The 57,671-nt window shown below is 50.2% G+C and carries 45 protein-coding genes (2 of these 45 cut by a window edge); 27 read left to right on the top strand and 18 right to left on the bottom strand.

Translation table 11 applies throughout. The annotated features are described in order from the left end of the window. From ACTS9Y_RS15190 to gnd, 4 genes are all read right to left on the bottom strand, one after another. On the bottom strand, positions 1 to 1,875 hold the 5' portion of the coding sequence (locus ACTS9Y_RS15190; protein WP_442586742.1) for an Orn/Lys/Arg decarboxylase N-terminal domain-containing protein. 372 nt of this gene lie to the left of the window's left edge; 1,875 of the gene's 2,247 nt are visible here — the first part of the coding sequence; it begins with the start codon at positions 1,873 to 1,875; its stop codon lies off the left edge, out of view. 118 nt (positions 1,876 to 1,993) lie between these two features. Further along, complete coding sequence (dcd, locus tag ACTS9Y_RS15185; protein WP_055825679.1) at positions 1,994 to 2,563, bottom strand: dCTP deaminase; 570 nt, start codon at positions 2,561 to 2,563, stop codon at positions 1,994 to 1,996. A gap of 182 nt (positions 2,564 to 2,745) precedes the next feature. Continuing rightward, entirely contained in the window at positions 2,746 to 4,221 is a 1,476-nt protein-coding gene (gene zwf / locus ACTS9Y_RS15180) for a glucose-6-phosphate dehydrogenase (RefSeq protein WP_442586741.1), read from the bottom strand. A 108-nt stretch (positions 4,222 to 4,329) separates the two neighbouring features. After that, positions 4,330 to 5,235, bottom strand: coding sequence for a phosphogluconate dehydrogenase (NAD(+)-dependent, decarboxylating) (gnd, locus tag ACTS9Y_RS15175; RefSeq protein ID WP_379029035.1), 906 nt, complete (start codon positions 5,233 to 5,235; stop codon positions 4,330 to 4,332). A 210-nt stretch (positions 5,236 to 5,445) separates the two neighbouring features. Here gnd and pgl point away from each other — a divergent pair, with 210 nt between their 5' ends. Beyond that, on the top strand, positions 5,446 to 6,132 hold the full coding sequence (gene pgl / locus ACTS9Y_RS15170) for a 6-phosphogluconolactonase (protein ID WP_442586740.1): 687 nt from the start codon (positions 5,446 to 5,448) through the stop codon (positions 6,130 to 6,132). 71 nt (positions 6,133 to 6,203) lie between these two features. Here pgl and ACTS9Y_RS15165 read toward each other — a convergent pair whose 3' ends face one another. Together ACTS9Y_RS15165 and apbC are read right to left on the bottom strand one after the other, a co-directional pair. After that, on the bottom strand, positions 6,204 to 6,758 hold the full coding sequence (locus ACTS9Y_RS15165; RefSeq protein ID WP_442586739.1) for a DUF1003 domain-containing protein: 555 nt from the start codon (positions 6,756 to 6,758) through the stop codon (positions 6,204 to 6,206). Positions 6,759 to 6,770: 12 nt separating this feature from the next. Continuing rightward, the gene (gene apbC / locus ACTS9Y_RS15160) at positions 6,771 to 7,859 is read right to left on the bottom strand and encodes an iron-sulfur cluster carrier protein ApbC (protein WP_442586738.1); all 1,089 of its coding nucleotides are present in this window, start codon (positions 7,857 to 7,859) and stop codon (positions 6,771 to 6,773) included. A 233-nt stretch (positions 7,860 to 8,092) separates the two neighbouring features. On the opposite strand from apbC, the gene ACTS9Y_RS15155 reads away from it, so the two are divergent. Together ACTS9Y_RS15155 and ACTS9Y_RS15150 are read left to right on the top strand one after the other, a co-directional pair. Next, complete coding sequence (locus tag ACTS9Y_RS15155) at positions 8,093 to 9,439, top strand: M48 family metallopeptidase (protein ID WP_442586737.1); 1,347 nt, start codon at positions 8,093 to 8,095, stop codon at positions 9,437 to 9,439. A 169-nt stretch (positions 9,440 to 9,608) separates the two neighbouring features. Continuing rightward, positions 9,609 to 10,067, top strand: a complete 459-nt coding sequence (locus tag ACTS9Y_RS15150) for a fasciclin domain-containing protein (protein ID WP_442586736.1) — start codon at positions 9,609 to 9,611, stop codon at positions 10,065 to 10,067. A 51-nt stretch (positions 10,068 to 10,118) separates the two neighbouring features. Here the strand turns inward: ACTS9Y_RS15150 and ACTS9Y_RS15145 are convergent, their stop codons facing one another. The 6 genes from ACTS9Y_RS15145 to ACTS9Y_RS15120 form a co-directional block, all read right to left on the bottom strand. Beyond that, entirely contained in the window at positions 10,119 to 13,634 is a 3,516-nt protein-coding gene (locus ACTS9Y_RS15145) for a TonB-dependent receptor domain-containing protein (protein WP_442586735.1), read from the bottom strand. A 111-nt stretch (positions 13,635 to 13,745) separates the two neighbouring features. Beyond that, positions 13,746 to 14,723 (bottom strand): FecR family protein, encoded by a 978-nt coding sequence (locus tag ACTS9Y_RS15140; protein ID WP_442586734.1) that lies wholly within the window; start codon positions 14,721 to 14,723, stop codon positions 13,746 to 13,748. After that, positions 14,720 to 15,271, bottom strand: coding sequence for an RNA polymerase sigma factor (locus ACTS9Y_RS15135; RefSeq protein ID WP_442586733.1), 552 nt, complete (start codon positions 15,269 to 15,271; stop codon positions 14,720 to 14,722). Before ACTS9Y_RS15135 ends, ACTS9Y_RS15140 begins: the two co-directional genes overlap by 4 nt. 180 nt (positions 15,272 to 15,451) lie before the next feature. Continuing rightward, complete coding sequence (locus ACTS9Y_RS15130; RefSeq protein WP_442586732.1) at positions 15,452 to 19,279, bottom strand: TonB-dependent receptor domain-containing protein; 3,828 nt, start codon at positions 19,277 to 19,279, stop codon at positions 15,452 to 15,454. A gap of 108 nt (positions 19,280 to 19,387) precedes the next feature. Then, positions 19,388 to 20,371: a FecR family protein gene (locus ACTS9Y_RS15125; protein ID WP_442586731.1), complete on the bottom strand. Its 984-nt coding sequence runs from the start codon at positions 20,369 to 20,371 to the stop codon at positions 19,388 to 19,390. Positions 20,372 to 20,374: 3 nt separating this feature from the next. Then, positions 20,375 to 20,863 (bottom strand): RNA polymerase sigma factor, encoded by a 489-nt coding sequence (locus ACTS9Y_RS15120; protein ID WP_442586730.1) that lies wholly within the window; start codon positions 20,861 to 20,863, stop codon positions 20,375 to 20,377. 261 nt (positions 20,864 to 21,124) lie between these two features. Between ACTS9Y_RS15120 and metG the strand changes: the two genes are divergently transcribed. The 9 genes from metG (at position 21,125) to ACTS9Y_RS15075 (ending at position 30,907) form a co-directional block, all read left to right on the top strand. Continuing rightward, positions 21,125 to 23,212 (top strand): methionine--tRNA ligase, encoded by a 2,088-nt coding sequence (gene metG / locus ACTS9Y_RS15115; protein WP_442586729.1) that lies wholly within the window; start codon positions 21,125 to 21,127, stop codon positions 23,210 to 23,212. Between the two features lie 206 nt (positions 23,213 to 23,418). Beyond that, on the top strand, positions 23,419 to 25,710 hold the full coding sequence (locus tag ACTS9Y_RS15110; RefSeq protein ID WP_442586728.1) for a heavy metal translocating P-type ATPase: 2,292 nt from the start codon (positions 23,419 to 23,421) through the stop codon (positions 25,708 to 25,710). 4 nt (positions 25,711 to 25,714) lie between these two features. Next, positions 25,715 to 25,852 carry a cbb3-type cytochrome oxidase assembly protein CcoS gene (ccoS, locus tag ACTS9Y_RS15105; RefSeq protein ID WP_325240666.1) on the top strand — a complete coding sequence of 46 codons (138 nt, stop codon included), beginning with the start codon at positions 25,715 to 25,717 and terminating at the stop codon, positions 25,850 to 25,852. Between the two features lie 103 nt (positions 25,853 to 25,955). Then, complete coding sequence (ccoN, locus tag ACTS9Y_RS15100) at positions 25,956 to 27,392, top strand: cytochrome-c oxidase, cbb3-type subunit I (protein WP_442586727.1); 1,437 nt, start codon at positions 25,956 to 25,958, stop codon at positions 27,390 to 27,392. 11 nt (positions 27,393 to 27,403) lie between these two features. Continuing rightward, positions 27,404 to 28,030: a cytochrome-c oxidase, cbb3-type subunit II gene (ccoO, locus tag ACTS9Y_RS15095; RefSeq protein WP_442586726.1), complete on the top strand. Its 627-nt coding sequence runs from the start codon at positions 27,404 to 27,406 to the stop codon at positions 28,028 to 28,030. A gap of 17 nt (positions 28,031 to 28,047) precedes the next feature. Then, positions 28,048 to 28,188, top strand: a complete 141-nt coding sequence (locus ACTS9Y_RS15090; RefSeq protein WP_442586725.1) for a cbb3-type cytochrome oxidase subunit 3 — start codon at positions 28,048 to 28,050, stop codon at positions 28,186 to 28,188. 35 nt (positions 28,189 to 28,223) lie between these two features. Then, positions 28,224 to 29,120, top strand: coding sequence for a cytochrome-c oxidase, cbb3-type subunit III (gene ccoP, locus ACTS9Y_RS15085; RefSeq protein WP_442586724.1), 897 nt, complete (start codon positions 28,224 to 28,226; stop codon positions 29,118 to 29,120). Positions 29,121 to 29,135: 15 nt separating this feature from the next. Beyond that, positions 29,136 to 30,581, top strand: coding sequence for a cytochrome c oxidase accessory protein CcoG (ccoG, locus tag ACTS9Y_RS15080; RefSeq protein ID WP_442586723.1), 1,446 nt, complete (start codon positions 29,136 to 29,138; stop codon positions 30,579 to 30,581). Between the two features lie 77 nt (positions 30,582 to 30,658). Next, a complete protein-coding gene (locus ACTS9Y_RS15075; RefSeq protein ID WP_442586722.1) occupies positions 30,659 to 30,907 on the top strand; it encodes a FixH family protein in 249 nt (82 codons plus the stop codon). Between the two features lie 54 nt (positions 30,908 to 30,961). Here the strand turns inward: ACTS9Y_RS15075 and ACTS9Y_RS15070 are convergent, their stop codons facing one another. Both ACTS9Y_RS15070 and fnr read right to left on the bottom strand, forming a co-directional pair. Next, entirely contained in the window at positions 30,962 to 31,807 is an 846-nt protein-coding gene (locus ACTS9Y_RS15070) for a radical SAM protein (RefSeq protein ID WP_442586721.1), read from the bottom strand. Positions 31,808 to 31,822: 15 nt separating this feature from the next. Next, positions 31,823 to 32,584: a fumarate/nitrate reduction transcriptional regulator Fnr gene (fnr, locus tag ACTS9Y_RS15065; protein WP_442586970.1), complete on the bottom strand. Its 762-nt coding sequence runs from the start codon at positions 32,582 to 32,584 to the stop codon at positions 31,823 to 31,825. 271 nt (positions 32,585 to 32,855) lie between these two features. On the opposite strand from fnr, the gene hemN reads away from it, so the two are divergent. From hemN to ACTS9Y_RS15020, 9 genes are all read left to right on the top strand, one after another. Then, a complete protein-coding gene (hemN, locus tag ACTS9Y_RS15060) occupies positions 32,856 to 34,241 on the top strand; it encodes an oxygen-independent coproporphyrinogen III oxidase (RefSeq protein WP_442586969.1) in 1,386 nt (461 codons plus the stop codon). A 9-nt stretch (positions 34,242 to 34,250) separates the two neighbouring features. Next, positions 34,251 to 34,955 (top strand): sulfite exporter TauE/SafE family protein, encoded by a 705-nt coding sequence (locus ACTS9Y_RS15055; RefSeq protein WP_442586720.1) that lies wholly within the window; start codon positions 34,251 to 34,253, stop codon positions 34,953 to 34,955. Between the two features lie 116 nt (positions 34,956 to 35,071). Continuing rightward, entirely contained in the window at positions 35,072 to 35,908 is an 837-nt protein-coding gene (locus ACTS9Y_RS15050) for a DNA ligase (protein WP_442586719.1), read from the top strand. Between the two features lie 21 nt (positions 35,909 to 35,929). Continuing rightward, positions 35,930 to 36,349, top strand: a complete 420-nt coding sequence (locus tag ACTS9Y_RS15045) for a hypothetical protein (RefSeq protein WP_442586718.1) — start codon at positions 35,930 to 35,932, stop codon at positions 36,347 to 36,349. Between the two features lie 390 nt (positions 36,350 to 36,739). Continuing rightward, positions 36,740 to 40,732: an ATP-dependent RNA helicase HrpA gene (gene hrpA / locus ACTS9Y_RS15040; protein WP_442586968.1), complete on the top strand. Its 3,993-nt coding sequence runs from the start codon at positions 36,740 to 36,742 to the stop codon at positions 40,730 to 40,732. A gap of 40 nt (positions 40,733 to 40,772) precedes the next feature. Then, entirely contained in the window at positions 40,773 to 41,690 is a 918-nt protein-coding gene (locus tag ACTS9Y_RS15035; protein WP_442586717.1) for a hypothetical protein, read from the top strand. A gap of 17 nt (positions 41,691 to 41,707) precedes the next feature. Then, a complete protein-coding gene (locus ACTS9Y_RS15030; protein ID WP_442586716.1) occupies positions 41,708 to 43,243 on the top strand; it encodes a sensor histidine kinase in 1,536 nt (511 codons plus the stop codon). Continuing rightward, a complete protein-coding gene (locus ACTS9Y_RS15025; RefSeq protein WP_442586715.1) occupies positions 43,240 to 43,920 on the top strand; it encodes a winged helix-turn-helix domain-containing protein in 681 nt (226 codons plus the stop codon). Before ACTS9Y_RS15030 ends, ACTS9Y_RS15025 begins: the two co-directional genes overlap by 4 nt. A gap of 114 nt (positions 43,921 to 44,034) precedes the next feature. Further along, entirely contained in the window at positions 44,035 to 45,915 is a 1,881-nt protein-coding gene (locus ACTS9Y_RS15020) for a potassium transporter Kup (protein ID WP_442586714.1), read from the top strand. A gap of 181 nt (positions 45,916 to 46,096) precedes the next feature. On the opposite strand, the gene ACTS9Y_RS15015 is transcribed toward ACTS9Y_RS15020, so the two are convergent. Further along, positions 46,097 to 48,589 carry a methyl-accepting chemotaxis protein gene (locus tag ACTS9Y_RS15015; protein ID WP_442586713.1) on the bottom strand — a complete coding sequence of 831 codons (2,493 nt, stop codon included), beginning with the start codon at positions 48,587 to 48,589 and terminating at the stop codon, positions 46,097 to 46,099. A 299-nt stretch (positions 48,590 to 48,888) separates the two neighbouring features. Continuing rightward, positions 48,889 to 51,447 carry a methyl-accepting chemotaxis protein gene (locus ACTS9Y_RS15010; RefSeq protein ID WP_442586712.1) on the bottom strand — a complete coding sequence of 853 codons (2,559 nt, stop codon included), beginning with the start codon at positions 51,445 to 51,447 and terminating at the stop codon, positions 48,889 to 48,891. Between the two features lie 389 nt (positions 51,448 to 51,836). Here ACTS9Y_RS15010 and ACTS9Y_RS15005 point away from each other — a divergent pair, with 389 nt between their 5' ends. The 4 genes from ACTS9Y_RS15005 to ACTS9Y_RS14990 are packed head-to-tail and all read left to right on the top strand — an operon-like array spanning position 51,837 to position 54,182. Next, positions 51,837 to 52,178: an ArsR/SmtB family transcription factor gene (locus ACTS9Y_RS15005; RefSeq protein ID WP_442586711.1), complete on the top strand. Its 342-nt coding sequence runs from the start codon at positions 51,837 to 51,839 to the stop codon at positions 52,176 to 52,178. Next, positions 52,175 to 52,633, top strand: coding sequence for an ArsI/CadI family heavy metal resistance metalloenzyme (locus ACTS9Y_RS15000; RefSeq protein ID WP_442586710.1), 459 nt, complete (start codon positions 52,175 to 52,177; stop codon positions 52,631 to 52,633). Before ACTS9Y_RS15005 ends, ACTS9Y_RS15000 begins: the two co-directional genes overlap by 4 nt. After that, positions 52,634 to 53,680 carry an ACR3 family arsenite efflux transporter gene (gene arsB / locus ACTS9Y_RS14995; protein ID WP_442586709.1) on the top strand — a complete coding sequence of 349 codons (1,047 nt, stop codon included), beginning with the start codon at positions 52,634 to 52,636 and terminating at the stop codon, positions 53,678 to 53,680. 28 nt (positions 53,681 to 53,708) lie between these two features. Further along, positions 53,709 to 54,182, top strand: a complete 474-nt coding sequence (locus ACTS9Y_RS14990; protein ID WP_442586708.1) for an arsenate reductase ArsC — start codon at positions 53,709 to 53,711, stop codon at positions 54,180 to 54,182. Positions 54,183 to 54,241: 59 nt separating this feature from the next. Here the strand turns inward: ACTS9Y_RS14990 and ACTS9Y_RS14985 are convergent, their stop codons facing one another. Beyond that, positions 54,242 to 55,861 carry an inorganic phosphate transporter gene (locus ACTS9Y_RS14985; protein ID WP_442586707.1) on the bottom strand — a complete coding sequence of 540 codons (1,620 nt, stop codon included), beginning with the start codon at positions 55,859 to 55,861 and terminating at the stop codon, positions 54,242 to 54,244. Positions 55,862 to 56,032: 171 nt separating this feature from the next. On the opposite strand from ACTS9Y_RS14985, the gene ppk2 reads away from it, so the two are divergent. Further along, the gene (gene ppk2, locus ACTS9Y_RS14980) at positions 56,033 to 56,992 is read left to right on the top strand and encodes a polyphosphate kinase 2 (protein ID WP_442586706.1); all 960 of its coding nucleotides are present in this window, start codon (positions 56,033 to 56,035) and stop codon (positions 56,990 to 56,992) included. Here the strand turns inward: ppk2 and ACTS9Y_RS14975 are convergent, their stop codons facing one another. Continuing rightward, positions 56,993 to 57,382: a DUF6232 family protein gene (locus ACTS9Y_RS14975; protein WP_442586705.1), complete on the bottom strand. Its 390-nt coding sequence runs from the start codon at positions 57,380 to 57,382 to the stop codon at positions 56,993 to 56,995. A 241-nt stretch (positions 57,383 to 57,623) separates the two neighbouring features. On the opposite strand from ACTS9Y_RS14975, the gene ACTS9Y_RS14970 reads away from it, so the two are divergent. After that, positions 57,624 to 57,671 carry the 5' end (the start) of a hypothetical protein gene (locus ACTS9Y_RS14970; protein WP_442586704.1) on the top strand. The gene runs 729 nt beyond the window's last position, so 48 of the gene's 777 nt are visible here — the first part of the coding sequence; the start codon lies at positions 57,624 to 57,626; its stop codon lies off the right edge, out of view.

The following is a 57,671-nucleotide window of genomic DNA, read 5'->3' as shown; positions in this document are numbered from 1 at the left end:
AGACAAATCTTTCAGGCCGATACGCTCGTAACGCGGGTGTTTTTGTACGAATTCCGGCAATACTTTCCATAATGGCTGGTTCTTGTCGTAGTCATCTTTAAACTGCTGCAGGGCCGCTACCATGGTGTTCCAGCGGCCTTTGGTGATGCCGATGGTGAACATGATAAAGAACGAATAGAGGCCGGTTTTTTCTACAATCACGCCGTGCTCAGCCAGGTATTTGGTGACGATGGCGGCAGGAATGCCGAATTCTTCAGAGAAATCACCGTCCACATCCAGGCCGGGGGTGATGATAGTGGCTTTGATCGGGTCCAGCATGTTAAAGCCTTCGGCCAGATTGCCGAAACCATGCCAGCGCTCGTTGGCTTTCAGCATCCAGGCATCACGTTCTTCCAGGCCATCTTCTGACAAGTCAGTCGGCCCCCAGACTTTGAACCACCAGTCTGTGCCCCATTCTTCGTCCACTTTACGCATGGCGCGGCGGAAATCCAGTGCTTCTTTTAAGGACTCTTCCACTAACGCCGTACCGCCAGGCGCTTCCATCATGGCGGCAGCGACGTCGCAGCTGGCAATAATCGAGTATTGCGGGCTGGTGGAGGTGTGCATGAGGTAGGCTTCGTTAAACAAGTCTCTATCCAGATGGTTATCCTGTGCATCTTGCACAAGGATCTGCGAGGCCTGGCTTAAGCCAGCCAGCAGTTTGTGGGTTGATTGGGTAGAGAAGACCATGGATTCTTTACAGCGCGGACGGTCGGCGCCTATGGCGTGGTAGTCGCCGTAAAAATCATGGAAGGTCGCATGCGGCAGCCAGGCTTCGTCAAAATGCAGGGTGTCGATCTTGCCATCCAGCATTTCCTTGATTTCTTCCACGTTGTACAACACGCCATCGTAGGTCGATTGCGTAATGGTCAGCACGCGTGGTTTGGCATTCTTGTCGCTGGCAAACGGGTTGCGCGCGATTTTTTTCTGGATGTTCTCCCAGGCGAATTCGCTTTTCGGGATAGGGCCGATAATGCCGAAATGGTTACGGGTCGGCATCAGGAACACGGGGATCGCACCAGTCATGATAATTGAATGCAACACCGATTTATGGCAGTTACGGTCCACCACCACGATGTCACCTGGCGCAACGGTAGAGTTCCAGACGATCTTGTTAGAAGTCGAGGTGCCGTTAGTCACAAAGTACAGGTGATCGCAGTTGTAGATACGCGCCGCGTTACGCTCGGAGGCGGCTACCGGGCCAGTGTGATCCAGCAACTGTCCTAATTCATCTACCGCGTTACAGACGTCGGCACGCAGCATGTTCTCGCCAAAGAACTGGTGGAACATCTGACCAACAGGCGACTTCAGGAAAGCCACGCCACCGGAGTGACCAGGGCAGTGCCACGAGTATGAGCCATCCGCCGCGTAATGCGTCAGCGCTTTAAAGAAAGGTGGTGGCAGGCTATCCAGGTAGGCTTTTGCTTCACGGATGATCAGGCGCGCCACAAACTCTGGCGTATCTTCATTCATGTGAATAAAGCCGTGCAGTTCGCGCAACACATCGTTAGGGATATGGCGGCTGGTGCGCGTCTCACCATGCAGGAAAATCGGGATTTCCTCATTGCGGTAACGAATTTCCTGCACAAAATTACGCAATTGCTCGATGGCTTCCGGTTTTTCTTCGACGATTTCCTCATCATCGATAGACAAAATAAACGCAGAAGCGCGACTTTGCTGCTGTGCAAACGAGGTCAGGTCGCCATAGCTGGTCACCCCCAGGACTTCAGTCCCTTCTTCTTCAATGGCTTTGGCCAATACGCGGATACCGAGTCCGGAAGAGTTTTCGGAGCGGAAGTCTTCGTCAATAATGACGACAGGAAATCTAAATTTCATTCAATGAATCCTTAACTTGTCACTGAAACTTAATTACGCAAAATGCAAAGGCACTGAGAAAGCCATGCTTTTACTCTGTGCCTCTGTGGTGAATACTGAGTTGTTGGTAATAGTGATCTTATATTTTGGGCAAAGTCACACCGACCTGGCCCTGATATTTACCACCACGGTCTTTATAGCTGGTTTCGCAGACTTCATCTGATTCAAAGAACAGCACCTGGGCGCAGCCTTCACCGGCATAAATCTTGGCTGGCAGTGGTGTAGTATTGCTGAACTCCAGTGTGACATAGCCTTCCCACTCAGGTTCAAATGGCGTGACATTGACAATGATGCCGCAACGCGCGTAAGTGGATTTACCCAAGCAAATAGTGAGCACCGAGCGGGGAATACGGAAATATTCAACCGTGCGCGCCAATGCGAAAGAGTTGGGCGGAATCACGCAATAGCCTTTGCCGGAGACTTCGACAAATGATTGCGGGTCGAACTGTTTCGGGTCGACAATGGTGCTGTTGATATTGGTGAACACACGGAATTCATCAGCGCAGCGGATATCGTAACCATACGATGACGTGCCGTAGGAGACGATTTTTCCGCCATTCTCTTCACGTATCAATGTCGGCGAAAACGGCTCAATCATGCCGTGTTGCTCAGCCATTCTGCGTATCCATTTATCCGACTTAATGCTCATTGCCTTATCCAGTCTTTGCGCGCCAGTTTGTTGTATACAGGCTGGCAATAAAGAGAAAAAAGCGGAGTTTAAACTCCGCTTTTAGTGAGTGCAAATAATAACAACAAATGTTGATAGATTTGCAAATTTTTTATGAATTTTTGGCGATTATTGATACCAGCGGCCATACTGGCCGCGAGTATTTATTTGTCGCCGCCTAATTCAATGCTGTAGCGCCAGAACTGATCTTCAGCTTCAAAGATCACTTTGGAAGCTTCTGGGTCACGGCTGCCAGCAGGGTATTGGTGTACCGGACGCTTGTCTTCTGCCCAGGCTTTTACGACTGGGTCAACCAGGCGCCATTGTGCTTCGGCTTCAGAAATATGCAGGTAGTTAGAGTTATCACCCTGCATCAGGTTGAGCAACAGTGCCTCGTAAGCATCTACGCTGTCGTCGCTATCCTGACGGTTTGCGGCATCCAGCTGAATCGTACGCGTTTGGATATCCAGGCCAGGGATCTTGGACTGGACTTCCAGTTTGATGCATTCACGTGGCTGTATACCAATGATGAGCCAGTTTTGATCCTGGTCATTGATTTGCAGTGGGGCTTTCTTAAAGCGCACAGCAATGCGTGTGTCGGCTTCGTGCAGGCGTTTAGCGGTGCGGATGTAGAACGGCACGCCTTTCCAGCGCGGATTGTCGATAAACAGTTTCAAGGCAGCATAAGTTTCAACCACGCTGTCTTTGTTACCTAGTTCATCCAGATAGCCAGGCACTTGTTCGCCATTGATTTCACCAGCGCTGTATTGCGCACGGAACGCGTGTTTTTCGAGTTCATTCACCGGGATAGGGCGGATCTGTTCTAACAATGCGATCTTCGCGTCACGTACACCTTCTGGTGACAGGTCTTTTGGCAGTTCCATCGCTGTTAATGCCAGGGTCTGCAGAATGTGGCTTTGCAACATGTCACGCAAGGCACCAGTGCTGTCATAGAACTGTGTACGGTCGCCTACACCGAGCATTTCGGTGTTGGTGATTTGTACGTGGTCTACATACTGGTTGTTCCAGATCGGTTCGAGCACGGTATTGGTAAAGCGTTGCAGCAAGATGTTTTGCAGCGCGGATTTGCCCAGGTAATGGTCGATACGGTAGATCTGGCTTTCTTTCAGGTGCTTGGTGATTGCAGCTTGCAATTCTTTGGCAGAAGGCAGGTCGGTACCAAATGGTTTCTCGATCACCACACGGCGCCAGTATTTGTCTTCTTGCGTCAGGCCAACGTTAGCCAATGATTCCACCACAGGTGCAAAGTCAACAGGGCGTACAGAAAGGAAATAAGCCAGATTCTGTGGGAAAACGCTTTCGTCGCTCAACGTAGCTTTCAGCTTGCTGAACGCATCCGGATCGGTAGGTGGGTTGGCGTGGTAAAAGTTACGCGCAATGAAACGCTCAAATACAGCCTGGTCGTAACCTTTTTTAAATTTTGCATCCAGCATGCTTTTGATGTCTGCACGCCAGGCTTCCAGGTCAACCACTTGGCGACCAACGCCTACGATTTTCAGGTCGGCTGGCAAGCGGCCCAGGGAGTCCAGTCTGAACAGGCCAGGGTATAGTTTTACGCGGGCCAGGTTGCCACTAGCGCCAAACAGCACCAGTGTGCATGGATCAATTTTATTCGTCATTTCTAACCTTAAGATAAAAATGTAAACGGGAAAGGGCAGGCCTTTCCCATATTTTTAAAAAACAGTAGCAATAAGCAAAAAGCCTCTCATCAAGAGAGGCTTGTGTTATTACTTGGTTTTTACTGCGTGACCGCCAAATGCATTACGCATCAGGGAAAGCAGTTTGTAGCTGTAACCTTTTGAGTCCTGGCTGCGGAAACGTGCTTGCAATGCTACGGTCAGCACTGGTGCTGCCACGCCTTGCTCAACCGCTTCAACCACTGTCCAGCGGCCTTCGCCGGAGTCAGCTACGTATGGAGCGATCGCTTCCAGTTTCTGGTCATCTTTCAGCGCTTCGGCTGTCAGGTCCAGCAACCAGCTACGTACTACGGAGCCATGACGCCACAATTCGGTGATCTGAGCCAGGTCAAGATGGAAATCTTCTTTACCCTTGATCAGGTCCAGGCCTTCAGCAAACGCTTGCATCATGCCGTATTCGATACCGTTATGGATCATTTTGGTGAAGTGGCCGGAACCAACTGGACCAACGTGCGCCCAACCGCGGTCAGCGTGTGTCAATGCTTGCGCATAAGGAGCCAATACGTCTGCGAATTGTTTGTCGCCACCGTACATTAAACAGTAGCCGTTATCCAGGCCCCAGATACCGCCGGAAGTACCGCAATCGATAAAGCCGATACCATGTTCAGCCAATAAAGCACCACGGCGCTGGCTGTGTTTGTAGTTAGAGTTACCGCCGTCGACGATGATATCGCCTTTGTTCAGCAGTGGAATCAGGTCTTTGATTTGGTTTTCGGTGATTTCACCTGCTGGTAACATCAACCAGACGATTTTTTGACCTTCCAGTTTGCTCACTGCATCAGCAACTGAGGTTGCTGCTTCAAGGCCTTCGTCTTTTACGAGTTTGTTAACGAATTCGGTGTTAAAGTCAAAACCAACCACGTTGATTTTGTGACGAAGCAAACGTGCAGCCATATTGCCGCCCATTTTGCCCAAGCCAATCATTGCTAATTTCATTCGGATTTTCCTATGGTGTAAGGACAGTTATTGAAACACCCATCTTTTGGATGGCATGAACCCGAGCGGGGTTAATTTGATAATTTTGCAGAATTATCATGTCGAGTCAGGTATAATTATATCAAATGCAGCCTGCGACTGAAAGGCTGCATTTTGTTATTTAACAAAAATGACTCAAAGTAGTTTTGTATCGTTTTCTACAGGTTTTCTATGTCTTTAAACACTCAAACACGCTGGCACACTTTTCAATCACAAGATGAGATCAATCAGGCCGCTTTGCAGCGCATTTTAAAAGCTGCCGATGAAGCCATTGCCAAGTACGGCGATTTCCTGATTGTTCTAGCAGGGGGTAGCACTCCTAAGGCGGTTTACCAGCTGCTGGCTAAAGCCGATGCAGACTGGTCCAAATGGCATGTTTACCATAATGATGACCGTTGCCTGCCTGTGGATCACGCCGAGCGTAACAGCAAAATGGCGCGTGATGCCTGGTTGAGCCATGTAGCAATTCCTGAAAGCCAGATCCACGATATTCCTGCTGAATTAGGCAATATTGAAGGTGCCAAGGCGTATGCAGAGACATTAAAAGGTGTGCGTAGCTTTGACCTGGTCATTCTGGGCCTGGGTGAAGACGGACATACCGCCAGCCTGTTCCCCGGCCAGGTCGTGAATAACACGGCAGATGCCGTGCCGGTGTTCAATTCACCTAAACCGCCCGCTGATCGTATCACCATCAGCCAGGACCGCCTGAATAACACCAATGAAGTCATGTTTTTGGTGACTGGTGCCGGCAAGCAAGAAGCCGTCGACAACTGGCGCAATGGCGTAGCCATTCCAGCGACGCTGATTCAGTCACCCAATGGTGTAGATGTCTACAATTTTGGTGTTGAGCTCAGGTAATCAGGATTAGCCATGAATAGAAAAGCGCCATCGGGCGCTTTTTTTATATGTTGAATTTTAACGGCTTAAATTTATTTGGATTTATCCACCAGCAGCTTTTCCAGCAAAGTGATTTGCTGTTGTTGCAACTGAATCAGTTCCTGCCATTGCTGGTTGCGCAAGCCATCCATTTTTTCATGCAACAGCAAAATCTCTAATTCTGCTTTCAGGTTCACTTCGTAGTCATGTTCGGCCTGGCCACGGTCTATCTCGGCTTCGCGATTTTGCGACATCAATATGATAGGCGCCTGAATCGACGCCAGCATGGATAAAAACAGGTTGAGCAGGATATAAGGGTAGGGGTCAAATGCGCTGTCATAACGCAGCAGGATGACGGAATTCAATATCACCCACGCGACTAGCACAAAAATAAAGGCAAAAATAAACGTCCACGACCCGCCAAAACGCGCCACCGCATCTGCCGCACGTTGCCCGAAATCAGATGTTTCACTGGCTTTTTGTGACGGGTGGCGTGAAATATGGCGGCGCTCGGTGAGCTGCCTCACCACTCTTTGCGTGCCTTCATCCATGGCTTCGTACTGCGTGCCGATCAGGTCTTCTGCAATATGGTGCTCACGGGATGTCATGCGGGCGGCTTTCTAGGTTTTCTGAATCACAATATTAGGGAATTTGGCGCTATGGTCCAAGCTGGCAATCGCAATCTTGCTGGCGGCCTTGCGTGCGATCTCCTTGTAGATGCTCGAAACTTTGCTATCCGGGCTGGCAATCACTGTCGGCTGGCCGCTATCCGCCTGCATGCGGATATTGATATCCAGCGGCAAGCTGCCTAATAAATCCACCTTGTAATCACTGGCCATCACCGCGCCACCACCAGCGCCAAAAATATGTTCTTCATGGCCGCAGTTGGAGCAGATATGCGTGCTCATATTTTCGACGATGCCTAGAATCGGGATGCCGACTTTCTCGAACATCTTCAATCCCTTGCGTGCATCGAGCAGAGCAATATCTTGCGGCGTAGTGACAATGATCGCACCAGTCACCGGGATTTTCTGTGCCAGCGTCAGTTGAATATCACCGGTACCTGGCGGCAAATCAATCACCAGGTAATCCAGGTCTTGCCAGCGCGTGTCGCGTAACAGCTGTTCCAGCGCGCCAGTCACCATAGGTCCGCGCCATACCATAGGCGTATCTGTATCCACCAAAAAGCCAATGCTCATGGCCTGAATGCCATGCGCACGCATTGGTTCTATACTTTTGCCATCGGCACTGTCAGGGCGGCCCGAAATGCCTAGCATTTGCGGCTGACTAGGGCCGTAAATATCGGCATCCAGCAAGCCTACCGTTGCCCCTTCAGCCGCCAGCGCTAAGGCCAGGTTGACTGAAGTGGTAGATTTGCCCACGCCACCTTTGCCAGAAGCCACGGCAATCACATTTTTCACGTTAGGCAACAGGTTCACGCCGCGCTGCGCACTGTGCGCCACGATGCGGCTGCCGATATTGACGGTGATGTTGCCTATGCCCTCGATACTCCGCAAAGCATCCACCACCTGCTGGCGTATCACATCAAACTGGGTTTGTGCCGGATAGCCCAGCACCACATCCAGGCTGACATCGCTGCCGCTGATCTGGACGTTTTTGATGGATTTACCGCTGATAAAATCTTTGCCAGTATTTGGGTCTATACAAAGTTTAAGGGTGCTTTGAATCAATAAATCGCTGATGGCCATGCTTGGGATTCCTGCAGAAATGCCTGACTAAATGAATCGGGTATTTTACTGCATCCCTTGCAATTAGGCATCCTACTAATTTTAAGCACTTCGTATTTAATATGAGCGGCAAATGACGTGCATTTATTGGACAACATTTGACACATTGAATAGCCATTTACTCCATCTTGAAATCAACTTATCCTACGGTTTAGTCATAAAATAATTCACATAATGACAAGATAGGATCAATCATGAGGTTCTACAGACTGGTTGCCATGGGCGTTTTGCTCATGCTGGTGACGGGGTGTGCCACCAATGTCATGACAGGCAGGAAACAATTGGCGTTTGTTTCAGAAAAATCGGTGATACAGCAAAGTGACAGCATGTATCTGTCACTGGTCGATGGTTACGAGAAAAAAGGCAAGATATCAAAAGACCCTGAAGTGAATGAGCGCGTGCGGATCATTACCAACCGGCTGGTACATAGGGCCATAGAATACAGGCCGGAAACCGTAGACTGGAACTGGCAGGTCAATGTGATCGAGGACGACACCCCCAATGCATTCTGCATGCCTGGTGGAAAAATGGGGGTGAATACCGGCCTGCTGGAGAAGATACAGCCTACCGATGACGAATTGGCCCAAGTCATGGGGCATGAGATCTCCCATGCCCTGGCTAACCATGGTGCTGAGAAGATGTCGAATCAGATCCTTGGCCAGATCATTGTCGGTACAGTTGCTGTAGTCGCCGCAGCCGCTGATAGCAATAATGGCCGCTACAACCCGCAAACGCAACGAGCGGTGCAAGATGTGGCTGTGGTTGGTGCGGCAGCATTTATCACCCTGCCCAACAGCAGAACCGCCGAAACTGAAGCCGATAAAATGGGGGTGGAAATCGCCGCCCAAGCCGGATATGACCCTGCTGCTGCCATTAGTATCTGGGAGAAAATGATGAGTACCACCGGCCAGGAATCACGCGGTGACTTTTGGAGTACTCATCCCTCACCACCTAACCGAATAGATGCATTCAAAGCCCTGCAAGATCCTATGCAGCAAATCTATGCGCAGAGCAAATTAAGCTATACGGCGGAGAACTCACCCAGTTACAACTTTGTGAAAATGGGCACCGACCCATTAGCTAATTCAAGCAATGTCCGCATAGTCACTACTGAGGGGGCAAGCAATAGCTTTGCCTCGCCAACCATGGTGCTAAAGCCACGCATATTCTATTCGGCCGAATTTGCTGCATTTAAACAAGGCACCCTGGAGTTGACCTGTGTGAATTGCGGGCTGACCAACCTCATGAACAATTCAACCATCAACGAATATCTGCAAAAAGAAGACTGGCGGAGATTGATGCAAACGCTCATCAAAGTGAATCACAAGTCTGATTTGGCTTATTACCATTTAGGGCTGGCAGCAGAGGGCATGGGCCATAAAGAGGCGTCGAGAATTTATTTTGAAAAAGCCAGAGAGCTGTTCCACGGCCAGGAATTCAGCTGTGCGACCGCTAAAATGAACAAATGCAAAGACATGAGTATTGCAGAACTGGTGGAAGTCAAACTGGCGGATCAAGAGCAGTTGTTAACTGAAAAATAGCGCTGCACTCATGACCTGCATTCGGCTCAATATAGGGCCTGGTAAGTTGTCTGTAAGTTTTAAGGGCAGGGCGGTAAGTTAAGCGTAAGGCGAGAGGGATAGTGTGAACACATGGGTGACAGGGTCGCAAGACCGACATCCGTGCTTAATCATTATCAGGAAAGCCATCATGAAAAAAATACTCGCCCTCACACTTTTAGCCGCCAGCTTTTCCAGCATGGCCTATGCAGATACCTTGCTGCAAACCGCGCAGCAGGATGGCAGCTTCAAAACCTTCTTAAAAGCAGTCAAAATCGCTGGCCTGGATAACACGCTGAATGGCGACGGCCCGATGACCGTATTTGCACCCGATGATGCCGCTTTTGCCAAACTGCCCAAAGCCAAGTTAAACGCACTGATGGCGAATAGCGATCAACTCAAAAAAGTGCTTTCTTACCATATCTACCCTGGCAAGATCACCCAGGCTGATGTGAGTGCCGGGAAAATAAAATCGTTGGAGGGCGCTGATCTACAGCTATCAGTGACTGAGGGTGTGAAAGTGAATAACGTGAAAGTGACAGGCAATGAACTCAATGCTGATAATGGCGTGATTCATACAGTTAGTGCTGTGCTTATTCCGAAAAGCTAGTGATTGTTTTAATCAGCAAAAGCCATCAGGCTTTTGCTTAAACAACTATCATTAATCTGGGACAAAATGCCAGTTAAGACTAAACCAAATTCCTCTAGGCGCACCAGGCGCAACAAAGTTAGTGCTTAGCCAATCCCCTGAGTTATGGTTGTAACCATCCGGTCCGATGGCGCCATTGATACTTGGCGAAAATGGATTCACGCCTAAGCGTCCAGCACTGAAATACTCCTTATCAAACAAGTTATTCACCAACATTGTTGCGGTCCATTCCTTGTTGAACTTGTAGCTCGTTTGAAAATTGAATACGGTATATCCGGGAATTTTCCCTGGGTTGGATGAGGGCTGACGATAGACGGTGTCATACCTTTGAAATATACCTGAGGAGTTATAAACAGGTACTACCACTGGTCTAGGAACTCCTGGTCGATGTTCATTATTTTCGTTGCCACGGAGATATGACCATGAATGCAAAACTGCGCCCAAAGTAACAGTCCAATCAGGTGTGATGTCATAACTAAAATTAGCATTTAAATTATGCAATGAAACACCAGGCATACGATCCCCTGGCTTTACTGTAATTTCACCAGAAGTTATGTCTCCACTACCAGGAATGACGACGGGTGTGGTCGCACTGCTGTTAGCATCCCCGCCTGTCACAAAACTATTCCTAAATTTGGCATCAGTTAACGCGTAGTTAAGTCCAAATCGCGCTTTACCTAGTGCGCCACTCAGCCCCATCTCGATACCTTGACGACGAGTTTTTCCAACAGTGTCAAAGAAATTCTGGTTGCCAAAATAAGTAACCATATAAATATCATTCTTTAATTCAGTTCGGTAATAGCCTAGATTCCATTGTAAGGAGTCACCCCATTGACCACGAGCTCCAATATCGAATGTTTCAGCCCTTACTTGTGGCAGATAAGGGTCTCCTGAAAGACCATTTGGCAATTGACAAGAGCGCCCAAGCACAACACTTCTGGGCATGTAAATGTTATTACCATTTATGTCTTTACCATAAACTGCTGGCGTTTTATCCAAAGCGCAACCTAGTTCAACGACACTTGGTGTTCGCGTACCTTGTGCCCAGTTAGCATATAAATTCAAATTATCATTGGCTTGCCAAGTGGTTCCTAATGAAGGGTTCAAAGAGTAATAGCTGAATTTTTCTTGCTCAGCAGGCGATATGAAAAATGCATCCTGAGCATCTAGATAACCCGTCCCCGGGCAAGTGCCATTTTGGCATAATGCGAAATTTGCTGGATCATTCAGATATCTGCTTAACGTGATTTCCGATTGACCAAAATCACGAGCTGTCACTCTACTGTTCACTTGTGTTTGGTTGTAACGAAGTGCACCGGTGATGTGTACGGTTTCAATGGGTGCCCATGTTTCGCTGATATACACACTTTTGGTAATTGAATTACCGTCAAAATCGTTGTTCCTAATTGGGTAGTCAGCAGCAGTAAATACATCTAAGGCTCGGTTGCCATCAACTGTACCGTTGCGTTTGCTATCAAAAAAACCTAACTGCTGCGAGTTGTTATATGCCGCGTAGGCATTATCAATAGAGGCGCCCACCATCAATTTATGCTTTTCCCAGTTCCAGTTGAATTGTAGTGAAGCACCATCAACTGTTTGATTAATACGATTATCATTAATAATTGCAGTAGGAATCCCTTCTACAACACCGGGTCCTCCGTTAGAGAGACCATCTATCGTCTCGACACCCCTTGGGCCAATGAGCGGATTGTAATATTTTCCCGCAGCGCTGCCTGCCTGAGTGTCGTTACAAGCTGTGCCATTACGCGGAGTGATAAATGCGACCAAATGTTTGCCGCCATTTGTATCGTAATAAAATGATTGACCTATTCCACCTAGTACACCATAACCCACTCCTAAACCATCGTCACCAGCAAAACTTCCTCCGCCGCCTAATGTTGAAGCATCAAGAATGTATGAGCTCTCTCCGTTTGAATAAGGGGTTACAGCCCCTCCGTTCTCATCAAAGACAACGTTTGTGCGAATATAACGTATGGGGTTTTGCCAATATGTAACAACTTGTTGTGCATGGGCCAAATACGCTGCTGCTTCTGGAGTATCCGTAAGTGACTGATTGAAGGCATCTGCATCTAAAAGTGAAAAATCTACATTCCCGTTGTTAAATAGTTCATTTAAAAACGGACTGCTCGAAAGGTCATTAGGATCGGGGATATCGATCACGACGTAGTTTGGTAAACCATATTCTGCAGCGCGGCCATCGCTGTCGTATAGGCATGTGTATTCTTGTCCACTAGTAAAGTTTTGACTAAGGCCTTGCCCTGCGTAACCGGAATAAACATCTGCATTTTTCTGATTTCGGCGACTGTTTCTACGATATACCTGCCCAGTAATGCTGAACCTATCATTTACAAAGTAGTTTCCTGATAATTGGAACTGAGACAATCTATTTTTTGTTTCATCAGGGCTGGTAAATACACTGCGACGATCTTGTTCATAAAAGTTAGTTGGAACAACACCATTGCCAGTCAGGTCGGTTCCCACTATCAATGTGCTTAGATTCAGATCCAGCTTATCGCCACGATAGCTGGCCTTACCAAAAAACTGATTCACTTTACTCGGTGAGTTGTCGCGCCAGCCATCTTCCAGAAAAAAGTTACCCGCCCCAAATAAGCCAACAGTGCCATTATTCCAACCAGCCTCACCCTGTAAATACTTTCGCCCATAAGAGCCAGTAAGAACAGTGGCATCCGTTCCAGCATTATTAAAGCCATCCTTGGTTTTCACTGAAAAAGCACCGCCTAAAGTGCCTAAGCCAAAGATAGGGTTTGAACCAGGGAACACATCGACACTAGCCAAGGCATTCATCGGAATCATGTCCCAGTTCACTACGTCACCAAATGGCTCATTGACACGGATGCCATCGAAGAAAACAGATAAGCCTTGTGGAGTACCGATTTGAGGGCCAGCAGTAAAGCCACGGTATTGAACGTCCATTTGAAATGGATTGCCTTGGTAATCATTGACCGTGACGGACTGTAATTTTCGATTCATTAAATCAGTCAGACTTAATGAGTGTGCTTCTTTAATTTCTTTAGCGGAAATACTTTGTACATTACCGGGAATTTCTTCTTTGGTTAATCCCAAGCCAGGCAGAGGGCCAATTTCATAGAAACGTTTAGCCCTCACTTCAACCTTATCTAGTTCGAGATTTTCTGCTTTCTTTTGCACAGCGGGTCGCGCGGTACGAATCACAATCGTGCCATCTTCCTGCGCGGCTTCAAGGCCAGAGTCTTCCAGCACTTTTTTTAAGGCGTCCATCTCGCCATAGTTGCCTTTCACTGGCGGGGCGGTTTTGCCATTGACTAACGTTTTATCAAAGATGATATTTTTGCCGGTTTGTGTGGCGAATTGTTTTAAAGCATTACCCAGGGGTTGGGATTGAATGTTGATATTGGCGGGGATGTCGGTTTTTAAAGGCTCGGCTTCTGCCATGCCTATGTGATACATCGCGCAAAACAGTAATGCCGATTGTTTACTGATACGATTGATTTTTTTTGTTTTAAACATGTTGCAACCCGCCTCAAAAAGTCTCCTTAACAGACTAATGACGAGGAGGGCGGCAACTCCCTGATGTGGGAAAGGTAAATTTTTGTGAGGCTGCGCGAATGTCGTGTTGCGTTAGCGATCAAGCACAGCGGTTTCAGTGTCTGACTCTTGCAGTTTGACTGGCGCGACTGCTGGCAGGGTTTTAATAAACTTGTTCAGTGTTTTCACATCGACCACCGCAGAGATTTCAGCATTGGCGTGCGAGTGATTCACTAACGGCGGCTCGCGGTAGCGTGACAGGGTTTCGGTGACTTCATTCAACGGCGCGCCATCAAAAATCAGTTTGCCTTGCAAGAAAGCGAAATAGTCTTTGGCGGATTTTTGCACTTTGACAGGGTTGGCTTGCGCTTTCACTTCTGCGACCTGGCCATCGGTGAGTAGCACGCTGTTTGCCTGGCCTGCCTGTAAAGTTTCGACCAGCACTTTGCCGTGATCGACCGCGACCACTGTTTTATGGTTGATCATATTCACCACAAAACGCGTGCCTTTCACGGTGATCCTGGCGTGATTGCTTTCGACAATAAATGGCCGGTCAGCGTCTTTCACCACTTCAAACACTGCCTGGCCGTGCAGCAGTTGCACATAGCGTTTATCGCGGTAATACAACACTTTGGTGTCGCTGTGCGCATCGAGTGTGAGTTTGGTGCCATCTGACAAATAGCGGCTGACCATATGGCCGGGCGCGCTGGTTTGGGCGATGGTTTCCAGCGGCTGGGCATGCCATGCTTGCCACTGGTTAAACGCGAACAAACTGGAAAGGCCAATGAGCGCGATTGCGCCCAATTTTGCATAGGTGGTGTTTTTTTGCCGCTTGCGGATATCTTCATCCAGTTTGCGTATGCTCATCGCCTGCGAAATATGGCTGATCTGCGCCGAGGAATCAAAATCGCCCCAGGTTTCTGCAATGCTTTGGTAAGCCTGGCGATGCGCTTCAGACTCCATCAACCACGCTTCAAACTTGCTTCTATCGACGTGATCCGGCGCTGCGTCTTTCAGGCGCATAAACCATTTGGAAGCTTGCTCCAGGATCAGGTGTCGTTGACGGGTCATTTGTCGTTTAGCAGGTAATCTTTAGCCAGTGAAATATCCACCAGCGCGCGTATCATGTGACGTTCCACCATATTCAGGCTGATGTTGAGCTCAGTGGCAACGTCCGTTTGCAGCTTGCCTTCAATCCTGTGCATCCAGAACACCTGGCGGCACTTGGGTGGCAGGCAATCAATGATATTTTGCAGCGCCAGCATGCGCTGCTTTAAATCGGCTATTTTCTCGGGGGAATGCTGATAGCTGTGTTCATGCTCGGCATCCAGTAAATCAGAGTTGGCGCCACCGATTTCCATGTCTACATAGTGAGCAGCATCGCGGTAGTAATCCACAATAGTATTTTTAACAATGCCGCGCATATAAGCTTGCGGCTCATCAATCTGCCTAAGGCTGTTTTTTACCGCAAACTTCACAATCGCGTCGTGCAATACATCGTTCGCCAGATGGAAATTCCTGGTTTGCCCGTAAATGCTGCGAAACAAATCGGTGTAAACCCATTTCAAGCTTAGGTTGCACCAATAGGTATCATGATCGGCTTTGCTTAAAAAACTCATTACATAAACCAGGTTGAGTGTATTGAGCAGATTTTGCTGCAATATTTATGCCGTGTTGAGCGGGCGATGCAAGCCTTTGTTTTGCATGCGTTTGTGAATTAAGTTCTTGAGAATAAATGGCTATGAAACCAAAATATTGGTTCTTATCAGCCAATATTTTAATTTAGACAATTGAAAAGTCTATTCTGTAAAATCTAATTTCTTAGGCTGGAATTCGTAGCTCAAGGTGACGAAAGCTGAGCGTGGTGCACCTATGCCCAGAAAGCTGGTGCCTTGCCAATCTGCGCTGTTATAGTTGAAGCCACTTTCCCCGATTGCCCCTCTGATAGACGGAGAAAATGCATTTAGACCTAGACGGCCAGCGCTTGCATATTCTTTATCAAACAAGTTATTCACTTGCATGCCAAATCGCCATTCCGGAGATATTTTGTAACTGGTCTGGAAATTGACCACGGCATAACCAGCGGTTTTTCCTTCGCGCCAATCAGCACGTTCAATCTGGCAGTTAAAGGTTCCATCACCTTGTAAACACTCTATAGGGTAAAGCGGTTTTGCCGTTCCGGCTTTGTGTTTATTGTTTTCATTCCCCCGCACAAAGGCTTCAGAATGCATAATCATATTGAATCCAACATTCCAGTTGTCGCTTATCTCGTAACCAACATTAAAATTGAGGTTATGTAGCGGTACACCCGGTATACGGCTACCAGGCTTTACTTTGATCTGGCCATATGTACCCGTTACGCTGTCTTTCAAATCATAGACATTTCCTGCGCTACTGTTACTAGGACTTGCCAGGCTGAGTTCGGATTGGAAAGTAGCATCGGTTAACCCGTAGTTAATACCAAAACTGGTTTTACCCCATTTGCCTTTTAGTCCCATCTCGAGCCCTTGGCGACGAGTATTACCAACGTTTTGGAAATAGCTTTGGATGGCGTTGACAGAAACAAAGTAAATATCGTCTTTTAGATCGGTACGATATACGCTGGCATTCCATTCCAGATTGTCTGTAAGGTTGCCACGCGCGCCAAACTCTATACTCTTAGAACGCACTTGTTTTAAATAAGGGTCGCCAGACATCGCGCCGGGTAAGTTGCAGCTGCGTCGTTCCCGCCAAGTACGGGGAACATAAATTGGCTCACCAGTCACTGGGTGAAACTTATCAAATACCGGGCTATCGTCAAAAGCACAACCCAGTTCAATCGTAGTCGGCGTTCTTGCACCTCGGCTAAAGTTACTATAGAGGTTCAAGTTTTCTCGCGCCTGCCAAGTCACGCCCAATGACGGGTTGAAAGAGCGATATTTAAATTTCTCTTTTTGACCAGGATCCATGCTGTAAATGTTGTTGCCAAAGTCATCGACAATTGGAATGCCAAGAGGATTGAATGGCACAATATAGTCATCAACGCCGGTAGGACATTCACCAGCCTCAACTGTGCCATTACCGTCAGTATCTGTGCACAATGTCAGCCAGTTCAGCAGATTCAAAACACGGTTAGCATCCCCAAACTTGGTAAAACGGCTGACAGCCAGTTGGTTATTGACCTCTGTATGATTGAAACGTGCGGCTGCGGTGATGTTAAGTGTTTTAATCGGTGCCCAAGTCTCACTGAAATACACGCTTTTTGTCGTGTTGTCACCTTTAAAATCATTGAGCCCAAAGCCATTTTGTTTACTATTGGCGTAGTATTCCCAACCTATTTGGTCTGGAGCAGTGTAGCCATGACGATTTCTGTCCAGAAAGCCGAGATATTGTTTGCTAACGTAGGTACTGTCGGATGTATCGTAAGAAGTCCCCAACATAAACTTGTGCTTATCCAGGTTCCAGTTAAATTGCACAGCACCACCTTTGCCAAGCTGGTCAATCTGCGTATCGTTAAAAATCGCGGTGGGAGTACCTTCAATGTAACCGGTTGCTACACGGGGAATGCCTGAACCATCATCTATCACACTGTATTTACCATCGCGATAAATTTGCCTTCCATAAGCATCTTTAACACATGGTCCGCTTGCATAAGCTCCTGCAGCACCAGTGGAACAAAGATCAGCGACAGTTGATTGATTAACGGGAAACATAAGCTCCACATAGTCGTGGTAAAAACCATTAGGATCTGTGTAGCCACCTTGCACGCCGCCACGTAAAGCGCTTGATAGAATGTCGTAAAAGTAGACTGAACTTCCTCTCCCCGGGTGTATCTCTTGCGTGTAAGGCTGAAAGCCGCCCGCCCGAATAAAACTACTATTGGTCACGTAAGCAACGCCTCTATTTTCCCAGGTGTAACGCACCAGCTTGGCATAATCAGCGGATGCAACTGGCGCATTGAATGCATCAGGCACATTTGAGGGACTGTTGTAGTCATCCAGATTGATACGCGGGTCATAAGTCCAATTCCATACTTGAGCACTGGAGCCATTTGATGCGGCAACCTGCACTTGATCAGCAACATTTTGTAACTGATTATTTTCATCAAGATATTGGGCTTGAGTATTGAAGTTAGTCCCATAAATCAAATGATCCACGCAAGCATCATTAGGGTCTATACACGCGCCTATGGTGACGGCACCAGTCACGGGATCAACATATCTTGCCAGCGGGTTATAGTTTGCATCGGCCGCAACGTTCAAGGCGTAGTCGTTGTAATCTGGCAGGCCATCACGATTGATATCCTGCAACCCTCTTAATAGTTGCTGTGAGCGATCTCTGGTACTTGCTGTTGCTGGACTGCCATCAGCACCGCCAAAGTTTTCATTCACATCCGACGTGTGACTTTTGCGTTTGCTGTTGCGATTGTAAATCTGGCCGGTAATGTTAAAGGTGTCGGTGACATCCCAGACACCTGATAGTTGAAACTGCAGCAAATTATTTTTGCTCTCATCAGGCGAGGTATAAACTTGCTTGGGATTCTGATCGACCATTTGCTGCGGCAACAAACCGTTACCGGTGAGTTTGTTTCCTGCATAGAGCATGGATAAACTCAAACGGGCACGATCGCTCTGCCATTCGGCCTTACCAAATACCTGGTTGACTTTACTTGGCGAGTTATCACGCCAGCCATCTTCCAGAAAAAAGTTGCCTGAGACAAAGCCGGCAATGACGCCATTGTTGCCACCTGCGGAGGCTTGCAGTTGTTTACGGCCAAAGGAACCAGTGAGAATTTCAGCATCTAAAGACTTGCCGTCGAAGCCACTTTTAGTGCGCATGGCAAGCGCGCCACCCAAAGTACCCAACCCAAAGACAGGGTTGGAGCCTGGAAACATATCCAGGCTGCTAAGTGCATTCATGGGAATCATGTCCCAATTCACTACATCACCAAAGGGTTCATTGACGCGAATGCCATCTAGAAACACTGAAATGCCTTGTGCTGTCCCTAATTGAGGCGAAGCGGTAAAGCCGCGATATTGCAAATCCATCTGAAAGGGGTTGCTTTGATAGTCATTGACAGTCACCGATTGCAGCTTTCTATTCATTAAATCGGTAATGCTGATTGAATGTGCCTCTTTAATTTCTTTAGCCGAGATGCTTTGTACATTGCCAGGAATTTGGTCTTTGCTGAGCCCTATACCTGGAAGGGGGCCTATTTCATAAAACTTTTTTGCTCGTACTTCTACCTTATCAAGTTGTACACTCTTGTCATCACTGCGGGTGGGTATACGCTGGATATAAAGTGTCAGATCATTGAGTTTCGCTTCAAGGCCTGTATTCACAAGTAGTTTCTGCAGTGCCTCTTTACTACGCATGGTCCCAAGCAATGCCGGTGCCTGCTTATCCTGAATCAACTTATCGTTGTAGGTGATATTCAAGCCTATTTTTGCACTAAGTGCTTTTAGCGATGCGGCGAGTGGCTGGGCAGGTAAGTTAACGGTGATCTTCTGTGCTAGTACGATGTCTTCATCGGTTTGCGGCAGGTTGGTATTCAGTTCGGCCGCCTGTAATGTGGCAAGCCAATACGGATTGCTGGCAAAGCATGCAGCGATGGCTGCCCCCAGAATGATCTTTTTAGGTTTATGCATCAGGATTTCCTCGTTATTCCTTGGCTTGTTATTGCCTTAATGCATGAGGAATCGAAACCCTGATATGCCAATTGCAAAAGATTGTTAGTCGTTTGGTGTTTTGACTATTTATTTGGCAGGCGAGGTGGTTTCGAGCAGGGTGCCTGCTGGGGTTTGCCGGATATGGATATTGGCGATGCGTGGCAGGGTGGAGATAAAGTTATTGGTATCTTTCACGGCCACCACGGCGCTGATATGGTCTTTTGATAGGCCATCGGCGAGCACCGGTGTGGGGTTATAGCGCGTGAGTGTTTCGGCGATTTCTGCCACTTCGGCCTGGTTGAACACCAGGGTGCCGCTGGTGAACTTGAAGTAATCCTGGGCGGATACATTGGTGCGCGGTTGCAGCCTTGTTTGCTTGAATTCACCGACCTGGTTATTTTGCAGGATGATCTTCTGAGCGCCGGTTTTAGAGGCGACTTCCACTTTGCCGTGGTCTACGCTGACGCGTTCCAGACGGCTGAGTTTGTTGACGGAGAAACGTGTGCCCAATACGGTGACTTTGATACGGTCTGTTTCGACTACAAATGGTCTGCTGGCATCGCGTTGTACTTCAAATATCGCTTCGCCTTTGAGCAGATCGATATGCCGCTGGTTGCGGTAGTACTTGATTTCAATTTGCGTGTTGGCATTCAACGTCACGCGGCTGCCGTCATCGAGTGTTTGCGTGACCAGTTGCGCGCGCGTGGTTTCTGAAGCCAGTTGCAGGGTGGGGGTGGCTTGCCAGGTGTGATATTGCTGATAACCGGCCCAGCCTATAAACATTATTGCTACACAGCTGGAGATCGTGCCCACCAGTTTGCGTGCGGTTTTCTTGCGCTCGCTTTGTTTGAAGAACACATCCGCCTGTTTGGCTTGTGCGATGGTCTTCAGCTCATTCATTGAATCCAGGCCTTGCCAGGCATCGCTGATGCTTAAATATTCTTTTTGGTGGGCCGGGTGTTGCATGAGCCAGGCTTCAAACTGGCTGCGTTCAGGCGCGTCCGGCGCCGCTTCCTGCATGCGGATAAACCAGCGGGCGGCAGTTTCACTGATTTTTTTTTGCGTCTGCATGGGTTAGAGAAATTGCTCGCGTGCGGCGCGTATATCCAGCAATGCGCGGATCAAGTGGCGTTCAACCATGTTCAGGCTGATGCTTAACTGGCTGGCGATCTCTTTCTGCGCATAGCCTTCAATGCGGTACATGACAAATACCTGGCGGCAGCGCGGCGGTAGATCCTGAATGATTTGCGTGACCAGTTGCAGGCGCTGTTTGATATCGGCCAGATGCTCGGTGGAAACCGTGGCTGGTTCTTCCAGGTCGATTTGTTGCTGGTATTCGGTGAAATAGCTGTCTTTGCGGTATTGCTCAAGGATCAGGTTTTGCACGATGGTGCGCAGGTAGGCGTGCGGCTCCTGCTCGCGGTTGGGGCTGCTGGTTAAGGCAAAGCGCAGAAAACCATCATGCAGGATATCTTTGGCCTGATGCTGGCAGTGCGTTTTACGCCGGATGCCGGGAAGCAGTGTGGTGTACGCCCAATGTAGATTGATACCGTGCCAGAACATCTTAACTCAGTGAAAGAATAGGTCGTTTTATTTTAGGCAAGGATTATACCGATGCTAAAAAGACTGTGGGACTGATATAACTGGTTGTTTTCAAATCGAGTTTTTAGCGGACCTGAAATGATGGGTTAAATGAATATGGTTGTATATAACCATGTTGGTGCAATTTAGCCATTCTGTGGTTGCGGGCGATTATCCGCATAAATGTCGCTGAAACGTCTGCCGGTTTGCTAAAATAGCTCCTTTTACTTCGGTCTTGCTTTCATGACACGCAAACTTCTGGTGACTTCCGCCTTGCCTTATGCCAATGGCAGTATCCATTTGGGGCATCTGGTTGAATATATTCAAACTGATATCTGGGTGCGTTTTCAGAAAATGCAGGGCCACACTGTGCATTACGTTTGTGCGGATGACACGCATGGTACGCCTATCATGCTGCGGGCTGAGAAAGAAGGCATCACGCCTGAGGCGCTGATCGCAAAAGTGCATGTGGAACACAGCCAGGATTTCGCCGATTTTCTGGTGCAGTTTGATAACTATTATTCGACCAACTCGGAAGAGAATCGCCAGTTATCGGGCAATATCTACCGTGCGCTCAAGGCCAATGGCAAGATCGCCAATAAGACGATTCAGCAGTATTTTGACCCGGTCAAAAGCATGTTCCTGCCGGACCGCTTTATTAAAGGTGAGTGCCCCAAGTGCCATACCAAGGATCAATACGGTGATAACTGTGAATCCTGCGGCGCGACCTATAGCCCGACAGATCTGATTAATCCGTATTCGGCAGTGTCTGGCGCGACGCCGGTGCGTAAAGAGACTGAGCATTACTTTTTCAAATTGAGTGAGTGCGTAGACTTTTTGCGGGACTGGACACGTTCCGGCACTTTGCAGGCCGAAGCCGCTAATAAAATGAACGAGTGGCTGGGCGAAGCGGGCGAGAACAAATTGTCGGACTGGGATATTTCTCGCGATGCGCCGTATTTCGGGTTTGAGATCCCTGATGCACCGGGTAAATATTTCTATGTCTGGCTGGATGCGCCGATTGGCTACATGGCCAGTTTCAAGAACTTGTGTGCAAAGAGTCAGCAGACAGCTGACGGTAACCAAAAGGCCAGCCTGGATTTTGACGAGTACTGGAAAAAGGATTCGACGACAGAGCTATACCATTTTATCGGTAAGGATATCCTGTATTTCCACGCTTTGTTCTGGCCTGCAACATTGGAATATTCAGGACACCGCACGCCGACACAGGTGTTTGCGCATGGTTTCCTGACCGTGAATGGCGAGAAGATGTCCAAGTCACGCGGTACGTTTATCACCGCGCGCAGTTACCTGGATCACGTCAAAAACCCTGAATACCTGCGTTATTACTATGCTGCCAAACTGAATGGCAGTATGGAAGATATCGACCTGAACCTGGAAGATTTTGTAGCGCGCGTGAACAGCGACCTGGTGGGTAAATATATCAATATCGCCAGCCGTACCGCCGGGTTTATTGCCAAAAAATTCGATAACAAAATCATTCCTGCCCAGCATGCGGTCATTGATGACATGCGCGCTGCGGCTCCGGCGATTGCTGAAGCCTTTACGGCGCGTGATTTCGCACGTGCGCTGCGCGAGATCATGAAACTTACCGATGCGGCCAATGCTTATGTGGCAGAGGCTGCGCCGTGGGTGGTGGCTAAAGATGACAGCAAAGCGCCGGAATTGCATGCCATTTGCAGCAATGCACTGGAAATGTTCCGCTTGCTGACGATCTACCTGAAACCGGTGCTGCCAAATATTGCCGCGGCGGTAGAGGCTTTCTTTGATGTGGCACCGTTGCAGTGGGGCGATGCGGCTTATGGCCTGGGCTCGCAAACCATACAGCCTTATGCGCATATGGTGACGCGCCTGGAAGGCAAGCAGATTGAAGCGATGGTAGAGGCGAATAAAGAGAACTTGCAGGCAGCTGCGCCAGCGCCGGTTAACACTGAAGCGAAGGCAGATAAAAAAGTAGAAGCAACTGAGGCAGCAGAGGGTGCTTATATCTCGATTGATGATTTTGCCAAAGTGGATTTGCGCATCGCTAAAATTGTCAGTGCCGAGCATGTGGAAGGCGCAGAAAAGCTGCTGAAACTGATGCTGGATATTGGCGAAGAAAATCCGCGCCAGATTTTTGCAGGCATCAAATCTGCTTATGACCCTGCCACCCTGGTTGGCAGGTTGACGGTGATGGTGGCTAACCTGGCGCCGCGCAAGATGAAGTTTGGCTTGAGTGAAGGCATGGTGCTGGCGGCCAGTGATGAACGTGGCGGGCCGTATATCCTGTCGCCTGACAGTGGTGCGCAGCCTGGCATGCGTGTGAAATAAGCAATGATGGCAGGCCGGCGCCTGTGGCTCCGGCTATTGCCATGTCAGCGCTGCTTTTCGTAGCAAAAGCTTGCGCTAAATCAAAGAAAAGGCCGCCGTTTTCGGCCTTAATAAACACTTCAAAAATCAGCTAAGGCATTGATTTATATTATATACAATCATATAATATAAAGTTGTATAATGTTTCACGAATGGTCCATATTGCAATGGCAAAGTCGCAGGTTGTGAACAGCGCAAACCCCTGGCAAGGGCTGGATATCCAGTCTGAATGGGAGCGTTTTAGCCAGCGCGATGCCAATGCTGCACATGTGTGGACCTCGCATGTCTGGATAGACGCTATGCACTGTGCCGCATGTAGCGGACGCATAGAACAAAACATCAGACAAATCCCCGGCGTACTGGCAGTGCATGCCAGTGCTGCCTCTAAACGTGTCCGCGTAGTCTGGGATGCGCAAAAAATCACCCCTTCGCAATGGTTTGCCAATCTGGATGAGATCGGCTATTCCGCCTTGCCGGTCAACGAATATAGCGCCATTACCGATAGAACCGTCCAGCAGCGCAAAATGCTGTGGCGGCTGGTGGTTGCGGTTTTCTGCATGATGCAGGTGATGATGTACGCTTACCCCACCTATACCGCCGATAGCAATGACATGGCGCCGGATATGGTGCAACTGATGAAGTGGGCTTCGTGGGTGCTGACTTTGCCGGTGATGCTGTTCTCGGCGACGCCATTCCTCTCCCAGGCCTGGTCTAGCCTCAAACAACGCCAGTTAGGCATGGATGTGCCTGTCTCGTTAGGGATCATCGCGGCATTTGTCATGAGCACGCTGGCAACATTTGCGCCTGGTGGCTGGTGGGGTGATGTGGTGTATTACGATTCACTCACCATGTTTGTCAGTTTTCTGCTGATCGGCCGCTGGCTGGACGTCAAACTGCGTAACCGTACTGCCGGGGCGCTGGAAAACATGATGCGCCGCTTGCCCAATGCGGTGCTCAAGAAAAATGAAGCCGGCGAGTGGGTGCAGATTGCCGCCAGCAATATCAATGTCGGCGATATTTTATTTGTACGCCCTGGTGAGATATTTGCGGCAGACGGCAAGATCATTGTCGGCAACACCAGCGCCGACGAATCCATGCTCACCGGCGAATCTGACCCGGTGATGAAGGCCACCGGTGCGCAAGTGATCGCCGGTTCTGGCAACCTCACTTCCGTGATTGAAATGCAGGTCGAACAAGTGGGCGAGGGCACGCAATACCATGCTCTAGTCAATTTAATGGCCTCGGCGTCGACTGAAAAACCTGGCATTGCCTTGCTGGCCGACAAAGTGGCGCAACCTTTCCTGTGGGGCGTATTGCTGGCAGCGCTGGTGGCGGTGATGTACTGGTGGTCGGTCGACCCGGCCAAGGCGGTGATGTCTGCGGTGGCGGTGCTGGTGGTGACTTGTCCGTGTGCGTTATCACTGGCGACACCGGCGGCGATGCTGGCAAGCGCGGGCACGTTTGCCAAAGGTGGTGTGCTGATCCGCCGCTTGCAGGCGATCCAGGCCATCAGCGAAATCGATACTATTGTGTTTGATAAAACCGGCACGCTGACCGAGAACCTGCAACAGGTGCAACTGGCAGACACGCATGCGGATTGGGGTAACACTTTAATTCTGGATATGCTGGCTTCGATCACACGCGACTCGCTGCACCCGGTGGCAAAGGCTTTGCATACTTATGCGGTAGAACAAGATGCCCTTACCGACCTGGTCATGCATGACTGGCAGGAAGTGGTTGGCGGTGGTATTTCAGCCACGCTGGATACGCAGGCTGAGGCCGCGGTGGCAGTCAGGCTGGGCAATGCGCAGTTCAGCGGTGTGGTGGAATCAGAGGCTGGCGCAGAGCGTCAGGTATACCTGATGGCGGGTGAGGTGATGGTCGCCAGATTCACCCTGGCCGAGCAAGTAAAGCCGCATGCCAAGGCGGCAATTTCACAATTAATTTCACAAGGGCTTGATATTCAACTGTTATCTGGTGATAGAATAGCGCCGGTAAAAAATCTGGCATTACAACTCGGTATTCAGAGTGCGTCAGGTCTGCAAAAAGCAGAAGATAAGCTGCAACACGTGATGTTGCTGCAACAACAGGGGCGGAAAGTTTTAATGGTTGGTGATGGTTTGAATGACGGCCCTGTCATTGCAGCAGCGCATACTTCTATTGCAATGGGTACCGGCGTCCCTTTGACGCAGGCACAAGCCGATATGGTGATTTTGGGCAATGATATCGGAGTGCTGGTTTCGCTCATATCGCACTGTAAAAAAACCATCCTCATCGTCAAGCAAAATTTGTTATGGGCGGCGCTTTATAACGCTGCCGGCGTGCCTTTAGCGATCATGGGCCTGCTGCCTGCCTGGTTGGCCGGGCTAGGCATGGCGGCCAGTTCGCTCCTGGTGTTGCTGAATGCATTGCGATTGACCGATTGGGACAAGTCGCGTTGGCAGAAAGGTCAGGCATAGCTCTATGGAAATAGCATTTATGTTGATACCACTGGCCGTGCTGCTGGTGTTTGTGATTCTGGGGGGCTTTTGGTGGGCCATCCATACAGGACAATTTGAGGATCTGGAAGAAGAAGGGTCCCGAATATTAGAGCAGGATTGATATGTGTCAAATCATCGCCAGTGTATGTGTGCGATATTCGGTGTGTGTCTAAAAAAGTAGTTTTTTCATGTTGGGTGTTTGTTTTAATGATTGGGAGAAATCCATGCAAGATGCAACCGTGAAGGCGGCGACCTACAATGACAAAGTAGTGCGCCAATTCGCAATCATGGCAGTGGTTTGGGGTGTTTTTGGCACATTAATGGGCGTGATCATTGCGTCCCAGCTGGTGTGGCCGGATTTAAACCTGGGCTTGTCATATACCTCTTTCGGCCGCTTGAGACCACTGCACACCAATGCAGTGATTTTTGCATTTGGCGGCTGTGCTTTGTTTGCGACTTCGTACTATGTCGTACAACGTACCTGCCAGACACGCTTGTTTAGCGATAAATTGGCGAGCTTTACTTTCTGGGGCTGGCAAGCAGTGATCGTCGCTGCCGCTATCTCCCTGCCTTTGGGGTATACCCAGGGTAAAGAGTACGGCGAGCTGGAATGGCCTATCGATATCCTGATCGCTGTGGTGTGGATCTCTTATGCCGTCGTGTTCTTCGGTACCATCGGTATCCGCAAGGTCAAGCACATCTATGTGGCTAACTGGTTCTACGGTGCGTTTATCCTGGCGGTGGCTTTATTGCACATCGTTGAGAGTGCGGCGATCCCGGCTGGCTGGTTCAAGTCTTACTCTGCTTACGCAGGTGTACAAGATGCGATGGTGCAGTGGTGGTATGGTCACAACGCGGTTGGTTTCTTCCTGACAGCGGGTTTCCTGGGCATGATGTATTACTTTGTGCCTAAGCAAGCCGAGCGTCCTGTGTATTCTTACAGCTTGTCTATCGTCCACTTCTGGGCGCTGATCTTTACTTACATGTGGGCGGGTCCTCACCACCTGCATTACACCGCATTGCCAGACTGGACCCAGTCATTAGGCATGGTGTTATCTCTTATCCTGTTTGCACCTAGCTGGGGCGGTATGATCAACGGCATCATGACCTTGTCCGGCGCATGGCACAAACTGCGTACTGACCCTATCTTGCGTTTCCTGATTGTTTCATTGTCTTTCTACGGTATGAGTACCTTCGAAGGCCCGATGATGGCGATCAAGACTGTGAACGCGTTGTCTCACTACACTGACTGGACCGTAGGCCACGTGCACTCTGGTGCTTTGGGCTGGGTAGGTTTCATTTCCATCGGTTCCCTGTACTTCCTGATTCCACGCCTGTTCGGCCAGAAACAAATGTACAGCGTCAAAGCGATCGAAGTGCATTTCTGGATGGCAACGATTGGTGTGGTGTTATACATCGCAGCATTGTGGATTTCCGGTGTGATGGAAGGCTTGATGTGGCGTGCAATGAACGCTGACGGTACTTTGGCTTATACCTTTGTAGAAAGCGTAAAAGCAAAATTCCCGTACTACCTCACACGTGCGATTGGTGGTTTCCTGTACATGAGCGGTTTAGTGATCATGTTGTGGAACACCTATAAAACAGCAACTAGCGGCAAACCAGCGACGGTAGAAATACCAGCTGTGGTTGCTCACGCTTAAGGAAATACATCATGGCATCTCATGAACACAATAGTGGCAATCTGCACGAGAAGATCGAAACCAATAACTTTCTGCTGATCGTGCTGACTTTAATCACCATCTCTTTTGGTGGTCTGGCAGAAATCGTGCCTTTGTTTTTCCAGAAGACACTGACAGAGCCTATCCGTGGCTTGCAACCGTACACTGCCTTGCAACTGGCTGGTCGCGACATCTATCAACGTGAAGGCTGCTATAACTGCCACTCACAGATGATCCGTCCTTTCCATGCTGAAACGCTGCGTTATGGCCATTACTCTGTAGCGGGTGAATATGTGTATGATCACCCGTTCCAGTGGGGCAGCAAGCGTACTGGCCCTGACCTGCATCGTGTAGGCGGTAAATACAGCGATGACTGGCATCGTGTGCACTTGAACCAGCCTCGTGACGTGGTTCCGGAATCCATCATGCCAGCCTACCCATGGTTGAACGAAAACCTGGTTGATGACGCCACGATCGGTGACCACATGGCTGCGCTGCGTAAAGTAGGCGTGCCATACACTGATGAGCAGATCAAAGAGGGTGGTGCGGCCATTAAGGGTAAAACTGAAATGGATGCACTGGTGGCTTACCTGCAAGTGTTGGGTATACACCTCAAATAAGGATAAGGAGACGCGCCATGGATATCATCAGCATATTACGCATACTGTTTACATTACTGACCTTTGCCCTGTTTGTGGCGATCGCAGTGTGGGCATGGCGCAATCGTAACTCCGCACAGTTCAAGGACGCGCAGAACCTGCCGTTCGATCAAGACTAATGCTCTGTGTGCGAAAAGGTTAAGGGAAAAACATCATGAGTGATTTTGTAAGTGGATTTTGGCCGATCTGGATTTCGACCATTACCCTGGGTGGGATTGCATTCTGCGTTGGCTTGCTGATTTTTGCTAGCCGCGTAAAAGTGACTTTGGACAGTGATAATACCAATGGTCACGAGTGGGATGGCATTAAGGAAATGAATAACCCGCTGCCAATGTGGTGGGTAGGCTTGTTTATCATCACGGTGATCTTTGGTTTGGCTTATCTGTACCTGTTCCCGGGTCTGGGTGAGTACCAGGGTAAATTCGGCTGGACCGGTGTCAAGCAGTACGAAGCGGAAGTGGCTAAAAACAACGAGAAAATTGCACCGCTGTATGCCAAATATGCCGCGATGTCAGTAGAAGATGTGGCCAAGATCCCTGAAGCACGTGATATCGGTAAACGTATTTTCCTGAACAACTGCGCAGCTTGCCATGGTTCAGATGCCAAAGGTAGCCGCGGCTTCCCTAACTTGTCAGACAGTGACTGGTTATACGGTGGCAGCCCGGACCGCATCAAGGAAACGATCACCGAAGGCCGTATCGGCATGATGCCGCCTATGGCAGCCGCTGTGGGTAGCGAAGAAGACGTTAAAAACGTGGCTAACTACGTATTAAGCTTGTCTGGCAGTATTCATGACTCTGGTCGTGCCAATGCCGGTAAGGATAAATTCGTGGTGTGTGCAGCTTGCCACGGCCCGGACGGTAAAGGTAACCAAATGATAGGTGCACCTAACCTGACCGACAACATCTGGTTGCATGGCCAGGGTGAAGCGGCGATCATGAAACGTATCCACGAAGGTAAAACCAACCAGATGCCAGCCTGGGAAGAAAAATTCAGCCCTGAGCAAATCCATTTGCTGACGGCTTATGTCTGGGGTCTTTCCAACAAGTAAGGCATGCAGAAATCCATGGGTGACATTGGAAAAAATGCTGTGAAAATAACCACCATTCCTGAGCAAGAGGTGGTTTTTTCGCTTTATAAATCTGAAGATAAGGTTTACGCCCGTAGCGTTTCCGGGTTGTATAACAACTGGCGCTGGGTCATGGTGTGGGTCACGCAGCTGTTTTTCTATGGCGTACCCTGGTTGCAATGGGATGGTCGCCAGGCCATGCTGTTCGACCTCGACGGCATGCGCTTCTATGTGTTTGGCCTGATCTTTCATCCGCAGGATCTGATCTACCTGTCTTTCCTGCTGATCGTGTCTGCGTTATCGCTGTTCCTGTTCACCGCGATCGCAGGGCGGCTCTGGTGTGGTTACACCTGCCCACAAACGGTATATACCGAAATCTACATGTGGATGGAGCAGAAGATCGAAGGTGACCGCATTGCACGCATGCGACTGGATGATAGTAAATGGACCCTGAACAAGGTCACGCGTAAATCACTCAAGCAATTTGCCTGGATTGCGTTTGGCTTGTGGACCGGCGTCACTTTTGTCGGCTACTTTGCGCCTATGCGTGAGCTGGTGCCTAACCTGATTCACTTTGAATCAGGCGTGTGGGAAACCTTCTGGGTGTTCTTCTATGGTTTTGCCACCTATGGCAACGCCGGCTATATGCGTGAGCAGGTGTGTAAATACATGTGCCCGTATGCACGCTTCCAGAGCGCCATGTTTGACGGCGATACCATGACCGTCACCTATGATGAAACACGCGGTGAACCACGTGGCTCACGCTCTAAAAAAGCCGGTGAAAACGCCAATGGCCTGGGTAGTTGTATTGATTGCAGTATTTGTGTGCAGGTATGCCCGACCGGCATTGATATCCGCAACGGCCTGCAACATGAGTGTATCGGCTGCGGGGCCTGTATTGATGCCTGTGATGATGTCATGGACAAAATGGGCTATGCCAAAGGCCTGATCAAATACACCACACAAAACGGCATGGATAATCGCTGGAGCCGGCAGCAGATGCTGGCGCGTTTATTAAGGCCGCGCGTGCTGATCTACTCAACGATCCTGATGACCATGGTGGTCGGTATGGTGATCAGCATCTACTACAAGCCCGAATTCAGGCTGGATGTGCTGCGTGACCGCGCGGTGATGGCGCGTTATACCAATGATGGCAAGATTGAGAACGTCTATAACCTCAAACTGGAAAACGAGACCGAAGCGGTGCGCGATTACGACCTGAAAGTCACTGGTCTGCCTGATCTGGCTATTCATTTTTCCGATAATAATGTGCAGCAAATCAAAGCGCTTAAACCTTTTGAGAAGCGGAATGTCATTGTTGAGGTGCAGTTGCCTGACGGTGAAACCCGCGCCGGCTCGCACAAGATCTTATTTGAAATGACGGATATCCAGGCCAAAGAAACCATTAAAGAAAAGTCTGTCTTTATCGTACCCAGTAACTAATGCGTCACTAAGTAAGCAGGCGTGAACAAACGGAGTAAAACAGGGTGGCACAAAGCATAATGCACAAAGGAACACAGATGGTTGATCCACAAAAATGGTACCAAAACCCCTATGTCTGGCTGATTATTGGCGGCCCGGCACTGGTGATTGTGGCTTCCTTTATCACGCTATACCTGGCCATCACTCATCCTGACCCACCGATTGATGATTACTACCGCAAAGGCATAGAGATCAATAAAACGCTGGATGCCGAGCGAGATGGCATGGCGCCCGCAGTTGCTGCACGTAACCATGCGCAAACCGGCATGAAACCGGCTGACGACTAAGTCCTGTCTTCACCTTGAATCCGATCTTCAACCCGGATTCATCTAAGCAAATGTCTAGCTAAATGCGCGCACGTGAAAACCATGTGCGCGCAGCTCCCTTACGTAATATTCAATGTCACTGTCTGAAGCCGCTTGCAGGCAGGTCGCAGCCATCTGCTGGCTAGGCCTGGCGATGCCATAGAGCAAAATACCTGCAATCTTGTTTTGATAGGCCTGAAGCGCCTTGATATAGCCAGGCAGCGCCGGTGTCTTGATGATCTGTTCATCAACGCGCCTGCTGACAAGCGCTGTTTGTACCCAGGTCGTGCACAGGGTGCAACAGGTGCGCAGCCGTTGCAAATGTAATGCTAGCGGCACATGGCTGTCATTGACCGCCCGCATTTCGGCATCACTGCCTGCATCCAGCTTGAACCACACTTCGCCATTCAGCGCGTGCAGGCATTGCAACGCAAGTTGTACATGCGCGTGCTGCAACTGGCTGCCATTGGTGATCAGTCTGACTAATATCGGCAGTTGCAGGTGTGCGAGGGTGTGGCTGACCAGTTTTAATGCCTCGGGAAACTGGGGCGAGGTGGTTGGTTCGCCATCGCCTGCGAAGGCGATATCTTGCACCAGTGATGCTTCAGGGGCAATCCCGTGGGTCTTTGCCTGCTCGCTGATCCAGCGTAAGCATTCTTCCAGCTCGGCTTGCAGCACCGGCATGGCGATGACAGGAGAGGGCCCACGCTGCAGGCCTGGCACCTGGCAGTAAATGCAATGCCAGTTACAGCAATGGTTGGGGTGCAGATTAATGCCTATTGAAATACCTTGTGCCCGGCGCGACCAGACGGGGTAGATATATTGCCAGTTCTGCGTCGCCACGTAAGTGGCTAGCTTACTAAACAGCGCTTGCGCCTCCATCCTGAATCGCCAGCACTAGCAGGTGCTGGCGTTAAAAATCGCTTTCAGTTTTTCGTGATCCAGAATACGGATATTCTTCTGTTTGACTTCGATGATGCCTTCTTCGCTGAACTTGGAGAATGTGCGGCTGACCGTTTCCAGTTTCATGCCCAGATAGCTGCCGATTTCTTCACGCGTCATGCGCAGGATCAACTCGCTTTTGGAGTAGCCCCTGGCATGCAGACGCTGTAACAGGTTCAGTAAAAAAGCCGCCAGGCGCTCTTCGGCCCGCATATTGGCTAACAGCATCATGACGCCGTTTTCACGCACGATTTCGCGGCTCATGATCTTGTGCACATGACGTTGCAGCATGGGGATCTCACGTGAAAGGTCTTCCACATGGTTAAACGGCATCACACAGACTTCCGCATCTTCCAGCGCGATCGCATTGCAGTTGTGTTTATCGCTGACAATGCCATCCAGCCCGATGATCTCACCTGCCATCTGGAAACCGGTCACTTGTTCGCGACCATCTTCAGACACGACACTGGTTTTAAAGAAGCCGGTACGGATCGCGTAAAGCATGGTAAAAGCATCGCCGCTGCTATATAAATGCGCTCCCTGCTTGATTTTTTTACGGGTGGCGACCATGCCATCCAGTTGCTGCATCTCATCTGAACTCAAGCCCACCGGCAGGCAAAGCTCGCGCAAATTACAGTTGGAACAGGCGACTTTAAAGCTGGCATCTGTCTGCTTCAAATCGGTTTTTGGTTCAATGGGCCTTGGCTCGGCATGCATAGAGACAATCCTGGACTGGCGTTGAGTATCTGGCAAATTATACGCGTCCTGGTGAGATATTCCATGGCAGGGTATTTCATGAATGGCGATTTCATTGAGCATGATGCGAGGTCTCTTCCCTTTATTATGTACTGCCATTATGCAAGCACATGACTGCCCTGCATTTGATATGCATCAAGTGGCCGCTGATTACTTTGTGGCAAAGTAGCCTGCAAGCTGTGATGGGCGTTGCGCCTATCCATATTGAACAGGAAAAAGTGTGCTGGATACCATGAAACAACCGCTGATGATTACGCAAGAGCACATCGAACGCTACGATGTTTCAGGGCCGCGTTATACCTCGTATCCCACTGCTGACCGGTTTGTGGAAGCCTTTGATGCTGCAGCCTATTGCAAGGCGATAGCGCAACGCAATATCAGCGGCTGGAAGCAGCCCTTATCGGTGTATGTGCATATCCCATTTTGCGCATCCCTGTGTTTTTATTGCGCCTGCAACAAAATAGTGACCAAACGCCATGAGCAGGGCGCTATCTATTTAACCTATCTGCAACGTGAGCTGGACCTGCATGTGCAATCACTCGGGCAGCAGCAGGCATTGAATCAATTGCATCTGGGCGGCGGTACACCCACCTTCTTCAGTGATGACGAATTAGCCAGCCTGATGCGCATGCTGAAACAGGCATTTGTATTTGACGCGCATGGTGAGTATTCCGCCGAAATCGATCCGCGCACGGTAGACCAGGCCCGCCTGCAACATCTGCGTGACCTGGGCTTTAACCGGCTCAGTTTTGGCGTGCAGGATTTTGATGCCGATGTGCAGGAGGCCGTACATCGCATACAGACTTACAAACAGGTCGCGTTGCTGATGCGTCAGGCGCGCGAGATGGGTTTTCAGTCGCTGAATGCCGACTTGATCTATGGCTTACCCAAGCAGACGCCCGTCACCTTCAGGCAAACCATCTCACAGATCATCACCTTGCGACCAGACCGTATCGCGCTATACGGCTATGCACATTTGCCTTCGCGCTTTAAACCGCAACGGCGCATTTTGCAGGAAGACCTGCCGAGTGCCGTGGATAAAATCCAGATGTTATCTGAAGCGATCCAGCAGTTGATCCAGGCGGGTTATGTCTATATCGGCATGGATCATTTTGCTTTGCCGGAAGATACCCTGGCGATCGCCAAACAGCAGGGCAGGTTGCACCGCAACTTCCAGGGCTATAGCACCATGGCAGACCAGGATATCCTGGCATTAGGGGTTTCCGCCATTGGCAAAATGGGCGCGAGTTACAGCCAGAACGCAAAAACGCTGGAAGAGTATTACGACTTTCTCGATCAAGGGCAACTGCCCATCGTGCGCGGATTAGCCCTCAGCCGCGATGACCTGATCCGCCGCGCTGTCATCATGGCCATCATGTGCCATGGCGAATTAAGCTATGAATCCATAGAACTATCCTACATGACCAACTTCAGAGAATACTTTAAGTCTGAGCTGCAACAACTTGCTGAAAAAGAAAAACAGGGGCTGGTTGTATTAGAAGATGATGGTATTAAAGTCACTGAAATGGGCTGGTTCTTCATCCGCGCCATTGCCATGGTATTTGACCGGTATTTACAGCACGATGCCAACCGTGCAAGGTTCTCCAAAATCCTTTAAACTGCCGGCATGTTAGCCAGTTTACTCCTGACCGCCTTTGTCATGGGGCTGGCAGGCGGGCCTCACTGCATTGCCATGTGTGGTGCAGCTTGCGGCGCCATGCAGTCACCCTCCAACACCAGATCCATCCCGATTCGCATCGTTAAAACAACGCCGTGGAGCTTTTACCTGGGGCGCATGCTGGGCTATGGCCTGCTAGGTGCATTAGCCGCGCAAAGCCTGCGTGGCCTGGCCTGGTTATCCGGCCAAAGCCAGGTATTTCAACCATTGTGGACGTTTTCGCACACCCTGATCTTTGCCTGGGGTTTTCTGCTGCTGGTCACCGGTAAGCAACCGCAGTGGGCAGTGCAGGGCGCACAGCAAGTCTGGGCGTGGATCAAGCAGCACACCCAGCACGCCAGATTTAACTTCCTGTTCACCGGCATGGTATGGGCATTACTGCCCTGCGGTCTGCTTTATTCAGCGGTCATGCTGGCTTCCCTGCAATCGCAATGGTTACAAGGCGCCTTAGTGATGATGGCGTTCGCCATCGGTTCCGCCACCGTTCTGGCAATTGCACCAAGCCTGTGGCGTTCAGGCCAGCAAGCATTACCAGCATGGTTCAAAGAAACTACAGGCATGCGTATCAGTGGCCTGATGCTCATCGTGTTAAGCCTGATCGCATTATGGATGGACCTCATGCATCACGATAAGTTATGGTGCCAAGTTATTTGATTTATAAGAAAAAATAATTTTTTTATTGGTTTTCTCAGAATCGGCATCATTGCCAAAATGACTTGATTGATATAGCTTACTCTTGTTAATTTTAATTAATTTCCCGGAGTGACTCTATGCGTTTTACAAGCTATTACCTGCTATTGCTGTTCAGTTTATGGGCTACACATGTCATTGCCAAAGCACCGGATATTTTGCTGGCACACCTCTATCAGCAAGGCTTGGATGTACGCCAGTACCTGGTCAGTGAAAAACTAGATGGCATACGCGCCATTTGGGATGGCCAACAGCTGATCAGCCGCCAGGGCAACCCGATTCATTCCCCTGCATGGTTTATCAAAGATTTCCCCACGCAACCGCTGGATGGCGAGTTATGGATAGGCCGCGGCCAATTCGAATTACTCTCTGCAACCGTTCGGCAATCGGTGCCGGAAGACGCTGCCTGGCGTCAGGTCGCCTATTATGTGTTTGAATTGCCAAATACCGAAGGCTCGTTTGCAGCGCGTGCCCAGCGTATCGAACAGCTCATCCGCAAGGCGCATAGCCCCTACCTGAAAGCCATCAAACAATTCCATGTGCCCAACGAGCAAGCACTCAAACGTACGCTCGATAGCGTCGTTGCCAAACGCGGAGAAGGGTTGATGCTGCATCGCGCCGATGCACCTTATATTATCGGCCGCAATCATGCTTTACTCAAACTCAAGCCACAACTGGATGCTGAAGCTAAAGTGATTGCGCATGTCCCGGGCAAAGGTAAATACGTGGGTAAAATGGGCGCATTACTGGTAGAAATGCCTGATGGCATGCAGTTTAAACTAGGCACAGGATTTACCGATGCAGAGCGCGAAAATCCACCCCCTGTAGGCAGCCAGGTCACTTATACTTACCGGGATATCACCAAGAAAGGCAAACCCAAATTTGCCAGCTTCTTGAGGGTCAGGCCCCAGGAATAATCAATCTTTGAAGGAAAACAGATGAAGTGGTTTGCAGCGATCTTGATCTACTTGATGACAGTAAATGCTTACGCTATCGACTTAAGCGGCGTCTACGACTGTCGCGGCGAAGATGCCCATGAAGGTGAATATACCGGCATCGTGACGATGAAACTACGCCGCGAGCACAGCAAAGGCGCAGATGCGAGCTATGACTTCCAGCTGGAAGTCCCTGATTACGGTGTTTACAACGGCCATGCCGCGGCACATGGCATGCATGCGGCGATGCATTTTTCCCTGCCGATGGAAAATGGCGAGTATGGTGGCAAGACCAATGATTTTGGCACCGGGATTGCGAAATTTACAAAGGCTGCTAACGGGCAGTTAAGGTTCAGAAAGTTTTATTTTGAGCCGGCGTTTAAGGGTGGCAATACGGGGGTGGAGGAGTGTGTGAGAAGGTGATTGTTTTAATATGTTTTTTTAAAGCATACTCTGAGTCCGCGTCACGGTTGGCATACACTAGTCGTCATTCTGGCGCAGGTCAGAATCCAGACAAGGGTAAAGCCTAGCTTGGTGACAATAAAGTAAACGGCTTGCTTGCTGTATGCTTTAGTCGGTATTTCTTTGGATGGTTCGTTGCTCTATTTCACCTGACTTATTCTTTGTGCAAGCAAAGAAAAGTCACTCGCCGAGGGGCGAAAAGGAGCAGTACATGCTATGTTAAAAATTCCCCCTAATCACAATGCCAACCATGAATAGCTTTAATCCCCGGCATGTTAAAATCCCACCCCTATGACCGCTGTCTCTCCCGCACAACTCATCAGCCAACTCGAAAAACAACTTCAGCAATGCATGCTGGCTGACCGTTTCCCGCTGAAACGCCGTTTGAACCAGTTGCGTGATGCTTTAAAACAAAACAAACCAGTCGATAAACCGCTGGTCGATATCGCGCACAAAGTGCAGGCTTCTCAACAACGATTGCAGGCGCGGTTAGCGGCGTTACCAACACCGGAATATCCGCAAGAGTTACCGGTTAGCGGTAAGAAAGATGAGATCGCGGCGGCGTTACAGCAGCACCAGGTGGTGATTGTTTGTGGTGAGACCGGTTCTGGTAAAACCACACAGCTACCCAAGATCTGCCTGGAGCTCGGGCGTGGCGTCAGTGGCCTGATCGGGCATACCCAACCGCGCCGGATTGCGGCGCGTTCTGTGGCGACCCGTATCGCACAGGAGCTGAAAAGCCCGCTGGGCGAGGCGGTGGGTTACAAGGTGCGTTTTAACGACAAGCTTTCGGCGAACAGTTACGTCAAACTGATGACAGACGGTATTTTGCTGGCAGAAACGCAAAGCGATAAATTCCTCAATGGCTATGACACCATCATCATCGATGAGGCGCACGAGCGCAGCCTGAACATCGACTTTTTGCTGGGCTATCTCAAGCAGTTATTACCAAAACGGCCAGACCTTAAGATCATTGTCACTTCGGCGACGATAGATGCGGATAGATTCTCCAATCATTTCAACGGTGCGCCGGTAATTGAAGTGTCAGGTCGTACTTATCCGGTAGAGATCCGTTACCGTCCGCTGGGTAACAAAACCACCATGGTGGCGGTGGAAGTGCCGATAGATGACGGGCTGGATGATATAGACCGTTTTGCGCAGGACCTGATGGGTATTAAGCGCAAACCGCCACGCACGGAAACACGTTGGCTGGAGGAAGATGACGAAGAAGAGGTGATGGAAGATGCCATCCTCGATACCGCTGAGGACCTGTTACGGCAGGGCGATGGCGATATTCTGGTGTTCTTGCCGGGTGAGCGCGAGATCCGCGATACGGCGGACCATCTACGCAAAAATCAGGGTCGTTCACTCAAGCTGAAATCGGCCGAGATACTGCCGCTATTTGCACGATTGAGTATTGAAGACCAGCAGAAGATTTTCCGCCCCAGCGGGCAACGCCGTATCGTATTGTCGACCAATGTGGCGGAAACCTCGCTGACGGTGCCAGGCATTAAATATGTGATCGATGCCGGGTTGGCGCGTGTTAACCGCTACAGCCCGCGCGCCAAGGTCGAACAATTACAGATTGAGAAGATCTCGCAGGCGGCGGCCAAGCAGCGGGCAGGGCGTTGCGGCCGGGTTTCCAGCGGTATTTGCGTGCGCTTGTATGCCGAAGAGGATTTTAACCAGCGCCCTGAGTTTACTGAACCTGAGATCCTGCGCAGCTCCTTAGCCAGCGTGATTTTGCGCATGGCCGATTTACGGCTGGGGGATGTCAGCGAGTTCCCGTTTATCGAGGCGCCTTCCTCACGCCTGGTGAGTGATGGTTATCAGTTGCTGCAAGAGCTGGGCGCGGTCACAGAGCGGCGCGAAATCACCGAGATCGGCCGGCAAATGGCACGTTTGCCATTAGACCCGCGCGTGGCACGCATGATACTGGCGGCTAAAAAAGAAAGCTGCTTGCGCGAGATTTTGATCATTGCCAGTGTGCTCAGCATACAGGACCCGCGTGAGCGGCCCATGGACAAACGCGAAGCGGCTGATAGTGCGCATGCGAAGTTCAAGGCAGATGACTCCGATTTTATGAGTTATCTCAAATTGTGGGACTGGTATGACCAGGCGCTCAAGACTAAAAAATCCAATAAAGACGTGTTGAACCAGTGCCACCAGTCTTTCCTGTCGTTTCTGCGCCTGAAAGAGTGGCGTGAGTTGCATGCGCAACTACGCGAAATGGTGGAAGAAATGGACTTCAAGCTGGGCGAAAAAGAAGCCAGCTATGAGCAGGTGCACAGGGCATTATTATCTGGCCTGCTGGGCAATATCGGTTTCAAGGATGGTGACGGTGAAACCTATGCCGGAGCGCGTGGCATCCGTTTCACCATTGCGCCTGGTTCGGCACTGAAAAAGAGCCGCCCGAAATGGGTGATCGCCGCCGAGTTGGTGGATACGACCAAGCTGTATGCACGCATCGTCGCCAAGATAGATCCGGACTGGATAGAACCCGTTGCCCATGAAGGCGGGGCGCGTGATTTGACGCAAAGCCATTACAGTGACCCGCGCTGGGACCGTAAAGCTGCGCAAGTGGTGGCGTGGGAGCGTGTCAGCCTGTATGGCCTGACCATCGTGCCGAAACGGCGTGTACATTACGGGCCGGTGGATGCGGAGCAATCGCGCGAGATTTTCATACGCGAAGCGCTGGCCAATATGGAATTTGATACGCGCGCGCCTTTCCAGGAGGCTAACCGCAGGCTGATCTCGGAAGTGGAAGCGCTGGAACACAAGGCGCGTCGCCAGGATGTACTGATCGATGAGCACCAGCTGTTCGCGTTCTATGACAAAGTGGTGCCTGAGATCAGCGAGCAATACCGTGTCGTCAATGGTATCTCGTTCGAATCCTGGCGGCAGGACGCAGAAAAGCTTAATCCTAAAGTGTTGTACCTGACACGTGAATCGCTGATGCGCCACGGTGCCAATGCCATTACCGAAGTGCAGTTCCCCGAGCAGATGACCGTGGATGGCGAAACGGTGCCGCTGAAATACCGCTTTGAGCCGGGGCATGTGCTTGATGGCGTGACGGCCACCATTCCGCTGGCCTTGTTGAATCAGCTGGATGCGAGCGTAACCGAATGGCTGGTACCGGGCATGATACGCGACAAGCTGACCGCCCTGATTAAAGCACTGCCTAAAACCTTGCGCCGCGTGTGCGTACCGGTGCCTGACTTTGTGACCGGGTTTTTGCAGGCACACCATGCGGAAGGCGCTTTATTACCGGCATTGTCACAATTTATCCAGCAAAAAACCGCACTCAAGCTAAAGCCGGAAGAGTTCGACCTGGCCGGGCTGGATGCACATCATTTGATGAATTTCCGCGTGGTGGATGAAAAAGGCCGCGAGCTTGGCATGGGCCGCGACTGGAATACGCTGAAAAAACAATTAGGGTCTGCCGCACAACTGACCTTTAGAAGCGGCTCACCCGATATCGAAAAAACCGATCTCAAACAATGGGATTTTGGCGACCTGCCGCAAACACTGACCTTCAGCAAAGATGGCCGCCAGCTGACCGGTTATCCGGCGGTTGAAGATAACCAGGAAAGTGTCGCGGTGAAGCTGTTTGATACGGCTGATGCGGCGACAGTGGCGCATCGCAAAGGCGTGTGCCGGCTGATGCGCTTTGAGCTTAAAGAGCAGATGAAGCAGCTGGAGAAAAGCCTGCCCGGTTTTAACCAGTATGCCTTGCTGTTACGTGCCGTCATGAACCCTGACCAGTTGCGTGAAGACATGCTGCAAGCGATTGCCGACCGCGCATTTATCGCCGAGGATGCCTTGCCGCGTACCAATGCCGAGTTTATGCAACTCAAGCAACGTGCACGCACGCGCCTGCCCGCTGTGGCTGAAGCACTGACCAGGCAGGTACAGCTGATCGCCAGCGAATACCAGTTACTGACAGCGCAGCTGCAAAAAATGACGCCGGTCACGCAAAAAATCAAGCGTGAATGCGAACAACAATTGCAGGAACTGGTCTATCACGGGTGCTTTAGCCGTACGCCGTGGGAATATTTGCCACATGTGCCACGCTATTTAAAAGCCATCCGTATGCGTATCGATAAATATCCGACCAGCATAGAGCGGGATGGCAAGCATGCGCAGGCGATCGTGCAGCTTGACCAGCGCAGGCAGCAGAAAATTGAACAGTTACGTAAGGCGAATGCCTCTGTAACAGCCAGGTTACAAGACTTTGCGTGGCAGTTGCAGGAGTTACGTGTATCATTATTTGCACAGGAATTAAGAACGCCTTATCCTGTCTCAATCAAAAGACTCGAAAAACTTTGGCAAGAAATACAATAGTCATGCGTGACATCAGCAACCTCTGTGATTAATCCTGTTCATGCAAAAGCCTTCCCCATTTGAACCCTTTAGCACGCCCAACTGGCTGAAACCAAAACAGCGGGACCGCGTGCTGCGCATCCCCGCCAGGCTGATGTGGGGCTTTTTGCTGTCGCTGCTGTTTCATGCGATTCTGTTCTGGGGGTTTTTGCTCGATTTGCTCAAGCCTATTGAAGAGCCGGCATCGCAATCGCCATTAAGTATCGTGCTCAATCCGGGCAAGCCCGCCGCCAGCCCACCTAAGGTGATCGAGCCACCAGTAGAGTTGCCTGAGCCGCCCAAACCGCAGCCCAAACCGAAACCGCAGCCTAAAGAAGCGCCCAAGCTGCCGAAGAAGATCATTCAATCGCAGAACCCGAACAGCACTTTCAAACTGCCTGAGCCCAAGCCGCAACCACGCCCGCAGCCTACGCCACAGCAGGCCCCGCCACCGGTGGAAGATTTTTCCAGCATGATCAAGCGCAGGCAATCTGATCGTAATTCTGAAGAAATTGCCGCCAAGCAGATTAACGATGCGGCAGCCGCGGCCGAGCGCGGGCCATCGGAAGATGAGCGCCGCACGAAAAACATCATGAACAATCTCAAGGTGGGCACCAATGGCCTGTTTGCGATCAAGCGCATGGACCCTTACAACGCGAGCTTCAGCTTTAAAGGCTGGGTGAATGATTACACATCGGCCAATACCCAGTTCTACCAGGTTGAAGCAGGCAATGGCGAAGATATCCGCCTGATCATGATACGGCGCATGATCGCGATCATCCGTGAACATTACAATGGCGATTTTGACTGGATCTCCAACCGTCTTGGCCGCACGGTGACTTTATCTGCCAGGCCCGCCGACAGTGCCGGGCTGGAAGATTTCCTGATGAAAGAATTCTTCGGGCCTAACTACAAGACCCAGGATTTGTACGGGCATTAAATTTCCCCCGGGCCACTATGCCAGACTCCCATGTTGACACGCCATTGCGGCAAGTGAATAAGTGGCAGGCAGGTGCAGCACTGGTGCTATCACTCATCGCCATCACCTGGCTGGGCCTGGCCTGTTTTGCCGTGCTCGGTGTGACGGTGATCACCATGCTGTATATGCTCAGTGTCCTCTGGGCGGCTTATTTTTTACGGTTCGCCTATGCGCTGAGCACAGCGTTGATTGCTTTTCTGCTGATCGATTACTGTTTTATTGAGCCCCGGTTTAGTTTTGGCATAGGTAGTACACAGTCCTGGGTGATACTGTTAGTGTTTGCCATCCTGGCTTTAACCGTCAGCAGTGTCATGCAGCAATTGAAGCAGCAAATGCTGCAATCCCGCGTGGCGGCGCAACAATCCGGTTTTTTCCAATCACTGGCAGAGTTGCTGGCTGCGCAATCCAGCACAGATGGGTTACTGCAAGCGGCTTGCCAGCATGTGCGGGATACGTTTGCGCTGCATGCAAGTGTCGTGCAGCGCTCTGATGAAGGTGTACTGGTCTGGCTCGCCGGAGAGCAACATCAACCCCACACCCTTGAAGCGAGCAGTGTGCAGTGGGCGTTGGACTATAACCGGGCGATCGGCGCGGGCACCAGTGACTGGCCCGACCTGGGCTATTGCCTGTTGCCATTCGGCTTTCCGCAGCGCGAAGTACTGGTGATCACTGCCACAGAATCATTACCGGCTTTACCTTTTCTGCAGTTGCTCACGCATCAATGTGCGCAGGCATATACCAAACTCTGCCAGCAAATCGCGCTGGCGCAGGCAGAGCGCAGTGCTGGTGAGGCGCAGTTTAAAAAGACGCTGCTGACCGCGCTGTCGCATGATATGCGCACGCCGCTGACAGCTATTCTTGGCGCGGTGGAGGTATTGACTGACAGGCACATCGCATTAACAGGCGATCAGTCTGAGCAACTGCTGCAAAGCATACAGGCCGAGACTGCTTATCTGACCCAGGCCACAGAAAATATCCTGACCCTGGTCAAACTAGAAACCGCTACAAACCACTTGCATCTGGACTGGCAATCGCCGCAGGAGGTGGTTGCACATGTGATCAGCAGATATCAGCGCCGTTCGCCGCCAGTGCAGTTAAAGCTCAATATGACTGATGAAGAAGTACTGGTCAGGATGGATGCGGTACTGGTAGCACATGCGCTGGCCAACCTGATCGACAATGCGATTTTCTGGCGTAGCGGGCACACGGCCATTGAGATCGCGCTGACCGTGGATACCTCATGGTTAAATCTCGCCGTGATCAATCAAGGCCCTGGGTTCCCTGATGATTTTGTGATCTCGGCGTTTACACCGCACGCACCACGGCCGGCAGGGTCACGCGGCTTTGGCCTCGGTCTTTCTATTGTGGATACCATCATGCAACTGCATGAAGGCAAGCTGGAGATTAGCGCATCGTCTGGCCCGGTTACCGCCTCTGCAGAGCAGCGTACTTGCGTACAACTACGCTTCCCGTTTACGCGTGCGGCTGAGCTTATGCAGGGCCATACCATATGAGCGCGCAGCCACAGCCGACTTTATTGCTGGTGGAAGATGATGCCGGTGTTTACCAGTTTTTGGTGCCCGCATTGTCTGCGCATGGCTACCGGGTGATACATGCGCGGGATTTAGCCCAAGCCCGGCAAGCCAGCGATTTTTCTATGGTGATCCTCGATCTGGGCTTGCCGGATGGCGATGGTGATCAGTTGATCACGACTTTGCGCGCGTATTCTGATGTGCCTATCCTAGTGCTATCTGCTCGTCAGGATGAGCAGGATAAAGTGCAATGCCTGACCATGGGTGCGGATGACTACCTGATGAAGCCGTTTGGCCTGCCGGAATTGCTGGCGCGGATACAGGTCGCCTTGCGCCGCACGGCCATGATGCAGATGCGCGACCATATATATCAATTTGAAGGGCTGGTGATCAACCGTGCCAGCGGTATTGTCAGCCACAATGGCACGCAACTGCATTTAAGCCCGATTGAACATGCATTGCTCATGTTGCTGGCGAGCAAGCCCGGTACTATTTTTACCCATAGCCAGTTACTGACGCAGGTATGGGGGGCTGAGTATGTGCATGATACCCACTACCTGCGTATCCACATTGGCCGCTTGCGGGCCAAGCTGGAGGCTACGCCTGCCTCTCCGCGCTATGTGCTGACTGAGCTGGGTATCGGTTACCGGCTAGCCTGATAGACAATTTTCTTCGTCGATTCATTTTTCGTTTAACTGTCTCTCATCTCGTTTATGCGATTGATATACGTGCACGCGTATAGTGCAGCCATCAATCACTAACAAGAGGATGCGATGGACAACTTATCAATCAGAAAAAGCGGCCTGGCGGCCCTGGCACTGGGTGCGATCGGTGTGGTGTATGGCGATATCGGCACCAGCCCGCTGTATACCATGCAGGTCATTTTCAGTGAGAGCACCGGCGTGCCGCTCAATCAAACCAATATCCTGGGCGCAGTGTCGGCCATTTTTTGGCTGCTGACCTTTGTCGTCACTTTTAAATATGTGCTGCTGGTTTTACGCGCGCATAACAAAGGCGAGGGCGGGGTGATGGCTTTGTTGTCGCTGGCACTTTCGAGCTTGCAGCCGCAAGATAAACGCGCAGGAAGCCTGCTGTTGCTGGGGGTGCTGGGCGCGGCCTTGTTTTATGGTGATAGTGTACTGACACCTGCAATTTCGGTGTTGTCTGCCGTCGAAGGCCTGCAAGTGGTATCACCGGCAATGGCAGCACAGGTATTACCCATTTCGATTGGTATTTTAATCGGGCTGTTCTGGTTCCAGCGGCATGGTACGCATGCGGTCGGGCGCTTTTTTGGCCCGATTGTGATCGTCTGGTTCCTGGCGCTGGCGAGCATAGGCCTGTGGCAAATTTCGCAAGTGCCTGAGGTGTTGCAGGCGGTCAACCCGCAATATGCCTGGCAATTCCTGCAATCGCGTGGCGGTGCCATGTTTATCGCTATAGGCGCGATATTACTGGCAGTGACAGGGGCTGAAGCCTTGTATGCCGATATGGGCCATTTTGGGCGGCCTGCCATCCAGATGGCATGGCTAGGGCTGGTGTTTCCCTGTCTGGCGCTGAATTACCTGGGGCAGGGCGCATTGTTGTTGCAGCACCCTGAAGCCGCCAGCAATCCTTTCTATCTGTCTTTCCCGCAACCTTTGCTGATCCCGGCGGTGATCCTGGCGACACTGGCCACGATTATTGCCTCGCAGGCGGTGATTTCCGGGGCATTCTCCATGACCCGCCAGGCCATACAATTAGGGTTTTTACCGCGTATGCGTATCATCCACACGTCAGCCAGTGAGTCCGGACAAATCTACATGCCGGCCGTCAACTGGGCTTTGTTGCTCGCGGTGATCATCGTCTGTCTGGCCTTCCAGAGTTCATCGGCACTGGCATCCGCTTATGGTATTGCGGTCACTGGCACGATGCTGGTGACGACTATCCTGCTGTTTTTCGTGATGCGCCACCGCTGGCAGTTTCCCGGCTGGCTGAGCTGGTCTTTGCTAGGCGTGCTGGCCGTGGTCGATGCGGTACTGTTTGGTTCGGCTAGCATGAAATTTATGCAAGGCGGCTGGTTTCCGATCGCGTTAAGCGTGTTGCTGATTGTCTTCATGACTACCTGGAAAAAAGGCCGCCACTTGCTGCTGACCGGCATGGTCGGCTCAGACCCGAAACTCACGGCATTCATCACCAATATTAGTGAGAGTAAACTGCCACGCGTGCAAAGAACGGCAGTGTATATGGTCTCCAACCTGGAGACAGTGCCGCAGGCACTGTTGCATAACCTCAAACATAACCAGGTATTGCATCAACGTAATTTGTTTGTGAAGGTCGCGTTTGAGGATGTGCCATTACTCAACACCCAGGAACGTATGCAGCTACAAAAACTGGCGGATGGATTCTGGCAGGTAGAGCTACGTTACGGGTTTATGCAGCATGCCGATGTGCCGCAAGCATTGCTCGGGCTGCTGCTGGATGGTGAAGCACTGGACCCATTCAGCAACTCTTACTTTTTGAGTCGCGATATCATCGTGCCGGATGTGGGTGGCGGCATGCCGCGCTGGCGCGACCAATTGTTTTCAGTGATGTCGCGCAATGCCAGCAGTGCAGTGGAATATTTCAATATTCCGGCCAATAGTGTGATTGAGCTGGGGAGCAGGGTGCAGATATAAATGACGCTGAATGAGAGAAGGCGGTAGCTGAAAAAACAGCTGCTTGCCGGATATCCGCAAGATAAATACGTGACATAAAAAAGGTACCTTGCAGGAGCCATGCAAGGTACCGAATTAAAATATCTACTGTTCACTACTTCACATAGCAAAATAACTGAAAGCAGCGCATGGCAATCTAGCTTTATGCCGCAGCGGCGATCTTGTAACTTTCTTTGCTGACCGGTTTACTCTGATGGGCTGGTTTTGTGTCCGGTAGTTTGTACTGGTCCACCGTTTCCGTCAGTTTGTTGGCTTGTTCAACCAGAGACATGGCTGTAGCAGCCGCTTCTTCCACCAGCGCCGCATTCTGCTGGGTCACTTCATCGATCTGGTTCATGGCCGCGTTGATCTGGTCTATGCCTGTGGTTTGCTCGGCAGATGCAGCGGTGATCTCTGAAATGATCGCTGCAACATTCTTGATGGAGTGCAACATTTCTTCCATGGTGCCGCTGGCTTGGTCTACATATTGCGAACCACTGGCGACGATGCTGGACGAATCTGCAATCAACTGTTTGATTTCCTTGGCGGCAGTGGCTGAGCGTTGTGCCAGATTGCGTACTTCATTGGCCACCACGGCAAAGCCGCGCCCTTGTTCACCGGCACGCGCAGCCTCAACGGCAGCGTTTAACGCCAGGATGTTGGTCTGGAAAGCGATACTGTCGATCACGGTCAGAATTTCTTCAATGTGCGAAGAGCTTTCAGTGATTTCTGCCATGGTCTGCACGACTTTGGCAAACACTTCACCGCCTTTATTAGCCACATCGCTGGCTTTATTGGTCAGGATATTTGCCTGCTTGGCATTTTCGGCGTTATGTCTGACGGTCGCGGCGATTTCTTCCAGGCTGGCAGCGGTTTCTTCCAGCGAGCTTGCCTGCTCCTCGGTGCGTTGCGACAAATCATTATTGCCCATGGAAATCTCAGACGCAGACAAATAGATGGTTGCGCCCGACGTTTTAACGGTGGCCAGAATGCCGGTCATGGCATCGATGATGATATTGATGCCTTCACACAGCTGTTTGATTTCGCCGGATTTATCCGAAGTCGGGATCCTGTGGGTCAAATCGCCGGTCTGGGTATAACGCACTACATCGTCCACCGCCTGTTTCATGGCATGTGTTTCTTTGACTTTGGCACTGATATCCGTTGCGTACTTCACCACTTTGAACGGTTTGCCATCCATGTCAAAAATAGGGTTGTAAGTCGCTTGCAGCCAGATTTCCTTACCACCTTTACCTACGCGCTGGTATTGGCCATTATCGGGCTGGCCACGACCTAAGTTCTCCCAGAACTGTTTGTATTCCGGGCTCCTTTTATAAGCATCCCCCACAAACATACTGTGGTGGTTGCCTATGATTTGCTGCGCGTTGTAACCGGTAACCGCCGCAAAGTTATCATTTACGGCCAGAATATTGCCTTTAAGGTCAAACTCGATCACGCCCATCACTTTGCTGATCGCCGCAATCTGCCCGGAGAAATCCGCATACTGCAATTTTTCGCGGGTGATATCGGTCGCGTATTTCACGACCTTGAACGGCTTGCCATCCATGTCAAAAATCGGGTTATAACTGGCTTGCAGCCATATTTCGCGGCCGCCTTTACCAATGCGTTTATACTGGCCGTCGCTGGAGACGCCCTGGGCGAGCTGCAGCCAGAACTGCTTGTATTCTGCGCTGCTTTTATATTCAGGCGTGGCAAACATACTATGATGGTTGCCGATGATTTCCTGCGCACTGTAACCAGTCACCGCCGCAAAGTTATCATTCACAGAAAGAATATTGCCCTTGAGGTCGAATTCAATCACGCCCATGACTTTGCCAATGGCAGCGATCTGGCCTGAAAAGTCGGCATGCTTGAGTTTTTCGCTCGTAATATCGGTAGCATATTTCACCACTTTAAATGGCTTGCCATCGGTATCGAAAATAGGGTTATAGCTGGCTTGTAACCAGATTTCGCGGTTGTCCTTGCCAAAGCGCTTGAATTGCCCGTTATTGGCGACACCCAAGGCCAGGTTTTCCCAGAACTGCCTGTATTCAGTCGTGTCTTTATAGTCGGGTGCCACGAACATGCTGTGGTGGTTGCCGACGATTTCCTGCGCGCTGTAGCCGGTCACAGCTGCAAAGTTGTCATTGGCCGAGAGGATATTGCCTTTGAGGTCGAATTCAATGACGCCCATCACTTTTCCGATAGCTGCGATCTGGCCTGAATAATCGGCATTCTTGAGTTTTTCCTGAGTGATATCGGTGGCATATTTCACTACTTTGAATGGCTTGCCATCGACATCGTAAATCGGGTTGTAGCTGGCTTGCAGCCATATTTCGCGGCCATCTTTGCCTACACGTTTAAATTGACCATCACTGGCCTGGCCCTTGGCCAGTTTTTCCCAAAACTGTTTGTATTCGGTGCTGGTTTTGTACTCAGCTGTCACAAACTTACTATGGTGCTGCCCGGTGATCTCCTGGGCACTGTAGCCGGTCACTGCCGCAAAGCTGTCATTTACTGCAAGGATATTGCCCTGCAAATCGAATTCGATCACGCCCATCACTTTGTGGATCGCGTTTATTTGACCTGTCAGATCAATCTGCTTGAGTAACTGTTCTTTACTGGGATTCTTAATTCCATTGAAAATACCGAGCATGTCAATTTCTCCAGGTCATAAAGTAAGATAAAAAATATTTAATTTATATTAATATACTTGCTGGATTTTCAACGAGTGAAATAGAGAGGCATTAGTCCTTCAATTGATTGTCGTAAATGTATTTGTCAAATATGGTTGCTATCAGCCGATATCGTGGCTATTTTCTTTAAAACCAGCCCAGATAAAGATCAGGGCCCATTTGTGTATGCAAAATATATTGAAACAGCCAGAGACAAGCCACAATAAAAAAACCCGTCAACAGACGGGTTTTTTTATTCAATCATGTCACTACGATAGGGTTAAAAAGCGTCCCAACCAGCTTTATCCGAACCGGTTCTGGCCTTTTGTGCATAACTTTGGCTTCTGGATTGCAATTGTGACGTGGAAGCTTTGCCAGAAGATGTAGCGGAGCCAGTGGAGAGGAATTGATAATGACTGACAGTTTCTTGCAGTTTTTCTGACTGATCCACCAGTGACATCGCAGCAGCTGCCGCTTCTTCAACCAGCGCGGCATTTTGCTGGGTGACTTCATCCATTTTTGAAACGGCCATATTGATCTGGTCAATACCACTGCTTTGCTCCACCGAAGCGGCTGTGATTTCGCTGATCAGTTGCGAGAAGCGTTCAATCACCGTGACCAAATCTTCCATGGTGCCACTGGCCTGCTCAACATAGGTAGAGCCGTTAGCGACTTTGGCGGCGGAGTCATTGATCAGCAACTTGATTTCCTTGGCGGCGCTGGCAGAGCGTTGTGCCAGGTTACGCACTTCGCTGGCGACCACGGCAAAGCCGCGACCTTGCTCGCCCGCACGCGCGGCCTCAACGGCGGCATTCAACGCCAGGATATTGGTCTGGAAGGCGATACTGTCAATCACCGAAATGATTTCTTCAATGCGTGAAGAGCTTTCAGTGATTTCTGACATGGTGGACACCACTTTGCCAAATACCTCGCCACCTTTGGCTGCAATGTTGCTGGCCTGGTCGGTCATCTGGTTGGCCTGTTGTGCATTTTCAGCATTATTTTTTACATTAGAAGCGATTTCTTCCATGCTGGAAGCGGTTTCCTGCAGTGAGCTGGCCTGCTCTTCAGTGCGTTGGGATAAATCATTATTGCCATGTGAAATCTGTGAGGCGGCCGAACTGATCGCTTCACCAGCGACCCTGATCGCAGATAAGATCTCAGTCATTTCATCTACGATAGTGTTGACACCCTCACACAGGGTTTTGATTTCGCCTTGTTTGTTATCTGTGACTATCCTTTGTGTCAGGTCGCCACTCTTGGTGGCCGCAACCACTTCAGCGGTTTCCTGCACCGCCAGTTTCATGGCGTTGGCTTCGGCTACTTTACTGGTGATATCCGTTGCATACTTCACGACTTTGAATGGTTCGCCGTCGGAATTCAGAATAGGGTTGTAGCTCGCTTGCAGCCAGATTTCTTTGCCGTCTTTACCCACGCGTTTATATTGGCCTTCATCCGCTTTGCCTTTGCCCAGGTTTTCCCAGAACTGTCTGTATTCCTGGCTGCTTTTGTACACAGGGTCTACAAACAGGCTATGGTGCTTGCCGATGATTTCCTGTTTGGTATAGCCGGTGACGGCGGCAAAGTTGTCATTCACATCAATGATCTTACCTGTCAGGTCAAACGCGATCACGCCCATGACTTTGTCAATCGCGTTAATCTGGCCAGAGTAGTCTGCGTTCTTGAGTTTTTCTTTAGTGATCTCGGTAGCGTATTTCACTACCTTGAAAGGCTTGCCGGTCGCATCAAAGATCGGGTTGTAACTGGCTTGCAGCCAGATTTCCCTGCCACCTTTACCAACCCGTTTATATTGGCCTTCATCGGCCTTGCCATTGCCCAGGTTTTCCCAGAATTGTTTGTATTCCGTGCTGTTTCTGTAAGCCGTATCCACAAACAGGCTGTGGTGCTTGCCCAGGATATCTTCGCGGCTATAACCGGTGACAGATGCAAAATTATCATTCACATCCGTGATATTGCCTTTCAGATCAAAGGTGATCACGCCCATCACTTTGGCAATCGCATTGATCTGGCCCGAATAATCTGAATTCCTGAGTTGGCTGACGGTGATATCAGTGGCATATTTTACGATTTTGAAAGGCTTGCCGGTCGTATCCAGGATAGGGTTGTAGCTGGCCTGCAACCAGATTTCCCGGCCACCATTACCCACGCGCTTGAATTGGCCTTCGATGGCTTTGCCATTGCCCAGGTCTTCCCAGAACTGCCTGTATTCCGGGCTGTTTTTGTAAGCAGTTTCTACAAACAGGCTATGGTGCTGGCCAACAATCTGTTCCTTGTTGTAACCGGTGACGCTGGCAAAATTAGCATTGACGGCCAGGATATTGCCTTTGAGGTCAAACTCGATTACGCCCATGATCTTGTTAATGGCGGAGATTTGCCCTTGTGACTCTGCGTCACGCTGTTTCTCGGCCGTGATGTCGAAGGCATATTTGATGACTTTGTATGATTTGCCAGTTTCATCGCTCACCGGCACATAGCTGGCTTCCAGCCAGATCTCTTTACCGCCTTTACCTATTCTTCTGAACTGGCCGTTATCTGCTTTACCGCGACCAAGACTTTCCCAGAACTGTTTATATTCAGCGCTTTGCTTATAGTCCGGGTCAACAAACAGGCTGTGATGCTGGCCTATGATTTCCTGCTTGCTGTAACCGGTCACCGCAGCAAAGTTATCATTCACCGCCAGGATATTGCCGCGCAGGTCAAACTCGATCACGCCCATCACCTGATGAATGGCTTGTATCTGCCCGCTATCATCACGATGTTTGACGTCGCTGGTTTTAGCGGTTTTACCAGTCAGTTTGTTCAGAAAATCGATACTCATATGTATTGGCCTCACTGCAAGTTAGGTTTTAATTATTGTTGCTCGTTATCTAACGTATATTAAATACTGAACATAGATAAAAGGATTTGCCGAAAAAGCGCAGGTTTATGCTCCATTTCCATCACGAAAGCAGGTTTTTGCCCTTTGTTTTTCGATTTGCGTAAATCTATTTACATACTTAACGAAGGTTGATGAGTGTGCCTCTCTTAGTTTTAACGCATCATTTTTAATAGCAGATTCAGATTTTGAATAAATAAAAATTCTTTTGTTTTGAATCAAAAGAGGCTCTCTTGAACACGTTCATGATCGCGATGTGATTGCAGTGTTGGCGTGATTCATTTGAATATCACAGCTTGTAATATTTCTATATTTATGGAAATATGGAATCTATGGATATTCAATCAGCAGTGACTCAACTCTCATCAATCGCTCAGGAAGCGCGTTTGGAGATCTTCCGTTTACTGGTTCAGGCTGGCATAGAAGGGCTACCAGCCGGCAGTATTGGAGAAAAACTCAAGATACCGCCCAGCACGCTCTCGTTTCATCTCAAAGAACTCAGCCATGCTGGCATGATTCACTCGCGTCAGGTCAGCAGATTTATTTACTACACCGCAAACTATGCCGCGATGAATGGCTTACTTGCATACCTGACTGAGAATTGCTGTGCTGGTGTCACTGAATGCTGCCCCGGTGTCACTAACTGCAACCCCGAGAAAGGGAATGCACAATGAAACGTATGCATTTGCATGTCTCGGTCGATGACATTGCTCAAAGTATTGGTTTCTATAGCGATCTTTTTGGCGCATCCCCAACGGTATCCAAGCCTGACTATGCCAAATGGATGCTGGATGACCCGTTAATCAACTTTGCTATTAGCAAGCGTGGCGCTAAGGCTGGCCTGGACCATATCGGTATTCAGGTTGAGAGTGAGCCTGAGCTTGAGGAGATCAGGCAGCGTTTAGAAAAGGCTGAACTGAGCCTGCTGACTGAAGCGGGCACGACCTGCTGCTATGCGAAATCAGACAAGCATTGGGTGCAAGACCCTTCCGGCATTGCCTGGGAAACCTATCGCACACTCGATCATGCGCCTACATTCAATGGTCAAGCATCTACCGAGCCTGGCACGGCTTGCTGCATTCCTGCTGTGCAAAAGATTGAGATCGCCACAAGAAAGCAGTGCTGCTAAATGAATGTCATCACTGTACCCAGCCCGATCAGCCGCTTTGAACGTAACCTGACATGGTGGGTGCTGGCTTGCATTCTGGCAGGGCTTACGCTGGGCAAGCTATTCCCTGATTTCTTTCAAACGTTAGGTGCACTCAACGTTGCTGAAGTCAACTTGCCTGTGGCTGTGCTGATCTGGTTGATGATCGTCCCCATGCTGCTAAAGATTGATTTCAAAACCATGGCGGATGTGCTGGCGCATCGTCGGGGCATAGGCGTGACGTTATTCATCAACTGGATGGTGAAGCCTTTTTCAATGGCTTTGCTGGCGTGGGTATTTATCCGCCACCTGTTTGGTGACCTGCTGCCGGCAGCGCAGATAGACAGTTACATCGCTGGCTTGATCCTTCTGGCCGCAGCGCCATGTACTGCCATGGTATTTGTCTGGAGTGGCTTGTGTGGTGGCGAACCCAGGTTCACGCTGTCGCAGGTCGCACTCAATGATGCGATCATGCTGTTTGCTTTTGCACCGCTGGTGGCTTTGCTACTGGGTCTGTCGCGCATTGCCGTGCCGTGGGAAACACTGTTTTTATCTGTGTTGTTATTCATCATCGTGCCTGTCGTGATCAGCCAGTTTGTGCGTGAGGTCATGTTCTCTGGTTGCGAGAAATTCATCGACCGTCTGATCAAGCGTATACAGCCAGTTTCCCTGTCTGCATTGCTGGCCACGCTGGTGTTACTGTTTGGTTTTCAAGGGCAGCAGATCATTGCCCAGCCATTTATCATCGCCTTGCTAGCTGTGCCTATCCTGATCCAGGTGTATTTCAATGCCATGCTGGCTTATTGGCTGAATAAAAAACTCAAGGTAGCGCATTGTGTGGCAGCGCCTTCTGCCCTGATAGGCGCTTCAAACTTTTTTGAGTTGGCAGTCGCAACGGCCATTGCATTGTTCGGCTTTCATTCTGGCGCCGCGCTCGCGACCGTCGTCGGTGTACTGATCGAAGTGCCAGTCATGCTCTCTGTCGTTTTTATCGTCAATCGTAGCCGTCACTGGTACGAAAACAGTTAATCATCTAGGCCTTCCGGCGAAACTCTCCATGAATATCCTATTCCTTTGTACAGGTAATTCCTGCCGCTCTATCATTGCGGAGGCCACATTCAATCATCTGGCACCCGCGCATATGCGGGCCATGAGTGCCGGCAGCCAGCCAACCGGCGAAGTACATCCGCGCTCACTGGCATTACTGACAGCAAAAGGCATTGCCACAGCAGGCTATTACAGCAAGTCGTGGCATGATTTACCAGCCACGCCGGATATTGTGATCACGGTGTGCGGCAATGCCGCAGGTGAAACGTGCCCGGCCTATCTGGGCAATGTACTCAGAGCGCACTGGGGTGTGGATGACCCTGCTAAAGCCACCGGCACAGACGCAGAAATCAATGCCAGTTTTGAGGCGGCTTACCGTATTTTAAATGCGCGTATCCTGGCGTTCCTTCAACTGGATCCGCAGGTATTAAACGATGCACAACAGCTGAAAGACGGATTGGACCAGATTGCCAATATTGTTTAATGCAAATAAAAAAAGCCGATACCTGAGGTATCAGCCCTTTTGAACTTGGTGAGGTTTGTTTAGAACAGGTGTGTGAACACCCAGTACAGGCTGCCGGATAATATCATCGCCATCGGCAATGTCAGCACCCAGGCCATCAACAGATTACGGATGGTGGACATCTGCAAGCCGGATTTATTCGCGGCCATGGTACCTGCCACCCCTGATGACAACACGTGCGTGGTCGATACCGGTAAACCGTACATATCCGCCGCACCGATCATGGTCATCGCCACCAGTTCGGCAGAAGCACCTTGGCCGTAGGTTAAATGTGTCTTGCCGATCTTCTCACCCACAGTCACCACAATGCGTTTCCAGCCCACCATGGTGCCTAAGCCCAGCGCAATCGCAACCGCCACTTTTACCCATAGCGGAATAAATTTAGTGGCTTTATCGATTTCTTTTTTGAAGGCAGTCACGTTGGCTTTGGTGTCGTCGTCAAATTTCACTGTCTGATCTTTATCCAGGAAGCGGATAGCCTCTGAAACCAGGTACATATCGTTACGCACGTTGCCCACTTGCTCGGCAGGCACTTCGGCAAAGGTGCCGTGTGATTTGACCTGGTCGCCGATACTGCCGGTCATGGCCGCCAGGGCAGGGATCAGTTCCGATGTCACCGCCTTGGTGCGTACATATTCAGTCAGCGTATGGCGGGCCGCGTCATTGCTGGCAGGCGGGGTAGCAGAGCTGTGTAGTTCCAGTGATTGCTGGGTGACGTGTGCCACCGCCACAAACTGCGTCATCTGGTCTACCGGCATGGCACGGTTCAAGGCATACGCCATAGGCACCGTCCCCACCAAGATCAACATGATCAGGCCCATGCCTTTTTGGCCATCATTGGAGCCATGGGCGAACGAAACACCGGTACAGGTCAGGATCAGCAAACCGCGTATCCACAATGGTGGTGGTTTGTTGCCTTTAGGCTCCTGGTAAAGCTCTTTGCTTTTGACAAATGCTTTTAGCGCCAGCAGCAAGAAAGCCGCAAAGAAAAAACCGATAATAGGGGAGAGTAGTAATGAGTAGCCGATTTTGGTGGCTTGTGCCCAATCGACGCCGCTAGTGCCGTCACGGCCATGCATCAACGCATTCGCCACGCCTACGCCAATGATCGAACCGATCAAGGTGTGTGATGAAGAAGCAGGTAACCCCAGCAGCCAGGTACCCAAATTCCACAAAATAGCGGCAATCAGTAAAGCAAACACCATGGCAAAGCCAGCCCCTGAGCCGACTTGCAGGATCAACTCCACCGGCAACAGCGAAATAATCCCGAATGCCACTGCGCCACTGGAGACCAGCACACCGAGGAAGTTGAAGGTGCCAGACCAGATCACTGCGAAATTGGCAGGTAATGAGTGCGTGTAAATCACTGTCGCCACCGCATTTGCCGTGTCATGAAAACCATTGACGAACTCAAATGCCAGTGCGATCACCAGGGCCACACCCAGCAAGATAAATGGCAGCCAGGTAGTGGTGCTGGCGCCGGTATCGTTGACATCGTGCATCAGGCTAAAGCCGGTATAAATCAGGCCCAAAACCAATAAACCGATGAAGATCGCTTTGGTGAGCAAGCCCGGTTTGTTATCAAGATTGGGTTTAGACGTGCTATGTAACGATGAGGCACTGGCAGATGAAGTATTCATAATATTCGCCTGAATTTTTATCGAGAGCCTCGAGTATTGATTTTTAATGTGACAAATTGATGACAGTTGATTGCTGGTCATCAGCAGGTAAAAGACAAATAGTCATCAAACTGTCATAAATGAAATTTAGCATTTTCAGTTTGAACTTCAATCTCGCTCACGGAAGCAACCATGACCATTGAAAACGCTGATGAACTCTCCACTAATGATGATCGATTTAGTGAGGCGCAATTGCATAATGAAATGCTGGATAGTTTTGATGAGGAGCTGGAGATGGAACTGGATGATCAGCGTATGGACCAGTTGCTGGCTGAATATGCCACGGCTACCGGCCTGGATCAGGTACACACTGAAACCCTGTCAGACCGCCAGATCTACTTTAAAGAATTGTTCCGGCTGCAAGGTGAACTGGTCAAACTGCAAGACTGGGTGGTGCACAACAAACTGAAAGTCGTGGTGCTGTTCGAGGGCAGGGATGCCGCAGGCAAGGGTGGCGTGATCAAACGTATCACGCAACGCCTGAACCCGCGCGTCTGTCGCGTCGCTGCATTGCCAGCCCCTAGCGAGCGTGAACGCACGCAATGGTATTTCCAGCGCTATATTTCGCACCTGCCCGCCGGCGGGGAGATCGTGCTGTTTGACCGTAGCTGGTATAACCGCGCCGGAGTGGAGAAGGTGATGGGCTTCTGTAACGAAGACGAATACGAAGAATTTTTCCGCTCGGTGCCGGAATTTGAAAAGATGCTGGTGCGCTCCGGCATCATCCTCATCAAGTACTGGTTCTCTATCACCGATGACGAACAGCACTTACGCTTTATGACGCGCATCCAGGACCCGCTCAAGCAATGGAAACTCAGCCCTATGGATCTGGAATCGCGCCGTCTGTGGGAGCAATACACCAAAGCCAAGGAGATCATGCTGGAACGCACGCATATCCCGGAAGCGCCTTGGTGGGTGATCGAAGCGGTGGATAAGAAGAAAGCGCGGCTGAACTGCATCAACCATTTACTGAGTCAGATCGAGTACGACAAAGTAGAGCACCCTTCAGTGGTGTTGCCTAAACGCGTACACAATCCGGATTACATCCGTGGACCAGTGCCTAAAGAGATGTTCGTACCGGCTAAATATTAACTAACCCCGGCTCACAATCGCCTGGTTCAGCGCCTGTAGCACATGTTCAATGTCCTGTTTCTTGTCGCTGACCAGGGCGTGATGCTCGCCTGCTGATGTGTGCAAGATCACCGAGTATCTGGGTTTTTCCAGATACCAGGCGATCAGCCCGATGACAATGGCAACAACACCGGCAACCAGTAACACGCCTTTATCAAACAACTCCAGTAATTCGGCGATCAGCAATAGCATGCCAACCAACAGAAATGCCATCGCCACGCCTCGCGATGGTTGCACGATGCCGGGTTTTACCGAAGTGACACTCTGCATGGCGTAAGTCTGTGTGCGCACGATAAAACGGCTATTGCTGACGATAATGCCGTTAAAATTAAAAAATACGGTTTCTTCCATTTTCCCCACCTTTGTTTCTAGTCATATTAATCATACGGACCCCGGGCGTGCATTTAAATTCATCCCGAAGTCTTTTGAGGGGAGTTCTATTGAGAGCGATACAGGTAAAATAAGGGTGAACTAATCTCAACTGTCAGGACCTAAAATAATGCTTCACCCAGACGATAGTAGCCTGGAGTTACAATGCACATAAGCAGTGGCTTTAAATGAGATGATTTTTAAATAACAATAAGAGAACCTGATGAGCCTATTTCTTCGACTTCACAAGGTCTGCAATGCATGCGGATTT

Origin of the sequence: Methylophilus sp. (assembly GCF_052173275.1) — a bacterium.
Classification (GTDB): domain Bacteria; phylum Pseudomonadota; class Gammaproteobacteria; order Burkholderiales; family Methylophilaceae; genus Methylophilus.
Note: the sequence above shows the minus strand (reverse complement) of the source record. Positions and strands in the feature narration are given on the sequence as shown.

What these genes read in the sequence shown, in the direction of transcription:
- ACTS9Y_RS15150 (WP_442586736.1), top strand. Translation starts at nt 9,609, where the DNA reads ATGAAAAAAATACTCGCCCTCACACTTTTAGCCGCCAGCTTTTCCAGC.
- ccoS (WP_325240666.1), top strand. Translation starts at nt 25,715, where the DNA reads ATGGAAATAGCATTTATGTTGATACCACTGGCCGTGCTGCTGGTGTTT.
- gnd (WP_379029035.1), bottom strand. Translation starts at nt 5,235, where the DNA reads ATGAAATTAGCAATGATTGGCTTGGGCAAAATGGGCGGCAATATGGCT.
- ACTS9Y_RS15145 (WP_442586735.1), bottom strand. Translation starts at nt 13,634, where the DNA reads ATGTTTAAAACAAAAAAAATCAATCGTATCAGTAAACAATCGGCATTA.
- ACTS9Y_RS15070 (WP_442586721.1), bottom strand. Translation starts at nt 31,807, where the DNA reads ATGGAGGCGCAAGCGCTGTTTAGTAAGCTAGCCACTTACGTGGCGACG.
- ACTS9Y_RS14975 (WP_442586705.1), bottom strand. Translation starts at nt 57,382, where the DNA reads ATGGAAGAAACCGTATTTTTTAATTTTAACGGCATTATCGTCAGCAAT.
- ccoP (WP_442586724.1), top strand. Translation starts at nt 28,224, where the DNA reads ATGAGTGATTTTGTAAGTGGATTTTGGCCGATCTGGATTTCGACCATT.
- ACTS9Y_RS15005 (WP_442586711.1), top strand. Translation starts at nt 51,837, where the DNA reads ATGGATATTCAATCAGCAGTGACTCAACTCTCATCAATCGCTCAGGAA.
- zwf (WP_442586741.1), bottom strand. Translation starts at nt 4,221, where the DNA reads ATGACGAATAAAATTGATCCATGCACACTGGTGCTGTTTGGCGCTAGT.
- ACTS9Y_RS15020 (WP_442586714.1), top strand. Translation starts at nt 44,035, where the DNA reads ATGGACAACTTATCAATCAGAAAAAGCGGCCTGGCGGCCCTGGCACTG.
- ACTS9Y_RS15035 (WP_442586717.1), top strand. Translation starts at nt 40,773, where the DNA reads ATGCAAAAGCCTTCCCCATTTGAACCCTTTAGCACGCCCAACTGGCTG.
- ACTS9Y_RS15055 (WP_442586720.1), top strand. Translation starts at nt 34,251, where the DNA reads ATGTTAGCCAGTTTACTCCTGACCGCCTTTGTCATGGGGCTGGCAGGC.
- apbC (WP_442586738.1), bottom strand. Translation starts at nt 7,859, where the DNA reads ATGGCCATCAGCGATTTATTGATTCAAAGCACCCTTAAACTTTGTATA.
- ACTS9Y_RS14990 (WP_442586708.1), top strand. Translation starts at nt 53,709, where the DNA reads ATGAATATCCTATTCCTTTGTACAGGTAATTCCTGCCGCTCTATCATT.
- ACTS9Y_RS14985 (WP_442586707.1), bottom strand. Translation starts at nt 55,861, where the DNA reads ATGAATACTTCATCTGCCAGTGCCTCATCGTTACATAGCACGTCTAAA.
- ccoO (WP_442586726.1), top strand. Translation starts at nt 27,404, where the DNA reads ATGGCATCTCATGAACACAATAGTGGCAATCTGCACGAGAAGATCGAA.
- pgl (WP_442586740.1), top strand. Translation starts at nt 5,446, where the DNA reads ATGTCTTTAAACACTCAAACACGCTGGCACACTTTTCAATCACAAGAT.
- dcd (WP_055825679.1), bottom strand. Translation starts at nt 2,563, where the DNA reads ATGAGCATTAAGTCGGATAAATGGATACGCAGAATGGCTGAGCAACAC.
- ACTS9Y_RS15165 (WP_442586739.1), bottom strand. Translation starts at nt 6,758, where the DNA reads ATGACATCCCGTGAGCACCATATTGCAGAAGACCTGATCGGCACGCAG.
- hemN (WP_442586969.1), top strand. Translation starts at nt 32,856, where the DNA reads ATGAAACAACCGCTGATGATTACGCAAGAGCACATCGAACGCTACGAT.
- ACTS9Y_RS15090 (WP_442586725.1), top strand. Translation starts at nt 28,048, where the DNA reads ATGGATATCATCAGCATATTACGCATACTGTTTACATTACTGACCTTT.
- ACTS9Y_RS15110 (WP_442586728.1), top strand. Translation starts at nt 23,419, where the DNA reads ATGGCAAAGTCGCAGGTTGTGAACAGCGCAAACCCCTGGCAAGGGCTG.
- ACTS9Y_RS15050 (WP_442586719.1), top strand. Translation starts at nt 35,072, where the DNA reads ATGCGTTTTACAAGCTATTACCTGCTATTGCTGTTCAGTTTATGGGCT.
- ACTS9Y_RS15045 (WP_442586718.1), top strand. Translation starts at nt 35,930, where the DNA reads ATGAAGTGGTTTGCAGCGATCTTGATCTACTTGATGACAGTAAATGCT.
- ACTS9Y_RS15135 (WP_442586733.1), bottom strand. Translation starts at nt 15,271, where the DNA reads ATGAGTTTTTTAAGCAAAGCCGATCATGATACCTATTGGTGCAACCTA.
- ACTS9Y_RS15130 (WP_442586732.1), bottom strand. Translation starts at nt 19,279, where the DNA reads ATGCATAAACCTAAAAAGATCATTCTGGGGGCAGCCATCGCTGCATGC.
- ACTS9Y_RS15125 (WP_442586731.1), bottom strand. Translation starts at nt 20,371, where the DNA reads ATGCAGACGCAAAAAAAAATCAGTGAAACTGCCGCCCGCTGGTTTATC.
- ACTS9Y_RS15015 (WP_442586713.1), bottom strand. Translation starts at nt 48,589, where the DNA reads ATGCTCGGTATTTTCAATGGAATTAAGAATCCCAGTAAAGAACAGTTA.
- ccoG (WP_442586723.1), top strand. Translation starts at nt 29,136, where the DNA reads ATGGGTGACATTGGAAAAAATGCTGTGAAAATAACCACCATTCCTGAG.
- ACTS9Y_RS15155 (WP_442586737.1), top strand. Translation starts at nt 8,093, where the DNA reads ATGAGGTTCTACAGACTGGTTGCCATGGGCGTTTTGCTCATGCTGGTG.
- ACTS9Y_RS15140 (WP_442586734.1), bottom strand. Translation starts at nt 14,723, where the DNA reads ATGACCCGTCAACGACACCTGATCCTGGAGCAAGCTTCCAAATGGTTT.
- ACTS9Y_RS15030 (WP_442586716.1), top strand. Translation starts at nt 41,708, where the DNA reads ATGCCAGACTCCCATGTTGACACGCCATTGCGGCAAGTGAATAAGTGG.
- arsB (WP_442586709.1), top strand. Translation starts at nt 52,634, where the DNA reads ATGAATGTCATCACTGTACCCAGCCCGATCAGCCGCTTTGAACGTAAC.
- ACTS9Y_RS15120 (WP_442586730.1), bottom strand. Translation starts at nt 20,863, where the DNA reads ATGTTCTGGCACGGTATCAATCTACATTGGGCGTACACCACACTGCTT.
- ccoN (WP_442586727.1), top strand. Translation starts at nt 25,956, where the DNA reads ATGCAAGATGCAACCGTGAAGGCGGCGACCTACAATGACAAAGTAGTG.
- ACTS9Y_RS15025 (WP_442586715.1), top strand. Translation starts at nt 43,240, where the DNA reads ATGAGCGCGCAGCCACAGCCGACTTTATTGCTGGTGGAAGATGATGCC.
- hrpA (WP_442586968.1), top strand. Translation starts at nt 36,740, where the DNA reads ATGCTGGCTGACCGTTTCCCGCTGAAACGCCGTTTGAACCAGTTGCGT.
- fnr (WP_442586970.1), bottom strand. Translation starts at nt 32,584, where the DNA reads ATGCATGCCGAGCCAAGGCCCATTGAACCAAAAACCGATTTGAAGCAG.
- metG (WP_442586729.1), top strand. Translation starts at nt 21,125, where the DNA reads ATGACACGCAAACTTCTGGTGACTTCCGCCTTGCCTTATGCCAATGGC.
- ACTS9Y_RS15010 (WP_442586712.1), bottom strand. Translation starts at nt 51,447, where the DNA reads ATGAGTATCGATTTTCTGAACAAACTGACTGGTAAAACCGCTAAAACC.
- ppk2 (WP_442586706.1), top strand. Translation starts at nt 56,033, where the DNA reads ATGACCATTGAAAACGCTGATGAACTCTCCACTAATGATGATCGATTT.
- ACTS9Y_RS15000 (WP_442586710.1), top strand. Translation starts at nt 52,175, where the DNA reads ATGAAACGTATGCATTTGCATGTCTCGGTCGATGACATTGCTCAAAGT.
- ACTS9Y_RS15075 (WP_442586722.1), top strand. Translation starts at nt 30,659, where the DNA reads ATGGTTGATCCACAAAAATGGTACCAAAACCCCTATGTCTGGCTGATT.